This window comes from Streptomyces sp. WG7 (genome assembly GCF_049975785.1).
Taxonomy (GTDB): Bacteria; Actinomycetota; Actinomycetes; order Streptomycetales; family Streptomycetaceae; genus Streptomyces.
On record NZ_JBNGGE010000044.1, the window covers coordinates 1 to 57,671 of the forward strand.

A 57,671-nucleotide genomic window follows, 5' to 3' on the forward strand; every position below is an offset into this window, starting at 1 on the left:
GTCGGTGACCGCCGCGGCGTCTCCGTCAGCGCCCGCGCCCGGCGCCTGGCCGACCGCGGCTCCCGCCGGTGGCGGGCGGCGCCCTGGAGGGTGGCCCACGGCGGCACCGGCGGGCGGCGGTCAGCCACCCCGGACGCCCGCCGCCCCCGGTCCTTCCGCGGCCTCTGCACCGGCACAGGCCCCGGCACCGGCAGTCGAGCCGACCGCCGCGTCTGCACCCGCACCCACCCCCACCCCCTCTTCTCCGGCGCCGGGCGCCGGAGTCGACCCCCGCACGATCTGGCCCAACATCCTGGAGGCGGTCAAGAACCGCCGCCGGTTCACCTGGATCCTGCTCAGCCAGAACGCCCAGGTGACCGGCTTCGACGGCACATCCCTCCAGATCGGGTTCGTCAACGCCGGCGCTCGCGACAACTTCCTGAGCAGTGGCAGCGAGGACGTGCTGCGGCAGGCCCTGGCCGAGCAGTTCAACGTGCAGTGGAAGGTCGAGGCGGTCGTCGACCCCTCCGGCGGCTCGGCACCCCCGCCCCCCGCCGGGTCCTCCGGCGGCTACGGCGGTTCCGGTGCCGGTGGTGGCGGCTTCGGCGGTGGTGGCTTCGGCGGCGGTGGCGGTGCCGGTGGCGGCTTCGGGGGCGGCGCGCCCGTACAGCGCCCGTCGGCGCCGTCGCCCGCGGCCCCGCCTCCGGCTCCCGCGCCGTCCGCGCCCACCGCGCCGGAACCGGCGTCCGGCCCGTCGTCCGCCCCCGCGCCCCGGCCCCCGGCGCCCGAGCCGCGCCCGGTGTCCCCGGAGGACGACGTCCCCGAGGACGACGACCCCGACCTCGACGAGTCGGCCCTGTCCGGCAAGGAACTGCTGGTACGGGAGCTGGGCGCGTCGGTGGTCGAGGAGATCCCGCACGAGTAGGCGGGGGCGTGCGGAGCCGGGGGCCCGAGGCCTGTACTGGAGGAACGCACAAGCCTCCGCGCCCCGCCGCTTCGGAAGCCCGCACAAACCGCTCCGGCGCGTTCCCATTAGGCTGGCCCCGTGAAGGTCCTTGTCATCGGCGGCGGCGCCCGCGAACACGCCCTGTGCCGTTCCCTGTCCCTCGACCCCGACGTCACCGCGCTGCACTGCGCACCCGGCAACGCCGGTATCGCCGAGGTCGCCGAACTGCACCAGGTCGACGCCCTCGACGGCGCGGCCGTCACCGCGCTGGCCACGAGGCTCGGCGCCGAACTGGTCGTCGTCGGACCCGAGGCGCCGCTCGTCGCCGGGGTCGCCGACGCCGTGCGCGAGGCGGGCATCCCGGTCTTCGGCCCCTCCGGGCAGGCGGCGCGGCTGGAGGGCTCCAAGGCCTTCGCCAAGGACGTCATGGCCGGCGCCGGCGTCCCCACGGCCCGCTCGTACGTCTGCACCAACCCGACCGAGGTCGACGCCGCCCTCGACGCCTTCGGCGCCCCCTACGTCGTCAAGGACGACGGGCTGGCCGCCGGCAAGGGTGTCGTCGTCACCGAGGACATCGAGGCGGCCCGCGCGCACGCGAACGCGTGCGACCGCGTCGTCATCGAGGAGTTCCTGGACGGCCCCGAGGTCTCCCTCTTCGCCGTCACGGACGGCGAGAACGTACGCCCGCTCCAGCCCGCCCAGGACTTCAAGCGGGCGCTCGACGGCGACGAGGGCCCGAACACCGGTGGCATGGGCGCGTACTCGCCGCTGCCGTGGGCCGACCCCAAGCTGGTCGACGAGGTCGTGCACAGCGTCCTCCAGCCGACCGTCGACGAGATGCGCCGCCGCGGCACCCCGTTCTCCGGCCTGCTCTACGCCGGTCTCGCGATCACCTCGCGCGGCGTCCGCGTGATCGAGTTCAACGCCCGTTTCGGCGACCCCGAGACCCAGGTCGTACTGGCCCGCCTGAAGACGCCGCTCGCCGGTCTGCTGATGGCCGCCGCCACCGGCAACCTCGCCGACCTGGAGCCCCTGCGCTGGAGCGACGAGGCGGCCGTCACCGTGGTCGTCGCCTCCCACAACTACCCCGGCACCCCGCGCACCGGTGACCCGATCACCGGCCTCGACGAGGTGGCCGCCGAGGACGCCCCGCACGCCTACGTCCTGCACGCCGGCACCCGCGGCGAGGGCGACGCCGTCGTCAGCGCCGGAGGCCGCGTCCTGTCCGTCACGGCCACCGGCGCGGACCTCACCGAGGCCCGCGACCGCGCCTACCGGGCCGTCGCCCGCATCGGCCTCGACGGCTCCCAGTACCGTACGGACATCGCGGCGAAGGCAGCCGCAGGAGCCTGACCCGGCTCCGCGGGACACCCGCGCGCACCGAACCCGACAGGCCCCGGCTCCGTCTCAGGAACCGGGGCCTGATCCTTGCTCTCAGTCATCCACCTTTCCCCAAAGCCATTCCATCGAGTGACCGATGCGCCATACGGCTGACGGGCGTGAAGGCCCCAACTAGGGTGCCGCGCAAGCGTTCCGGCACTTGGCCCACCGGCATTGCGATGTCAGTGGCGGGTGCCACAGTGGGGGAATGAACGAGAGCCGGAGAGCAGCGCGAACGTCCAGGGCAGCAAGGAGGGGGTGAGGTCCGGCCGTGACCGGTATCGGTGGTGTGGAGATGGGCGCGCAGGCCGCGCGCTCCCGGGCAATGGCCGTGCTGCGCATCCGCAGCCGGGCGCTGGCCGTCGCCCTGTTGCCCGCCGCCGCGGCCGTGATCCTGCTCGTGGGCGGCTCCACCGGGCACCTCGCGGGCGGGGGCTGGGACGTCGTCCGCTGGACCGTGTCCGTGCTCGCGCTTCTCGTCCTGGCGGCCGGCGCCTCGGTCGCCCTGGTCGTCGCCCGTTCCCGGCCCGCCGTCACCCCGACGGTCACGATCGCCGAGGAGTCGGCGCCGGACCTCTACCGGATGGTGCGTGACCTGGCCGACCGGCTCGACGTCCCCGCCCCCTCCGCGATAGCGCTCACGCCGGACTGCGACAGCTGGCTGGAGGACCGCACCCACCGGGCGCACGGCCCGCCGCCCGCGGAGGAGCACGACGACGTGGCCGGTACGGGCGGCCCCGTCCACCGCCGGTCCACCGCCGCACCGGTCCTCGTCATCGGCTCACCCTTCCTGTGGTGGATGCGCGTCGGTGAGCTGCGCGCCGTCCTCGCCCCGGTCGTCGCGGGTACGGGGCCCTCGGCGCACCCCGACATAGCCGCCGCCCGCCGCTTCATACGCGGGCTGGACGCCGCGGTGGCGGTGGCCTCCACGGGCGGGCGCGGCCCCCTGTCCCGCGCGGTGCGCGCGGCCCTCGGTTGGGTGTCCCGGCTCCTGCTGCGCAGCTGCCGTGTCCACGCGGCCGAGATGGAGCGTGGGGTCGCGGCGGCGGCCGCCGAGCGTGCACAGGCTGTGGACTACGGCCTGCGGATCGTCGCGCAGGAGCAGGTCGGGCTCGCGTACGCGGGCTGGGACCGCCTGCTGACCCGGGTCGCGCTGCCCGCCTGGCGGATGGGCCGCTGGCCCGCCCGGCTGGACGTGGGCGTCGTCGCCGCGCTCACGGAGCTGTCCCGCCGCGACCGCCTGGCGGAGGGCTTCGCCTCCCGGCTGGGTGAGCGTCCCGCCTGCGACCTGCTGGAGGAGCCCGGGGCGATGGACGAGGCGGTCTCCCTCCTCGCCGCCCGCCTCTTCCACGGAGGGCCCGCCGAGACGGGCCCGGACTGGGCACCGGTGGGGTGGGACGAGTATCCCGAGGAGGTCGTCGACCGGGCCTGGCGCACGGACGCGGCCCGTCTCCACCGCGTCCTGGACGCCCTGGGCGTCCGTCGCGCTGCCGAAGGCGCAGCGCCGGGCACCGACGGCCCCACCCTGGCCCGCGTTCTGGACCACCTCACGACCTCGTCCACCCCGGCCGCCGACGGACCCTCGGACCCACGGGAGACGGTCGCCGCGATCGACACGGGGATCGGACCCGGACCGGAAACCGAGCCCGGGACCGGGCCTGGCGGCTGGGCCGGGCGCGGGTCCGGTGGCGAGACCGACGCGCGGACCGTTGAGGGGCGGCAGACCGCTGAGGGGCGTACGGGGTCCGGCCCGGCGGCCAGGGCCGGGTCCGGCGCGGAGCCCAGCGGGGCGCCCAGGGCTGGGACCGGCGCTGAGCCCGGGACGGGCACCGGCACCGAGGAGTCGCCCCGCGCCGAGGCCGGGACCCGCGCCGACGCCGGAAGTCACACCGACGCCCGGACCACCGGCTCCGGCTCCGGCTCCGGCACCGATACCGACACGAGGGACGACGCCGGGGCCGTGTACGCGTCGTACGGCGAGCGCGACGCTCACACCAACCGTCTCGGCGCCCACGATGACGCGGACGCCCCCCGGGCCCAAAGCGACGCAGACGCCCCCCACGCCCCCCGCGCCCCCCACGCCCACTCGGGCCACCACCCCGCCGACGTCCATGACGATGACGACCTCGCCGGCACCACCGCCCGCGGTGCCGCCCTGGCCGCCGGGCTCAGTGCCCAGCTGGCCCGCGAGGAGGCGGAGGCGCAGCCGACCGGAGCCCAGCCGTCCGCCTCCGGGGCAGCCGCGGGACCGACCGGCCCCGACACCGCTCTCTGGGCAGATGGCGCGCTCCCTCTCTTCCCCCTGCAGCCCCCGCGCACCGGCCGCGAGATCCTCACCGCCCACATCACGGCGATGGTGTGCTGCGCGGCGATGGACACCGTCGGCGCCGCCCCCGGCCTCGACTGGCTCGACGGCCCGTCCCTCCTGGTCAACGGCGCCCGCGCCGCGGATCTGGCCCCCCACGTCCGCAGCCTCGTCGAGACCGGCGACCCGGGGCCCCTGCGCGACTGGATGAACGAGCTCGGCATACGCCCGGAAAAGCCCGTGCGCCTGGTCTGACCCTCCCCGGCCCGGCCCGGCCCTCCCCAAGCCCGACCCCGCCCGACCCCGCCCGGCCCCGCCCGGCCCGGCCCCCGGGCCCCGACCCAGGTCCCCACCCGTCCCACCCGCCCCACCCGCCCGAACACCGCCGTACGAAGCCGCGTCGGACCGCTGAACCGGACCCCCTGATTCCACTTTCGGCCACTTCGCAACGAACCGTGACAGCACGCGCGCGAAATGTGATGTGCTGGGACCGATCGCGCACATGGCAAAGGCGTTCGTCATACGCACGACCGCGGGGGCACGAGGGAGGGGACTGTCCCATGGGGCCCGAGCAGATCCGCCGCTGGGAGTCGGGAGCGCTCGCGCACGCCGTGACGGATCCCTTCGGACAGGGGCCCGTCCCCTGGCTGCGCGGCGGCGAGACGTACTTCGGCGACACCGGCCAGGTCGTCGCCTGGTACGCGGACCAGGACGCCGTACCGGACCCGGACGGCAGGACCGGTACGAAGGACCGACGGCGGCGCACCGACGGCGGCGGCCCACGCGCCGCCGACGACGTCCGCCGCCAGATCAAGGGCTTCACCGCGACCGGAGCCGCCGCCCCCGGCGAGGCCATCGACTTCCACATCACCGTCGACCCTCCCCAGGAGTTCAGCGTCGACGTCTACCGGATCGGCCACTACGGCGGTGACGGCGCCGCCAAGATCACCACCAGTCCCCGCCTGTCCGGCATCGTCCAGCCAGCGCCGCTGACCGCCGACCGCACGGTCTCCTGCCACCACTGGTGGCTCTCCTGGCGGCTGCAGATCCCGTCGTACTGGAACATCGGCGCGTACGTGGCCGTCCTCACCACCGCCGACGGCTACCGCTCCCACGTGCCCTTCACGGTCCGCGACAGCCACCCGGCCGACCTGCTCCTCGTGCTGCCGGACATCACCTGGCAGGCGTACAACCTCTATCCGGAGGACGGCCGCACCGGCGCCAGCCTCTACCACGCCTGGGACGAGGACGGCCGGCTGCTGGGCGAGGCAGACGCCGCGACGACCGTCTCCTTCGATCGCCCGTACGCGGGCGCGGGGCTGCCGCTGCACGTCGGCCACGCCTACGACTTCATCCGCTTCGCCGAGCGCTACGGCTACGACCTCGCCTACGCCGACGCCCGCGACCTGCACTCCGGCCGCGTCGACCCGACCCGCTACCGGGGGCTGGTCTTCCCCGGCCACGACGAGTACTGGTCCGCCGCCATGCGCCGCACCACGGAACTCGCCCGCGAGCACGGCACGTCCCTGGTCTTCCTCTCCGCCAACACCATGTACTGGCAGGTGGAGCTGGCGCCGTCCCCGTCCGGCGTCCCCGACCGCCTGCTGACCTGCCGCAAGCGCCGGGGCCCGGGCCGGCCGGTGCTGTGGCGGGAGATCGACCGCGCCGAACAGCAACTCCTCGGCATCCAGTACGCCGGCCGCGTCCCCGAACCGCACCCGATGATCGTCCGCAACGCCGGTCACTGGCTCTGGGAGGCCACCGGCGCCCACGAGGGCGACGAGATCGAGGACCTGGTCGCAGGCGAGGCCGACCGCTACTTCCCGCGCGCCGCACTCCCCGAGCACGACGAACGGGTCCTGCTCTCGCACAGCCCGTACACCGACGTCGACGGCGCCCGGCGGCACCAGGAGACGTCGCTGTACCGGGCCCCGTCGGGCGCCTGGGTCTTCGCCTCCGGGACGTTCGCCTGGTCTCCGGCCCTGGACCGCCCCGGCCACGTCGACCCACGTGTCCAGCGCGCCACCGCCAACCTCCTGGACCGCATCTGCAAACGCGACTGACCCGCCACCCCCGGCTCGCCACCCCGGCCCGTCCGGCCGGACCCCATAGCCCCGGACTCCGGACCCCGTAGCCCCGGACTCCGGACCCCGGACCCGCCCCCCTGTCCCCGGCACTCCGGACGTACGGGAGAATCGAGTCATTGGACAGAACCACGGGGAGGAACCGTGTCCGGATTCGTTGAAAAGCCCGAGCCGATCCAGGTTCCGGGTCTGGTGCATCTGCACACCGGCAAGGTGCGCGAGCTGTACCGGAACGAGGCGGGCGACCTCGTGATGGTCGCCAGCGACCGCATCTCCGCCTACGACTGGGTACTGCCGACCGAGATCCCCGACAAGGGCCGCGTCCTCACCCAGCTCTCCCTGTGGTGGTTCGAGCAGCTCGCCGACCTGGCCCCGAACCACGTCCTGAGCACCGAGCTGCCCCCCGGCGCCCCCGCCGACTGGGAGGGCCGCGCCCTGGTCTGCAAGTCCCTGCGGATGGTCCCCGTGGAGTGCGTGGCCCGCGGTTACCTCACCGGTTCCGGGCTGGCCGAGTACGACGAGAGCCGTACCGTCTGCGGCCTCGCCCTCCCCGAAGGCCTCGTCGACGGCTCGGAGCTGCCCGCCCCGATCTTCACCCCGGCCACCAAGGCCGAGGTCGGCGAGCACGACGAGAACGTCTCCTACGAGGAGGTCGCCCGCCAGGTCGGCGCGGACACCGCGGCGGCGCTGCGCCAGGCGACCCTGGCCGTCTACTCCCGTGCCCGGGACATCGCCCGCGACCGGGGCGTCATCCTGGCGGACACGAAGTTCGAGTTCGGCTTCGAGGCCGGGCACCCCGAGAACCTGGTCCTCGCCGACGAGGTCCTCACCCCGGACTCCTCCCGCTTCTGGCCGGCCGACCAGTGGCAGCCGGGCCGCGCGCAGCCGTCGTACGACAAGCAGTTCGTCCGGGACTGGCTGACCTCGGCAGAGTCCGGCTGGGACCGTCGGAGCGAGCAGCCCCCGCCGCCGCTGCCGCAGCAGGTCGTGGACGCGACCCGCGCCAAGTACGTGGAGGCCTACGAGCGCCTGACCGGCCTGAGCTGGTCGTAGACACGCCGAGGCGAACACGGGAAAGCCCCCGGCCGGAACCGGGGGCTTTCTCGTACGGAGCGAACGACGAGGTTCGAACTCGCGACCTCAACCTTGGCAAGGTTGCGCTCTACCAACTGAGCTACGTTCGCACTGCGCCGTGGACTTCGTCCTGACTCGGTCATGGACTTCGCCGTGGCGCGACAGCCACTATACCCAACCCCGCTCCCGCGCGAGCCGCACCGCCGTGTGCCGGTTCTCCGCCCCGAGCTTGCTCGCGGCCGACGACAGGTAGTTCCGTACGGTCCCCTCCGCGAGCGCGGCGCGGTCGGCGATCTCCGCGATGGGTGCCCCGTCGGCGGCGTGCTCCAGCACCTCGGCCTCGCGCGCGGTCAGCGGCGAATCCCCGGCGGAGATCGCGTCGGCTGCCAACTCCGGGTCGACATAGCGGTTTCCGGCATGCACGGTGCGGATCAGCTCGGCGAGCCGCTGGGCGCTGACCGTCTTGGGGACGAACCCGCGCACACCCGCCGCGAGCGCCCGCTTCAGGTGCCCGGGCCGTCCGTGACTGGTCACGATCAGCACCCTGCAGGCGGGCAGCTCTGTCCGCAGGGATGTGGCGACCTTCACACCGTCCGCGCCGGGCATCTGGAGATCCAGTACGGCGACGTCCGGTGCGTGCGCCCGTGCCATCGCCAGCGCCTCCGGACCGGTGGCCGCCTCGGCGACCACGACGAGGTCGTCCTCCAGGGACAGCAGGGCCGCCAGCGCCCCGCGGATGAGGTGCTCGTCGTCGGCGAGCAGCACGCGTACGGGGGTCGTCACGACGCGACCTCCAGCACGGCCTCGGGCCCGGTCTCGGCCCTGGCCTCAGTCCCGGCCCCAGCCCCAGCCCCGGCCTCGGGCTCAGTCCCGGCCTCGGCCCTGGCCCCAGCCCTGGCCCCAGCTCTGGGCCCAGCACCAGCCCCGGCCTCAGTCCCGGCCCCAGCCCTGGGCCCAGCACCAGCTCCGGCCTCAGTCCGGGCCTCGGCCTCAGTCCCAGCCCCGCCGCCGGCCGACGGCAGCGGCACCTCGGCCGTGAGCCGGAACACGCCCTTGCCGGCGCTCCCGGCCTCCAGCGTGCCGTCCACGGCGGACAGCCGTTCCCGCAGCCCCGCGAGCCCGGAGCCGCCCGACACGGCGGGGCGGTCCGACGCGGCGGAGCCGCCCGCGCCGCCCGCGCCGACGGCGGGACTCGTCCCGGTCGCGTCCGCCACTCCGTCGTTCTCCACCGTCAGCACCACACGTCCCTCCGACATCCGTACCACCACGGCGACCTTCTCGGCGTCCCCGTGCCGCAGCACGTTCGTGGTCGCCTCCCGCACCACCCAGCCGAGCGCCGACTGCACCTCGGCGGGCAGCCCGGACGTCTCGCCGCGCACCTCGCAGTCGATCCCGGCCGCGGTGAGCACGCCCCGGGCGCCGGTGAGTTCGACCTCCAGGTCGGCCTCTCGGTAGCCGCGGACGACGTCCCGCACCTCCCGCTGCGACTCCTGGGCGATGCGCTGCACCTCGATCATCTGCTCCACCGCTTCGGGCCGGCCGCGCCGGGACAGCTGGACGGCCAGTTCGCTCTTGAGCGCGATCACGGCCAGGTTCCGCCCCATCACGTCGTGCAGGTCCCGGCCGAACCGCAGCCGTTCCTCGGCGACCGCGAGCTGGGCGCGGGTCTCCTTGGCCTCGTCGAGCGTGTAGACGGCGTTGAGCAGCCAGACGGAGAAGATCGAGGTGAAGGCGAGGAACCCGCCGGCCACCAGCACGAGGCCCGCCACGGCGGCCGAGGCGATGCCCGGCATACCCAACGGGAACGAGACGACACCGGCCCCCAGCGCGAAGCCGCCGACGACGGCGACCACGCGCCGCCGGTTGCGCACGCCGAGCGCGAGGGTGCCGGCGCCGAAGCACAGGACGCCTCCGAAGACGGATCCCGCCGCGGTGTCCACTCCGTCGCCGCCCGGTCCGCGCTCCGCGATCCCGACCGCGCCGATCGCGATCACCGCCGTGAGCGCGGCGAGCGCCCACAGCAGTCGCAGGGGCTGCGCACGCCGGCCGCGCGTCCAGTCCAGTGCCCGGGAGGAGAAGAGCATGCAGACCGCGGCGTGCAGGACGACCAGCAGGGACAGCCCGGTCGCGAGCCGGGGCCCGACCTGGTCGAAGGCCGACAGCCCGATCGTGAGGACCTCGATGACCCCGAAGAAGTGGAACGACCACCGGGTGTACGTCTCCACTTTCGCTGGTGTGCTCTTCCGCCCCCACCAGCGCCTTGGCCTGCGCATGCCCTCGCTCGCCCCGCTCTCCCTGATCCCGGCCTTGGTCCCGGCCTTGGTCCCGGCCCCGGTCCCGGTCCCGGTCTTCCCGTACGTCAGTGCCGTGGCTCCCAGCGGAACCACCGCCGTACAGCAAACACCGCGACCACGGTCCAGGCCACCGCCGTGGCCACGGCGCCCAGCGCCTCGTACGCCGACAGGTCACCGGTCCAGCCACCGCGCACCAGGGTGACGACGGGCGTCAGCGGGAGCAGCTCGCAGACGGAGGCCAGCTGGTCGGGGAACAGCTCCAGCGGGACGAACATGCCGGAGCCGAGCATCGAGACCATCGTGAACGGCAGCGGCGTGACCTGCGCGCTCTCGCCGGTCCGGGTGAAGCTCGCGGTGACGGCGGCGAGCGCGGCGCTCATCACGAGCCCGAGCAGCAGGCCGAGGACGGCCAGATGGGGCGCGGAGGGCGCGGACAGGTCCAGCAGGACGAAGCAGCCCACCGCCAGCAGCAGGCACTGCAGGAGCCCGCTGAGGACGGCCGGCATCGCCGACCCGCTCAGTATCTCGACGTCCCGCAGCTCGCCGGTGCGCAGCCGCTTGAGGACGAGTTCCTCGCGCCGGACGACGAAGACGCCGACGAGGGCCGTGTAGACGGCGAACAGCAGCGAGAAGCCGATCGCGGCGGGCAGCACGAGCGTGCCGGTGGTCAGTCCGGCCTCGGCGAGGTCCATCTCCTTGGACGCCGACCAGACGCTGACCGGCAGCACCAGCGGCACGAACAGCGAGGCGAAGAGTGTGCCCTTGGTCCGTCCGAGCAGGGTCAGTTCGGCGCGGGCGAGGGCGGCCATGCGCCCCAGCGGCGTGGTGCCCGGGGTGTTCGTGGCGCGCGCCGCGGACTGCCTGGTGGTCGTGGCGCTCATGCCGTGTACTCCTTCGTCTTCGTCCCCTTGGCCGTCCCCTTGGCCGTCCCCTTGGCCGTCCCCTTGGCCGTCCCCCCGGTCGCTCCCTCGGCCGTCCTCGCGGACGCCTCCTTCGCGATCTCCAGGAAGGCCTCCTCGAGAGACGCCGACCGCACGTCCAGGCGGCGCAGCTCCACGCCTGCCTGCCCGGCCCACACCAGCAGCCCGGTGGCCGCTCGCTGCAGTTCGTGGGTGCGCAGCCTGACCGTCCGGCCCTCGACCTCGTGGCCGCTGACGCCCAGCTCGTCCAGCGGCGGCAGATCGCCGACGAAGTAGCCGTCGGGCAGCTCGAAGGAGATCCGGGAGGGCCGCTCGGCGGTCACCTCGGCCGGGGTCCCGGTGGTGGCGATCCGGCCCTCGTGCATGATCGCGAGCCGGTCGGCGAGGTTCTCGGCCTCCTCCAGGTAATGCGTGGTCAGCAGCACCGTCGTGCCGCCGTCGCGCAGCGCGCTCACCAGCTCCCAGGTGTCCCGGCGGCCCTCGGCGTCCAGTCCGGTGCTGGGCTCGTCGAGGAAGAGCACCTCGGGGTCGCCGAGGAGAGCGAGCGCCAGGTCGAGGCGGCGCCGCTGGCCCCCGGACAGCTGCTTCACGCGGGTGCCGGCCTTGGACTCCAGCCCGACCACCCCCAGTACCTCCATCGGCGGGCGGGCCCCGCTCACGCATCCCGCCCACATCCGGGCGGTCTCGGCGACGGTCAGCTCGGACGGGAAGCCGCCCTCCTGGAGCATCACCCCGGTGCGGGGCCGTACGGCGTCCCGCTCGGTGTACGGGTCGTGCCCGAGGACGCGCACCCGTCCGCCGGCCGGGGCGGCGAGGCCCTCCAGCAGTTCGACCGTCGACGTCTTGCCGGCGCCGTTGGTGCCCAGCAGTGCGAACACCTCTCCGCGGCGCACGGAGAAGTCGATCCCGCGCACGGCCTCGAACCCGCCCCCGTACACACGCCGAAGGTCGGTGACCTCAATCACGTGTTCGTGTCCGTTTGATTGCATGCCTCAAGCATTCCGGCGCCCCGGGCCGGACGACAGTGCGGCCCGTCATCACCCGGCATGACAAATGTCAGACGGGCCGCCCGCACTCCCGCGGTGGATCCCGGTCATGGGCACACGAAGAGACCCCGGTCCTCGGAGGACCGGGGTCTGATTCCCGAGCGGACGACGAGGTTCGAACTCGCGACCTCAACCTTGGCAAGGTTGCGCTCTACCAGCTGAGCTACGTCCGCATTGCCCCCGACCGGCCTTCACCGATCGGTGCGAGCACCAGCTTACCTGATCGACTTGCGTGATCGGTACGGCGATGCAGAGCGGGTGACAGGAATTGCACACTGCGCCTTCCTCCTGGAAGGAGGATGTTCTACTACTGAACTACACCCGCATGTTCCGTGAGCTGGGCTTTTCGGCCCCGCCCCTCGGCGTGCTCCAGACTTTAGCTGATCACCCGGGGTGCTGCGCAAGTCGGTTGCCGCGAGGGGCGGTAGAGCGGCCGCCGAGGGAGCAGCCGAGGAGCAGCCGAGGAGCAGCCGAGGAGCGGTCGAGCGGCGGCCGGCCACCCCGGCCGCACGGAACGGCTGATCGCGTGCCGTGCGTCGGGGTGGGCCCGAGGCGGGCTCACTGCGCCTCGGCGAACGCCTCGTACACCTTCTTCGGGATCCGGCCCCGCGCGGGCACGTCCATCTTGTTCGCCTGCGCCCAGGCCCGGACCGCCGCCGGGTCGGGGGCGACCTCCGTCTGCCGGTACGCCTTGCCGGAACGCGACCGCTTGCGGCCGGCCGACACGTACGGCTCGAGCGCCTTGCGCAGTTCCCGGGCATTGGTTTCGTTCAGGTCGATCTCGTACATCCGGCCGTCGACACCGAAGGCGATCGTCTCCGCCGCTTCCGAGCCGTCGATGTCGTCAAAGAGAGTGACTACGACACGCTGCGCCACGAATATCGGTCCCTTCGTGCGGCATCTCCGCCATGACGTGCCAAGACGCCGCGATGATGCCGACTGTTCGCCTGTAATTGGGCAAAGTATCGGCTAATGACATTTCATTTGTACAGTGCCCGGCATTGCATTGGGAAGCCCGACTAAATCTCTCCGCGTGTCCTCCGCGCAATAGGCGTCCAGGATCGATCCGGGATCTTTCCCGAAGCTTTTCGTGGCCACCTCCCCCCGATACACGATCGTGACAGGGCTCACGTAGTTTCCTCCAAGGCTACGCGCGTAGAAAATTTGTACGGGTAGTCTGAAGGGACCTGCTCAGCACCACACACCGGGAGTGCCAGTGGCACGCGTCGTAGTCGACGTCATGCTCAAGCCGGAGATCCTCGACCCCCAGGGCCAGGCGGTGCAGCGCGCACTGCCGCGGCTGGGTTTCGAGGGGATCTCGGACGTACGTCAGGGAAAGCGATTCGAACTGGAAGTGGACGGGCCGGTCGACGACGCCGCCCTCGCCCGCATCCACGATCTTGCGGAATCCTTCCTCGCCAACACCGTGATCGAGGACTTCACCGTCAAGGTCGAGTCCGATGACGTAGTCGCGGGGGCCGTGAAGTGACCGCTCGTATTGGCGTCGTCACTTTCCCCGGCAGTCTCGACGACCGGGACACGCAGCGCGCGATCCGCGTCGCCGGCGCCGAACCCGTCGCCCTCTGGCACAAGGACAAGGACCTCAAGCAGGTCGACGCCGTGGTGCTCTGCGGTGGTTTCTCCTACGGCGACTACCTGCGCGCCGGTGCCATCGCGCGCTTCTCGCCGGTGATGGACACCGTCATCGACCAGGCCAAGGCCGGGCTGCCCGTCCTCGGCATCTGCAACGGCTTCCAGATCCTCACCGAAGCGCATCTGCTCCCCGGCGGCATGCTGGGCAACGACCACCTGCACTTCATCTGCCGCGACCAGAAGCTGCGGGTGGAGAACGCGGACACCTCCTGGACCAGCGACTACAGCGCGGGCCAGGAGATCCACATCCCGCTGAAGAACATGGACGGGCGCTACGTCGCCGACCGGCGCACGCTGGACGAGCTGGAGGCCGAGGGCCGCGTCGCCTTCCGCTACCTCGACGTCAACCCCAACGGCTCGCTCAACGACATCGCCGGCATCACCAACGCCGCCGGGAACGTCGTCGGCCTCATGCCGCACCCCGAGCACGCCGTCGAGCCGCTGATCGGCACCGGCCGCACCGACGGCCTCCCGTTCTTCACCTCGATCCTCAAGAAGCTGGTCAACGCATGAGCCGGACGCCTCTGGACACGGTCGAACACGCGGCCGCGACCCCCGACGTCGAGCTGCCCTGGGCCGAACTGGGCCTGAAGAAGGACGAGTACGAGAAGGTCGTGGAGATCCTCGGCCGCCGCCCCACCGGGGCGGAGCTGGCCATGTACTCCGTCATGTGGTCCGAGCACTGCTCGTACAAGAGCAGCAAGGTCCACCTGCGCCAGTTCGGCGAGAAGGCCCCCGAGTCCGACGCGATGCTCGTCGGCATCGGCGAGAACGCCGGTGTCGTCGACGTCGGCCAGGGCTACGCGGTCACCTTCAAGGTCGAGTCGCACAACCACCCCTCCTACGTCGAGCCCTACCAGGGCGCGGCCACGGGCGTCGGCGGCATCGTCCGCGACATCATCGCGATGGGCGCCCGCCCGGTCGCCGTCGTGGACCCCCTGCGCTTCGGCGCCGCCGACCACCCCGACACCAAGCGCGTCCTGCCGGGCGTCGTCGCCGGCATCGGCGGCTACGGCAACTGCCTGGGCCTGCCCAACATCGGCGGCGAGGTCGTCTTCGACGCCTGCTACCAGGGCAACCCGCTGGTCAACGCCGGTGCCATCGGCGTCATGCGGCACGAGGACATCCACCTCGCCAAGGCGTCCGGCACGGGCAACAAGGTCATCCTCTACGGGGCCCGCACCGGCGGCGACGGCATCGGCGGCGCGTCGATCCTGGCTTCCGAGACCTTCGACGACGCCAAGCCCTCCAAGCGCCCGGCCGTCCAGGTCGGCGACCCCTTCCAGGAGAAGCTCCTCATCGAGTGCACCCTGGAGGCCTTCAAGGAGAAGCTGGTCGTCGGCATCCAGGACCTGGGCGCCGCGGGCCTGTCCTGCGCCACGTCCGAACTGGCGTCGAACGGCTCCGGCGGCATGCGCGTCACCCTCGACGACGTCCCTCTGCGCGACTCGACCCTCTCGCCCGAGGAAATCCTCATGAGCGAGTCGCAGGAGCGCATGTGCGCGGTCGTCGAGCCCGGCAAGGTCGACCGCTTCCTGGAGATCTGCGAGAAGTGGGACGTCATCGCCACCGTCATCGGTGAGGTGACCGACGGCGACCGCCTGGAGATCTACTGGCACGGCGGCAAGATCGTCGACGTCGACCCGCGCACGGTCGCGCACGAGGGCCCGGTCTACGAGCGCCCCTACGCCCGCCCGTCCTGGCAGGACGAGCTCCAGGCCGACGACGCGAACAAGCTGCCCCGGCCGGAGACGTCCGACGAGCTGAAGGACCAGGTCCTGAAGCTGGTCGCCTCCCCCAACCAGGCGTCCAAGCAGTGGATCACCCAGCAGTACGACCACTTCGTGCAGGGCAACACCGTTCTCGCCCAGCCCGAGGACTCCGGCATGATCCGCATCGACGAGGAGTCCGGCCTCGGCGTCGCCATCGCCACCGACGGCAACGGCCGCTACGCCAAGCTCGACCCGTACACGGGCGCGCAGCTGGCCCTCGCGGAGGCCTACCGCAACGTCGCCACGACCGGCGCCAAGCCCCTCGCGGTCTCCGACTGCCTGAACTTCGGCTCGCCCGAGGACCCGGCGGTCATGTGGCAGTTCGCGGAGGCCGTGCGCGGCCTGGCCGACGGCTGTCAGCAGCTCGGCACCCCGGTGACCGGCGGCAACGTCTCCCTCTACAACCAGACGGGCGAGGCCGCCATCCACCCGACCCCGGTGGTCGCGGTCCTCGGCGTCATCGACGACGTGGCCCGCCGCACGCCGGTCGCCTTCCAGGAGGACGGCCAGCTGCTCTACCTCCTCGGCGACACGCGTGAGGAGTTCGGCGGCTCGGCCTGGTCCCAGGTGATCCACGACCACCTCGGCGGCCTGCCGCCCAAGGTCGACCTGGAACGGGAACGCCTCCTCGGCGAGATCCTGATCTCCGCCTCCCGCGACGGCATGATCGACTCCGCGCACGACCTGTCCGACGGCGGTCTGGTCCAGGCGGTCGTCGAGTCGGCGCTGCTCGGCGGGAAGGGCGCGCGTCTGGTCGTACCGGACGGCCTGGACGCCTTCACCTTCCTCTTCTCGGAGTCGGCGGGCCGCGCGGTCGTCGCCGTCCCGCGCTCGGAGGAGCTCCGCTTCAACGACATGTGCGGTGCCCGGGGCCTGCCGGCCACCCGCATCGGTGTCGTGGACGGTGACGCGGTGGAGGTCCAGGGCGAGTTCACGCTCCCCCTGGCCGAGCTGCGCGAGGCCCACGAGGGCACGATCCCGGCGCTGCTCGCGTAGCAGGTCCGCACGGCCGAGGTCCCGTCCGGCTCCGGGCGGGACCTCGTCGTCTCACCGCACGTAGGTCTTGAGGATCTCCGTGTCGAGCTCGATGCCGACCGGGTCGGGAAGGGGCACCGTCTCGCCGAACTTGGCGACTCGGATGCTGCGGTAGCCGCCGACCCGCCGGTCCGGGGAACTGCGCACCGTGACCGTGCCGGAGTCCCGGTCGATCAGGAGGTACAGGGGGATCCCCGCCTGCCCGTACGCGGCCGGCTTCTCGTGCCGGCTCCGCCGGTCCGTGTCCGAGTCGTACGAGGTGACCTCGACGACCATGAGCGCTCCGGCCGGGTCGGCCCACTCGCCGTGCCCCGCGAAGTGGGCCTCGGGCGCGAGCACGGCGTCCGGCCGCGCCCTGCTCTGCCGGTACGCGTCGACCCGTAGGCCTTGCGTGCCGTACAGATCCACGTCGGGCCGGGCCTGCATACAGCGCTTGGCCAGCCAGGACACGATGGTGTTGTGATCCCCGTCCGTCATCGGCTTGACCTCGATCCGTCCGTCTATGAACTCCAACGTGACGGTCTCGGGAGCGGCGGAAGCGATCGTTTCGAACTCGTCCACCGACATCTGAGACGTGTGCTCGGCGGCCATAACCGTCTGTTGCACTTCCTTCCAGGCGCGGACCAGTGTTTCCGGGGCTGCGCGCTCCCGGGCTGCCTTTTGCAGTTAGACACACGTACGAGTGGCTCTTGCGCGAGATTACGTAGCTACGTAATCTCGTACGAGTGGAGGAACTGGAACAACGCGTAGCCGACCTCGAACGGCGCCTCGCCGCCCTGGAAGCCACCGACCGGCCCGCACCTCGCCCCAAGGAGGGCGACCTCTGGGCCCTGGAAGGGCTGAAGGAGCAGCTCACCGAGCTGGGTGCGGAGGCCGGCGGCGTCCTGTTCACCGGCTCGGTACGCCTGCCGTCCGGTGAGCAGTACGCATGGCAGCACGGCGCGCTCACCGACGGCCTGATGGACGCCGACTGGGCCGAGTCCGCCGACGCGTTCGCCGCGCTCGGGCACCCCGTCCGGCTGCGGCTGCTGCGCGAGGTCCTCGGCGGCCGGCGCACCGCCGCCGAGCTGGCCGAGCTGGACGGGATGGGCACGACCGGTCAGATCTACCACCACCTGCGCCTGCTCACCGGCGCCGGCTGGCTGCACACCACCGGCCGGGGCCGCCACGAGGTGCCGCCGGGGCGGGTCGTACCGCTGCTGGTGGCGCTGTCGACCGCGCGGAACTGACCGGGATCGTCATGAGCAAGGGGGAACGATGTCTGTACGCAAAATCGCCATGACCACCTTCCGGGTGCTGCAACTCGCCTTCTTGGCCCTGGTGGCCGCCGACGTCCTCATCGGCCTGGGCCATCCCTTCTGGCTGAACTGCCTGCCGCTGGTCCTGGCGTACGTCCTGATCACCGTGGTCAACCGCTGGGGCGGCGGCGCCCCCGACGCTCCGGGCGTCGCCCGTGAACCCGTCGAGACCGGCCCGCCCGTCACCGGCCGCTGGTCCGCGCTGAACAGCCCCGCCGACCGCACCCCGAGCCACGGCGTCCACGCCTACGGCCAGACCTTCGCCATCGACCTCGTCGCCGAGCCGGAGCCCGGCGCCCGTCCCGGCTTCCGCGTCCTGTGGCCGATCGCCCGCCGCAATCAGTACTTCCCGGCGTTCGGCGCACCGCTGCTCGCGGTGGCCGACGGCACGGTCGTCCGAACCCACGGCACCCAGCGCGACCACCTGAGCCGCAACTCGCTGCCCGCGCTGCTGTACCTGATGCTCGTCGAGGGCTCGGTCCGCGAGCTGGGCGGGGTCCGTCGGATCGTCGGCAACCATCTGGTGCTGGACCTCGGCGGCGGCACGTACGCGATGTACGCCCACGTGCGACGCGGTTCGTTCGCCGTCCGCGAGGGCGACCGGGTGCGCGCCGGGCAGATGCTCGCCCGGTGCGGCAACTCCGGCAACTCCACCGAGCCGCACGTCCACTTCCAGCTGATGGACGGCCCCGACCCGGACACCGCCCGGGGCGTTCCCTTCACCTGGCACGGCATCGGCGTCCCTCGCAACGGCGAGATATTCGACGCGCCTTCGCCGACGACCGCACCCGCATAGGCTCATCCCATGCCCCCGGCCAGAAAACGCCTCCGCGCCTACGACCCCGCCCGCACCCGCACCGCCGTGCTCGCCCAGTTCGGCAGCGTACGGGCGGCCGTCCGCACCCTCACCCCCGAGCAGCTCGCGCTGCCGACGCGGCTCGGGGAGTGGACCGTGCGGGAGCTGGTCGCGCACGTCGGGGCGGTGCTGACGGCCGTGGACCGGCTGCTCGGGGAGCCCGAGCCCGCGCGGCAGGACGGGCGGCTGCTCGACTGGCCGTTCGCGATCGCCGCCGACGCGGACGCCATCGCCGCGACCGCCCGCGGACTGGCGGCGGAGCACCCGGACCCCGACGCCCACCTCGCCGACGTCGAGCGGCGCTTCACCGAACGCCTCGACGCCCACCCGGGCAGCAGGCTGCTGCCCACCGGCGCCGGTGCCCTGCCGCTCGCCGACTACGTCGTCACCCGCACCGTCGAGCTGGTCGTCCACACCGACGACCTGAACGACGCCGTGCCCGGCCTCGACATCCCGTACGACCGGCAGGCGCTGGCCGCCGCGACCCGGCTGCTGGCCGACGCGCTCGCCGTGAAGGCGCCGGGCGGCTCGACGGAGGTGCGGATTCCGCCGTACGCCGTCGTGCAGTGCGTCGAGGGCCCCCGGCACACCCGCGGTACCCCGCCCAACGTCGTCGAGACCGACCCGCTGACCTGGGTCCGCCTGGCGACCGGGCGGCTGGCCTGGAAGGACGCCGTGGACGACGCGCGGGTGACCGCGAGCGGGGAGCGGGCCGACCTCGGAGAACTGCTGCCGTTGCTCAGCTGAGCGGGCGGAGGGGAACCAGACCCTCCGCACCTCCGTCGGATCGGCATGTACAGGCAGAAGCAGCAGCGCAGCAAGACCCAGACCCTGTCCCTGACCGTGGCCGCCGTCGCCGTGCTCGTCCCCCTCGCGGCGGCCTGCGGCAGTGAGCAGGCCGACGGCGGCAGCGGCTCCGTCGGCGCGGGCGAGTCCGTCACCGGCGTCCGGTGGAGCATCGACTCCGTCACCGTGGACGGCACCACCCACCAGGCGCCCGCCTCCGCGCGGGTCCGGATCGACGACCGCGGGGAGGCGGCCGGCAGCACCGGCTGCAACACCTTCAGTGCCCGCGCCGACGTCGACGGCGAGCGCGTCCGGCTCAGCGACGCCGTGTTCACCGAGAAGGGCTGCGCGGACACGCCCGCCGGCTTCGAGAAGTCGCTCGGTCGCGCCCTCGACGCCGAACTCACCGCCAGGACCCGGGGCGAACGGCTCACCCTGACCACCGCCGGCGGCGACACGGTCGAGCTCAGCAGGCAGGAGGACGCGCCCCTGCACGGCACGAAGTGGACCGTCACGACGCCCGGCCGGGAGGGCGGCACCCACCTCACCTTCGACCGCGACGCGAAGACCGTCGCCGGCCGCCTGCCCTGCAACCACGTCAACGCCGAGGCCACTGTCCGCGACGGACATATCACCCTCGGCACCCCCTCCACCACCCGAATGATGTGCGAAGGTTCACTCATGGACGCCGAGAAGCGGATACTGCGCTTCTTCGGCGACCGGATCGAGTACCGCATCGATCATGAAATCCTCACGCTGACCAGCAAGGACGGCGACACCGTCCGGGCCGTCGCCGAGCAGTGAGCCACGCGTGAGCCCATGTCCCCAATTCGGACCAGTGGTCGACCTCGCCTACACTCGGAGGCGTGCCACGTGGTGACGGTCGACTCAATCACGATCTGCTTCCCGGCGAGAAGGGCCCCCAGGACGCTTGCGGCGTCTTCGGTGTCTGGGCTCCGGGCGAAGAGGTCGCAAAGCTCACGTACTTCGGGCTCTACGCCCTCCAGCATCGGGGCCAGGAATCCGCGGGAATCGCGGTCAGCAACGGCTCCCAGATCCTCGTCTTCAAGGACATGGGCCTGGTTTCCCAGGTCTTCGACGAAACCTCTCTCGGTTCGCTCCAGGGTCACATCGCGGTCGGTCACGCCCGCTACTCGACCACCGGTGCCTCCGTGTGGGAGAACGCCCAGCCGACGTTCCGTGCCACCGCCCAGGGCTCCATCGCGCTCGGGCACAACGGCAACCTCGTCAACACCGCCCAGCTCGCCGAGATGGTCGCCGACCTGCCCAAGCAGGACGGACGCTCCACGCGGGTCGCGGCGACCAACGACACCGACCTGCTGACCGCGCTCCTCGCGGCCCAGGTCGACGACGACGGCAAGCCGCTGACCATCGAGGAGGCGGCCGGCAAGGTGCTGCCCCAGGTGCGCGGCGCCTTCAGCCTCGTCTTCATGGACGAGCACACCCTCTACGCCGCCCGTGACCCGCAGGGCATCCGCCCCCTGGTCCTCGGCCGGCTGGAGCGCGGCTGGGTCGTCGCCTCCGAGTCCGCCGCCCTCGACATCTGCGGCGCCTCCTACGTCCGCGAGATCGAGCCGGGCGAGTTCGTCGCCATCGACGAGAACGGCCTGCGCACTTCCCGATTCGCGGAAGCGAAGCCCAAGGGCTGTGTCTTCGAGTACGTGTACCTGGCCCGCCCGGACACCGACATCGCCGGCCGCAACGTCTACCTCTCGCGCGTCGAGATGGGCCGCAAGCTGGCGAAGGAGGCCCCCGCCGAGGCGGACCTCGTCATAGCGACCCCGGAGTCCGGCACCCCCGCCGCCATCGGCTACGCCGAGGCCTCCGGTATCCCGTTCGGCGCCGGCCTGGTGAAGAACGCCTACGTCGGCCGCACCTTCATCCAGCCCTCGCAGACCATCCGCCAGCTCGGCATCCGCCTGAAGCTGAATCCCCTGAAGGAAGTCATCAAGGGCAAGCGGCTGGTCGTCGTGGACGACTCCATCGTCCGCGGCAACACCCAGCGGGCCCTGGTCCGCATGCTCCGCGAGGCCGGCGCCGCCGAGGTCCACATCCGGATCTCGTCCCCGCCCGTGAAGTGGCCCTGCTTCTTCGGCATCGACTTCGCGACCCGCGCCGAGCTCATCGCCAACGGCATGAGTGTCGAGGAGATCGGCACCTCCATGGGCGCCGACTCCCTGGCGTACATCTCCATCGACGGCATGATCGAGGCGACCACCATCGCCAAGCCGAACCTGTGCCGCGCCTGCTTCGACGGCGAGTACCCGATGGAGCTCCCCGACCCCGAGCTGCTCGGCAAGCAGCTTCTGGAGACCGAGCTGGCCGCCGGGCCCGCCGGTACGGCCGCCACCGACGCCATCCGTCGCCCGTAGCCGTCCGCCTCCCAGGCCCTCCCCGCCGTACGACACGAAGGTTCTCATCGTCATGCCTGACACAACTGGTGCCAGCAACGCCGCAGCCTCTTACAAAACTGCAGGTGTGGACATCGAGGCGGGCGACCGCGCCGTCGAGCTCATGAAGGAGTGGGTGAAGAAGACGCAGCGCCCCGAGGTCCTCGGCGGCCTCGGCGGTTTCGCCGGCCTCTTCGACGCCTCCGCCCTCAAGCGCTACGAGCGCCCCCTGCTCGCCTCCGCCACGGACGGCGTCGGCACCAAGGTCGACATCGCCCGGCAGCTCGGCGTCTACGACACCATCGGCCACGACCTGGTCGCCATGGTCATGGACGACATCGTGGTGTGCGGCGCCGAGCCGCTCTTCATGACCGACTACATCTGTGTCGGCAAGGTCCACCCCGAGCGTGTCGCCGCCATCGTCAAGGGCATCGCCGAGGGCTGCGTACTGGCCGGCTGCGCCCTGGTGGGCGGCGAGACCGCCGAGCACCCCGGCCTGCTCGGCGCGGACGACTTCGACGTCGCCGGCGCGGGTACGGGTGTCGTGGAGGCCGACCGGCTGCTGGGCGCCGATCGCATCCGCGCGGGTGACGCGGTCGTCGCCATGGCGGCCTCCGGACTTCACTCGAACGGGTACTCGCTCGTCCGCCACGTCCTGCTGAACGAGGGCGGCCTGTCCCTGGACGCGCACCTCGACGGCCTCGGCCGCACCCTCGGCGAGGAGCTGCTGGAGCCCACCAAGATCTACTCCCTGGACTGCCTGGCCCTCACGCGCACCACCGAGGTCCACGCCTTCAGCCACGTCACCGGCGGCGGACTCGCCGCCAACCTGGCCCGAGTGATCCCCGACGGCCTGCACGCCGTCGTCGACCGCTCCACCTGGACCCCGGGCGCGATCTTCGACCTCGTCGGCACGACGGGCCGGGTGGAGCGCCTGGAGCTGGAGAAGACCCTCAACATGGGCGTGGGCATGATCGCCATCGTCCCGGAGGAGTCGACGGACGTGGCCCTGGCGACCCTGGCCGACCGCGGCGTGGACGCCTGGGTGGCAGGCGAGATCACCGACCGCGGCGACCACGAGACGGGCGCGGCTCTCGTCGGCGACTACGCCGCCTGAGGCCACGGCCGTGCACATGGCACAGAACCCGACGGCCGTACGGGCAGCACAGAGCCCGGCGGCTGTACGGGCAGCGCACAACCCGACGACCGTACGGGTGGTAGCACAGAACCCGGTCGGTGACGTGAGTCACCGACCGGGTGAGTGTTCAGTGCAGGGTCAAGCGCCGCGTCGCTGTTGCGGGGACTGGCCGTCCTCGTCCTGGTCGTCGTCCTCATAGAGGTCGGCGTACCGTGCGTACACGTCATCGTCCTGCTCATCGTCCTCGAATTGCTCGCCGTTAGGCGGTTGCGGATTCGACGGCGATGCGCCCAGCTCCTCGGCCAGGCGGGAGAGATCAGTCCCACCGCTGTTGTACTTCAGCTGGCGGGCGACCTTCGTCTGCTTGGCCTTGGCCCGGCCGCGCCCCATGGCTCGACCCCCTCAACGACGGGGCTCGACGGCCCCAGAGTCTTGACACGCGTTCATGGTCCGGAACGGGCTCTCCGTGGAGAGACCGGTCCGTAGGGCTTCCACGGTACCTGAGCCCACGCCCATACGGTACGTCGCCCGTAGGACGTGGCCACGCCCAGGACCTTCGAGGCGCCCCGTCCTCGCTGGTCAACGGCGATTTTAACCACCTTTCGACGCTCGACCCGCCGGGATAAGTGAGAGTTCTCTCCAACCGGCCCCCGGCGGGTACCGCTCAAACGTTCGAAGAACCTTCCCCGAACCCGCGCGTGATCACCGCCGAACACGGCCGGATCACTGCCGGGTCACCGTCGGACCGCGGCTGGATCGCAGCCGGCTCGCCGTCGGATCACCGCCGGGGGTCGACGCGCGCGGTGAGCGTGCGCTCAGCGCCGGGTACGCGCCTCCGCCATCCGCTGCTCGGCGATCCGGTCGGCCGCGGCGGCCGGCGGAATACCGTCCTCCTTCGCACGTGCGAATATGGCCAGCGTGGTGTCGTAGATCTTCGCGGCCTTCGCCTTGCACCGGTCGAAGTCGAAACCGTGCAGCTCGTCGGCGACCTGGATGACACCGCCGGCGTTCACCACGTAGTCCGGCGCGTAGAGGATCCCGCGGTCGGCGAGGTCCTTCTCCACACCCGGGTGGGCGAGCTGGTTGTTGGCCGCGCCGCACACCACCTTGGCGGTCAGCACCGGCACGGTGTCGTCGTTCAGCGCGCCGCCGAGCGCGCAGGGCGCGTAGATGTCCAGGTTCTCGACCCGGATCAGCGCGTCGGTGTCGGCGACGGCGATCACCGACGGGTGCCGCTCGGTGATGGACCGCACGACGTCCTTGCGCACGTCCGTGATGACGACGTGCGCGCCCTCGGCGAGCAGGTGCTCGACCAGGTGGTGGCCGACCTTGCCGACGCCCGCGATGCCGACGGTGCGGTCGCGCAGCGTCGGGTCGCCCCACAGGTGCTGGGCGGCGGCCCGCATGCCCTGGTAGACGCCGAAGGAGGTGAGCACGGAGGAGTCGCCCGCCCCGCCGTTCTCGGGGGAGCGGCCGGTCGTCCAGCGGCACTCGCGCGCCACGACGTCCATGTCGGCGACGTAGGTGCCGACGTCGCAGGCGGTGACGTACCGGCCGCCGAGCGAGGCGACGAACCGGCCGTAGGCGAGGAGCAGCTCCTCGCTCTTGATCTGCTCCGGATCACCGATGATCACGGCCTTGCCGCCGCCGTGCTCGAGGCCGGCCATGGCGTTCTTGTACGACATCCCGCGCGCGAGGTTCAGCGCGTCGGCGACGGCCTCCGCCTCGCTCGCGTACGGGTAGAAGCGCGTACCGCCGAGCGCGGGGCCCAGGTCGGTGGAGTGGATGGCGATGACGGCCTTGAGGCCGCTGGCACGGTCCTGGCAGAGCACGACTTGCTCATGTCCCCCCTGGTCCGAGTGGAACAGGGTGTGCAGTACATCAGCAGGTGCGCCGGTTACGTCGGTCACGGTGGTGACTCCTGTGTAGGTGCGGCGGGTGGTGACGGTCCCCGTGGGTCCCCCCGCTTTTGGCGGAATGGGGCGGCGGGGACTTTGGCATGAGATTAGAGCCTGGGGGCGCCCGTCCGCCGCACAGTGCTCAGGATCACCTCCGCACGGAGTACGGAGGTGCGACGATTCGCAGGGTTCCCGCGCGCCCGTGATCCGCTCCCGCGGGTTTTCGCGGCGGCGTGCGGGGGAGGGAGCAGGCGTGCCCAAGGTGTCCTCGGTGATCGTCCCGTACGCGGCGTACCTGCGTGTGTACGAGCCGCTGGCGGCCTTCCCGGAGGAGGAGCGGGGCCACTGGACCCGCTACGCCCACCGCACCGACCTGCCCTCCTACCAGGACGAACTCCGCCGCTCCCTGACCGATCTGCTGCCCACCCCGCCCGTGGCGGTGCCGGTGCACGAGAGCGCCGACGCCTTCGTGGCCGAGGTCGACGGCGTGGTCTGCGTCTGCCCCTGGCGGACCCGGCTGCGCGGCTGGCAGGCCCTGGGGGAACTGGCCGAGGACTTCCCGGAACCGGTGCTGGACGCCCTGCTCCCGCCGGTCGTACGCCGCCAGACCGCCCAGGACTACGAGCGCTGGCTGGAGCGCAACCCCGACGCCCGCCCCTGGATCCGCACCGCGACCTGGCAGGTCCCGATCAACTGGTTCGTGCTGGTCTCCGACGCGGAGCGGGAGTACGACAAGGGCGGGGACGGCGAAGGGGCGGCCGCGCCGGTGCTGCGCTACCGGACCCCGATGGCGCAGGCCCGCCGGAGGGTGGCCCGGGGCCTGCGGGCCCTGAAGGAGGCCATGGACGAGGGGCCGCTCATCGACGGCCTGGTGGACGTCGGGCGCTGGCTGGAGGAGTTCCACCCGCGCTCGCTGGTGGAACTCGACTACGGCGGACTCGTGCACGCCCTGCCGGCCGGCGAGTTGGAGGACGACCACTCCGCGGCCGACGTGGCCGAGGGCATCGACGCGCTGCGCCGCGGCGACGGGGTGACGGCGGGGGCCGCGTACGGGCGGCTCGTGGAGCGCTGGCGGGCGGTGCGGGACCGGCGGTCGGCGAACTGACGTTTGACGTACCGCCCGATGTGGGGTTTCGTCTTCCGATCCGACACCTGCCCGGTGTGGGCTGATGTTTTGTCAACAAGGGACGTAGGTCCCGATCCGGGCGTAAGCGTCAAGCGTGACGGACTGCACGTACAGCACTCTTGCGCCGCTTCCCCCTCCTCGTGCCAAAATAGGACAAGGGGCCCGGGGAGGGCTCCTTCCGTCCTGCTGTGGTGCACTGTGGGTGGAATCTCAGCATTGCACGCTTTGGGGGGTCTGGTGACTCCTGCACGCCACTGTGACTGATCGTCACAGTGGCGTGACTGTCCGCTATGGCATGGTCCATCGGCTTCCGTCGCTGATGAACACCTGGGAGGGCAATTCCATCGGTTTGGCCGACGCGGCTGGACAGATGGTGTAGTTGTAGTGCCGAGGACAAGCCGTTCGTCCTATAACCGACTCGACTCGCGTCCGCCATTTCGGGCAACGCGGGTCAAGGTGCAGAATTTAGAGGAAAGAACCGAGAAGGTTCGGTTCTCCCGAGGAGGCCGCTCATGACCGCTCGCACCCCTGATGCCGAGCCGCTGCTGACCCCGGCTGAGGTCGCCACCATGTTCCGCGTCGACCCGAAGACGGTCACGCGCTGGGCGAAGGCCGGCAAGCTCACGTCGATCCGCACGCTCGGCGGGCATCGCCGCTACCGCGAAGCCGAGGTCCGCGCTCTGCTCGCGGGCATTCCGCAGCAGCGCAGCGAGGCCTGAACAACTGAATAACCGGGCAAAACGGCAGATCCCCCAATCTGCCCAGCTGCTCGGAACCACAGCTTCAAGCGGCGCCGTTCCTGCCCCAACAGGGGTGCGTCGTGGATCGCGCTGGACTCCGCCGGGTCCAGCGCGATCTTTTTGTGTCCGGTCCCGTGTCCGGCCCGTGTCCGATCCTGTGTCCGGCCGGTGGGCTGCGGGCGGGTCCTGTGAGCGGCCTTGTCGGAGTCTGGGGAGGGGTGTCGGATCCGCTGTGTGCGCACTGCGGAGGGCAGTGCAATTGCACATATTAAATTGACCAGTTGTAGGGGAGTCGTAAGTGCCACCGTTTCAAAATCTCATACAGTGACACCCGTCACATGGTGCGACGCTTGTTGGCGTCGGCACATGTGCGCTAGAGGAGGCGCGGGCTCCAGTAGGTCGGCGCGGCAAGGGTGTTGGGGCCGGCGGCCTTCACGTGGTGGACGTGCTCCCCTCTCCGGCGGCCTCCTGACGGCCCGTAGGGGACTGTGTGGCGGGCGAGTCCAGCGCCAGTCGCAGCAGCCGGTGGCAGATCGGGCAGTGGCGCGTCAGATGGCCGTACGACGACGCGGCCGACAGGTGCGCGCGGAGCAGGGCCCGCGTCTCGTGCCTGACCGATGCCGCCATACGCCACCTCCAGGGGCCACACGGAGAACGTGCCCTGTCTTTGGAGTACCGAGTGAATGTGACGCCGTCAAGGCCGCCAGAGGGCCGCTGAGCGCTTTTCGGGGGGAGGAGGTGCGCCCGGGGTGGGAGAGGCGCGTGAGCGGAGGTCCGTGCGGGTGGATGGGCGGACTTCCTCGCCGCGGTCCTGACGGGGCGGGCCGTACCCGGTGGCGGGTGCCTCGGGGGAGGGCGAGGGACAAGAAGAAGGCCCGCATCGATGAGATGCGGGCCTTCTTCGCTGCGGTCCTGACGGGATTTGAACCCGCGGCCTCCACCTTGACAGGGTGGCGAGCACTCCAAACTGCTCCACAGGACCAGGTTTTGCCGCGCTTTTCTGCGTTGCGCTGCGAGACGAGACTCTACAGGAGGGCGAGCCCCCGGGTCGAACTCACCCTCCGTACGGGTCCCGTTACGGCGCGAGCGCGTCGATCGCCTTCACGATCCGCTTGTCGGAGACGGGGTACGCCGTGCCCAGCGCGTGCGCGAAGTAGCTGACCCGGAGCTCCTCGATCATCCAGCGGACGTCCAGGACCTGCTGCGGGACCGGCCGGCCCTGGGGCATCTGCTCCAGCAGCCACGCGTATTCGTCCCGCATCTCGTGGACCTTCTCCATCCGGGACGTGTCCCGCTGGACGCCGGTCGGCATCTGCTGCAGCCGACGGTCGGCGGCGACCAGGTAGCGCATCAGGTCCGGCAGCCGTCCGATCCCCGCCTCCGTGACGAATCCGGGCTTCACCAGCGCGTCCAACTGCCCCCGCACGTCCTGCAGGTTCGCCAGCAGCGCGGGGCTCCGCACGGCCTTCAGGCGGCGTTCGCAGGCCTGCCAGGCGGCCAGGACCTGCTGCACCTGGCCCACGGTGCGGACGGTCGTGTCGACGATCTCCGCGCGGACCTTGTCGTAGAGCTTCCGGTACGACTCCTCGTCCCACGCCGGCCCGCCGAAGTCCGCGATCAGCCGGTCCGCCGCCGCCGTCGCGCAGTCGTCGAACAGGGCCTGGATCGTCCCGTGCGGATTCGCCGACAGGCCCAGCTTCTGCTGGTTGGTCAGCTTCTCGGACGCGAACTTCGCCGGATTGACCGGGATGTTGCGCAGGATCAGCCGGCGCGTGCCCTTCCACATCGCCTGCGCCTGCTCGGCCTCGGTGTCGAAGAGGCGTACGGAAACCGTGTCGCCGTCGTCGACCAGCGCCGGATACGCCTTCACCGGCTGACCGGCCCGGCGCGTCTCGAAGACCCGGGACAGCGTGCCGATCGTCCAGTCCGTCAGCCCGGCACGCTCCAGGGACTCGCCGCCGCTGCGCTCGGCGGTGGCCGCCGCGGCCTGGGAGAGGGCCTTGCGCGCCTTCGGCTTCAGCCGGAGCTTCAGGACCTCCAGGTCCTTGTCCTCGGCCAGCTTGCGGCGCCGCTCGTCGACGATCCGGAAAGTGATCTTCAGATGGTCGGGCACCTTGGCCCAGTCGAAGTCCTCGGCGTCGAACGGCACCCCCACCATGCGCTTCAGCTCCCGCGCCATGGTCACCGTCAACGGCTCCTGAAGGGGCACGGCCCGCTCCAGGAACGCCTGCGCGTAGTTCGGGGCCGGTACGTAGTGGCGGCGGATCGGCTTGGGAAGGGAACGGATCAGCTCCGTGACGACCTGCTCCCGCAGTCCCGGGATCTGCCAGTCGAAGCCCTCGCCGGTGACCTGGTTGAGCACGTGGAGCGGAACGTGGACGGTCACGCCGTCGGCGTCCGCGCCCGGCTCGAACTGGTAGGTCACGCGGAACTTCAGCGGCCCCTGACGCCAGGAGTCCGGGTAGTCGTCCTTGGTGACCGCCCCCGCCTTCTCGTTGATGAGCATCTCGCGCTCGAAGTCGAGGAAGTCGGGCTGCTCGTGCCGCTTGTGCTTCCACCACGAGTCGAAGTGCGCACCCGAGACGACGTGTTCGGGTACCCGCTGGTCGTAGAAGTCGAACAGCGTCTCGTCGTCGACCAGGATGTCCCGGCGCCGGGCGCGGTGCTCCAGCTCCTCGACCTCGGTCAGCAGCCGGCGGTTGTCGGCGAAGAACTTGTGGTGCGTACGCCAGTCGCCCTCGACCAGGGCGTTGCGGATGAAAAGCTCGCGGCTGGCCTCGGGATCGATCCGTCCGTAGTTCACCTTGCGCTGGGCCACGATCGGTACGCCGTACAGCGTGACCTTCTCGTAGGCCATCACGGCCGCCTGGTCCTTCTCCCAGTGCGGCTCGCTGTACGTGCGCTTGAGGAGGTGTCCGGCGAGCGGCTCCACCCACTCCGGCTCGATCTTCGCGTTGACGCGGGCCCAGAGGCGGGAGGTCTCCACCAGCTCGGCGGACATCACGAAGCGCGGGGGCTTCTTGAAGAGCGCCGAACCGGGGAAGATCGCGAACTTGGCGCTGCGGGCGCCCAGGTACTCGTTCTTCGCGCCCTCCTTCACGTCCTTCATGCCGACGTGGGAGAGCAGTCCCGCCAGCAGCGACACGTGCACACGGTCGTCCGGCGCGGCGTGGTCCTCGTCGTTGAGATGGAGGCCCATCTGCTTGGCGACCGTGCGCAGCTGCGTGTAGATGTCCTGCCACTCGCGGATCCGCAGGAAGTTGAGGTACTCCTGCTTGCACATCCGGCGGAAGGACGACGAGCCCCGTTCCTTCTGCTGCTCCCGGACGTACCGCCAGAGGTTGAGGAAGGCCAGGAAGTCGCTGGTCTCGTCCTTGAAGCGGGCGTGCTGCTGGTCGGCCTGCGCCTGCTTCTCGGCCGGGCGCTCCCGCGGGTCCTGGATGGACAGCGCCGCCGCGATGACCATGACCTCGCGGACGCAGCCGTTCTTGTCGGCCTCCAGCACCATCCGGGCCAGCCGCGGGTCCACGGGCAGCTGGGCCAGCTTCCGCCCGGTGTCCGTGAGCCGTTTCCGTGCGTCCTTCTGCGCGGGGTCGAGCGCGCCCAGCTCCTGGAGGAGCTGCACACCGTCACGGATGTTGCGGTGGTCCGGCGGGTCGATGAAGGGGAACTTCTCGATGTCGCCGAGGCCGGCCGCGGTCATCTGCAGGATGACGGAGGCGAGGTTGGTGCGGAGGATCTCCGCGTCCGTGAACTCAGGGCGGGCGTCGAAGTCGTCCTCGGAGTACAGCCGGATGCAGATGCCGTCGCTGGTCCGCCCGCAACGGCCCTTGCGCTGGTTGGCGCTGGCCTGCGAGATCGGTTCGATCGGCAGCCGCTGCACCTTGGTGCGGTGGCTGTACCGGGAGATCCGGGCGAAGCCGGGGTCGATGACGTACTTGATGCCCGGGACGGTGAGGGAGGTCTCGGCGACGTTGGTCGCCAGCACGATCCTCCGTCCGGTGTGCTGCTGGAAGACGCGGTGCTGCTCGGCGTGCGAAAGCCGCGCGTACAGCGGCAGTACCTCGGTGAATCTGTACTTCTTCTTCTCCAGCGCGTCCGCGGTGTCCCGGATCTCCCGCTCACCGGAGAGGAAGACGAGGATGTCGCCCTTGCCCTCTCCCATCAGCTCCTCGACGGCGTCGGTGATCGCGGTGATCTGGTCCCGGTCGGCGTCGTCACCGTCCTCTTCGAGGAGCGGCCGGTAGCGCACCTCCACGGGATACGTCCGCCCGCTGACCTCGATGATCGGGGCGTCGCCGAAGTGCCGGGAGAAACGCTCGGGGTCGATGGTCGCCGAGGTGATGACGACCTTGAGGTCCGGCCGCTTCGGCAGCAGCTGCGCCAGGTACCCGAGGAGGAAGTCGATGTTGAGGGACCGCTCGTGGGCCTCGTCGATGATGATCGTGTCGTAGGCGCGCAGCTCGCGGTCGGTCTGGATCTCGGCGAGCAGAATGCCGTCCGTCATCAGCTTGATGAAGGTGGCGTCCGGGTTCACCTGGTCGGTGAACCGCACCTTCCAGCCGACGGCCTCACCGAGCGGGGTGTCCAGCTCGTCCGCCACCCGCTCGGCGACGGTACGCGCGGCGATCCTTCGCGGCTGGGTGTGCCCGATCATGCCGCGCACACCGCGGCCCAGCTCGACACAGATCTTCGGGATCTGGGTGGTCTTCCCGGACCCCGTCTCACCGGCGACGATGACGACCTGGTGATCACGGATGGCCTCCGCGATCACGTCCTTCTTCTGGCTGACGGGCAGCTGCTCGGGATAGCTGACGGCGGGCACACGGGCCCGGCGCTCACCGATGCGCTGCTCGGCCTTGGCCACCTCCGCCTCGATCTCGGCGAGAACGGCGGCGCGGGCCTCCGGCTTACGGATCTTCCGCGCACCCTCGAGCCTCCGACCGAGCCGGTGCGAGTCGCGCAGGGACAGCTCGGTCAGCCGGGGTGCGAGGGCGCCGAGGGCGGGGGCGGGGTGCGTAGACATACGGATTCCAGGATCTCATCCCCGCCAATTTCGTGGCGAACGATTTCCGTCCGGTCGAGCCGGCCGTCCCTCGCGCAACACAAAACCCCCGTCGATGATCTCGACGGGGGTCGCATGTGGCTGGGGCCGGGGTCGAACCGGCGACCTATCGCTTTTCAGGCGATCGCTCGTACCAACTGAGCTACCCAGCCGCGAGGTTTCACGTGAAACCTCAGCGGTCCTGACGGGATTTGAACCCGCGGCCTCCACCTTGACAGGGTGGCGAGCACTCCAAACTGCTCCACAGGACCAAGCTCGTGTACGACAGTGTCGCACACCGTACTGCGTGCCCCCAACGGGATTCGAACCCGTGCTACCGCCTTGAAAGGGCGGCGTCCTAGGCCGCTAGACGATGAGGGCTATCGGCCCGCCTGGGCGCTTCTCAGCGCGTCGGGGACGTGAGAAGCATATGGGATGGCGAGAGGTATCGCCAAAACGGTTTACGGCGGGCTGGGGGACGGGCTGGTCGAAGCGGCGCCGGTGGGGCCCCTGCCGGTGGGTCCCGGGCCGGCGGGGGAGCGGCCCGTGCCGGTGGGGGACGGGCCGGTGCCCGTCGGGGAGGGGGTCGCGCCGGGCTGGTTCTCCTTGGGCAGGTGGCGGCTGACCTCCGCCGTCGACAGGCCCAGGCCGCCGAGCTTGATCTCGTCCCAGGCCTGGAGGCGCCGGCTGTCCCGGTCGAAGTAGAGGATCGACGCCTGGATCGGGTCGGGGTACTCGCCCTCGACCGCGCGCAGGCCGCTGCCGCCGGTGGAGCCCTCGATGCGCAGGCGGGTGCCGTACTTCATGATCTCCATGTCCTCGCGGTGGACGTGACCGGCGAGCACCAGCGGCACCTCGCCGTCCACCTCGCGGGCCGCCGACGGCTCGTGGGCGACGGCGACGTCCACGGGGGTACCGGCCGCCCGCTGGTCGCGCAGGGCGGAGGCCAGCCGGGCGCCGGCGAGTTCCTGGGAGGCCTCGGCGCCCTCCGGCCTCGAGCGGTCGGGGGTGAACTGCGGATCGCCGATGCCGGCGAAGCGCAGGCCGGCGACGGTCCGGGCCCGGCCGTCGTCCAGGACGTGCACGTTCTTCAGGCCCTTCAGGTACTCCTGGGTGACGCGGGAGTCGTGGTTGCCGCGGACCCAGACGTACGGGGCGCCGAGGTCCTCGATGGGGTCGAGGAAGCCGTTCTCCGCCGCGGTGCCGTGGTCCATCGTGTCGCCGGAGTCGACGATCACGTTGACCTTGTACTGCTCCACCAGCGAGGCGATGATCTTCCAGCTCGCCGGGTTCAGGTGGATGTCGGACACGTGCAGGACGCGGAGCGTGGTCGGGTCGGGCTGGTAGGCGGGGAGCGTGGAGGTGGCGTCGTAGAGCTTGGTCACGTTCGTGACCAGGCGGGCCAGCTCCTTCTGGTAGACGTCGAACTCCGTGACGATGCTGCGCGCGTCGCCGACGAGGGAGGGCGCGGAGGAGAGCAGTCCGGAGAACCTCGGTTCGAGCACGGAGTCGGGGTTCCAGGTCGCGTACGCGGTGCCGCCGGAGGCGACCAGGAGGGTGAGGGCGAGGCCGCCGGCCGCGAGGGCGGGCCGGGGGCGCCGGTAGACGGCGAGGCCGAGGGCGGTGGCGCCGGTGACGACGGCGACGCAGGAGCGGACGGCGAGGTCGAGGGTGCCGCGTCCGACGTCCTGCGCGACCTCGTCCTGGAGGCCGGAGAGGCGTTCGGGGTGATCGACGAGGGCCTGGGCGCGGCCGGGGTCGAGCTGGTCGACGTTGACGTCGAGGCGGACCGGGGCGACGTGGCTGTCGAACTGGAGGGCGCCCAGCGGCGAGACGTTGATCTTCGTGCCGCCCGCGACGGACGGGCGCAGGGTCATCGTCGTGTTCATGGGGCCGACCGGGACGCGGACGTCGCCCACGACCAGCAGGCCCAGCCAGGTGCCGAGGAGGACGACGGCGACGAGACCGGCGGCGCGGGTCCAGGGGCGCGGCCGGGGGGTGAGGCCGGCCGCCGTGGACGCCCGGCGGGCGGGGCGGCGGCGGGTGAGGGAGCGTGAGGCGTTGCGAAGGGGGCGGATGGGGTTCATCACCTCGGCCAGGGCGTGCAGGGCTGCGGCGGGGACGCGGGCCATTGGTCCCGTATGCCCAAGGCCCGGGGCGGGTATGCGGGCGGCGGCCTCCGGCTGCCGGACGGTGGTGGTGACGCGGCGTGAAGCGCGAGGGGGCGCCTGCGGAACGGCTGTGTCGTACTCCACGGTCGTACCCGACAATGGGCCTGTGCTGGAGATGACGCGCGAGGAGTTCGAGGAACTGGTCGCCGAGGCCCTGGACCGGATCCCGCCGGAGCTGACGCGGCTGATGGACAACGTCGCGGTGTTCGTCGAGGACGAACCGCCGGCCGACGATCCCGAGCTGCTCGGGCTGTACGAGGGGACGCCGCTGACGGAGCGCGGGGAGTGGTACGCGGGTGTGCTGCCGGACCGGATCACCATCTACCGGGGGCCGACGCTGCGGTTCTGCGAGTCGCGCGAGGACGTCGTCGCGGAGACCGAGGTGACGGTGGTCCACGAGATCGCGCACCACTTCGGGATCGACGACGAGCGGCTGCACGCCCTGGGGTACGGGTGAGCCTCTCGGGTGGGCCTTCCGGGTGGGCCTTCCGGGGACGTGTGAGGGGACGGGTGAGCCCCTTGGGTGCGCTTACCCGGTGCGGGTGAGCCCCTTGGGCGCTTCTCGGGTGCGGGGGATGCCTCCGGGAGCGGGTGACACGCTCGGGCGCGGGTGACTCCTCCGGGTACGGGTGACTCCTCCGGGTACGGATGACGCGCTCGGGTCAAGGTCCGCGGCGCGCGGCGCGTGTCCTCTTGTGGGTGAAGGGAGTTGGACACGGTGACTCCTTGACCCCCGGAGGTGGCCGCCCGTGCGCCCCTTGTACGTACCCGTCCGTCTGGCCGTCACGGCCGTGGCCGTCGCCGCCGCCGCCGGCTGCATGAGCGTCGGCGACGACGTGTCCGATGGGGGCGTCAGGCCGTCGCACTCCGCCGGTGAACGGGACGGCGAGGTGTCCGGGGGCGGCCCCGAGGTGTCGGGCGGCACCGCCGGGCACGGCGCGGCGGCGGCCGACGAGGGGCGCGGGCGGGGGAAGGGGGAGAAGGGCAAGGGCGACGGCAAGGGCAAGGGCAAGGGCAAGGGCCGGAACAAGGGCGAGGGCGGCAAGGGCAAGGACGCCTCGCCCTCGGCCCCGGCGCCCGTACACCCGGCCGGGCCCCCGCCGGGGAAGGGCGGGGACGACGAACCGGCCCCCACCGCTCCGCCGCCCGCGGAGCCCACCCGGACGGTCGAGCCGCAGCCGACACCGACCGCCGAGCCGCCCGCTTCCCCGACGCCGGAGCCGACGGTGGCGGAGCCCTCCTCGTCGGCGCACGAGCCTCCGGGGACCCAGCTGGCGCAGCGGGAGCCGGCCCCCGAGGCGGGGGCACCGGTGTAGGGCCGCCGGGGCGGTCCGGGGGCCCGGGCACCCGGCGGACGCGCGGGTCGGCAGCCCCGCTGAGCTGGGCGTGTGCTATCCGGTTTGCCTTCGGAGGTACGGGGTGCGTATGGTAGTAGATCGTCTGATCCCATTTGCCCGGCGCCACCGCAGAGCGCGCCGTGTGGCGCGTACTCTCTCCCTTGCCGTGGTGGACCGCATTGAGGCGGTCGTATTGCGAATCGCGATTCACGGAGTTGACGGGCGCGTGCCGACTGAGAGACTCCGGAAGGTTTCGCATTCGCATGTCCATCATCAGTACTGATCACGTCGTCGTGCCCGAGAACGCCGACACCCCCGACATCGCCGAGGCGGTCGAGGAGACCGGGACGGAGGCCGTAGAGGCCGCCGCTCCCGAGGTCACCTTCGCCTCGCTCGGCCTGCCCGAGGGCATCGTGCGCAAGCTCGCGCAGAACGGCGTGACCGCTCCCTTCCCGATCCAGGCCGCGACCATCCCGGACGCCCTGGCCGGCAAGGACATCCTCGGCCGGGGCCGCACCGGCTCCGGCAAGACCCTCTCCTTCGGTCTGCCGACCCTGGCCACGCTGGCCGGCGGCCGCACCGAGAAGCACAAGCCCCGCGCCGTCATCCTGACGCCGACCCGTGAGCTGGCCATGCAGGTCGCGGACGCGCTCCAGCCGTACGGGGACGTCCTCGGGCTGAAGATGAAGGTCGTGTGCGGCGGCACCTCCATGGGCAACCAGATCTACGCCCTGGAGCGCGGCGTCGACGTCCTCGTCGCCACCCCGGGCCGTCTGCGCGACATCATCAAGCGTGGCGCCTGCTCCCTGGAGAACGTGGAGATCGCCGTTCTCGACGAGGCGGACCAGATGTCCGACCTGGGCTTCATGCCCGAGGTCACCGAACTCCTCGACCAGGTGCCGGCGGGCGGTCAGCGGATGCTGTTCTCCGCGACCATGGAGAACGAGATCAAGACCCTCGTCGACCGGTACCTCAAGGACCCGGTCAGCCACGAGGTCGACGCCGCCCAGGGCGCCGTGACGACCATGTCGCACCACATCCTGGTCGTGAAGCCCAAGGACAAGGCGCCGGTCACCGCGGCCATCGCCTCCCGCAAGGGCCGCACCATCATCTTCGTCCGCACCCAGCTCGGCGCCGACCGCGTCGCCGAGCAGCTGCGCGACGCCGGAGCGAAGGCCGACGCGCTGCACGGCGGCATGACCCAGGGCGCTCGTACGCGCACGCTGGCCGACTTCAAGGACGGGTACGTCAACGTCCTGGTCGCCACCGACGTCGCCGCCCGCGGTATCCACGTCGACGGCATCGACCTGGTCCTGAACGTGGACCCGGCCGGTGACCACAAGGACTACCTGCACCGCGCCGGCCGTACGGCGCGCGCCGGCCGTACCGGCACCGTCGTCTCCCTCTCCCTGCCGCACCAGCGGCGCCAGATCTTCCGTCTGATGGAGGACGCGGGCGTCGACGCCGCGCGCCACATCATCCAGGGTGGCGCGGCCTTCGACCCGGAGGTCGCCGAGATCACCGGCGCCCGGTCGATGACCGAGGTCCAGGCCGAGTCCGCGGGCAACGCGGCGCAGCAGGCCGAGCGCGAGGTCGCCCAGCTCAACAAGGAGCTGGAGCGGGCCCAGCGGCGCGCGACCGAGCTGCGCGAGGAGGCGGACCGGCTGGTCGCCAGGGTCGCGCGGGAGCGCGGCGAGGACCCGGAGGTGGTGCTGGCCGAGGTGGCCGCCGCCGCGTCCGAGGCCGACGCCGAGGTCTCGCTGCCCGAGCAGCCGGGCGCGCGGGACGTGGAGAAGACCGAGCGGAGCGGCGGCTACGGCCGCGACCGTTCCTACGACCGTGGTGACCGCGGCGACCGTGGTGGCCGTTCCTTCGAGCGCCGTGACGACCGCCGGGACGACCGGGGTGGCGACCGTGGCGGCTTCCGCCGGGACGACCGTGGCGGTGACCGTGGTGGCTTCCGTCGCGATGACCGCGGTGGCGACCGTGGTGGCCGTTCCTTCGACCGCCGGGACGACCGGGGTGGCGACCGTGGCGGCTTCCGCCGGGACGACCGTGGCGGTGACCGTGGCGGGCGTTCGTTCGAGCGTCGTGACGACCGCGGTGGCGACCGTGGTGGCCGTTCCTTCGAGCGCCGTGATGACCGCGGTGGCGACCGTGGTGGCCGTTCCTTCGACCGTCGTGATGACCGTGGCGGCGACCGTGGTGGCCGTTCGTTCGAGCGCCGTGACGACCGTGGCGGCGACCGTGGTGGCCGTTCGTTCGAGCGCCGTGACGACCGCGGTGGCGACCGAGGTGGACACCGGGGCAGCGACCGTCCGTTCAACCGTGACCGCCAGGGCGACCGCCCCGGCAGCGACCGTCCGTTCAACCGCGACCGCCAGGGCGACCGCCCCGGCTTCCGCTCCGGCGGCCACGACCGCCCGTACGGCCGTCGGGACGACCACCGCGGTTCCTCCTTCGGCCGCCGTGACGACAAGCCGCGCTGGAAGCGCAACGGCTGACGCCTGAAAGACAGGACGACTGAACGTCTGAACGTCTGAACGCGCCGTGGCCTCCACCCCACCGGGTGGAGGCCACGGCGCTTTGTCACCCGGACCCCCGGCCCCCGGACCACTTTCCGGCCACGGAGTGACGCATGTCACGTCCCCCGTAGGGGAATTGCTGGGGGCATGACAGATGACGCCAAGGCAAGTGGGCTGTCGGACGAGGAACGGCTGGCCCAGCTCGGCTACACCCAGGTTCTGGCCCGCCGCATGTCGGCGTTCTCCAACTACGCGGTCTCCTTCACCATCATCTCGGTCCTCTCCGGCTGCCTGACCCTCTACCTGTTCGGCATGAACACGGGCGGCCCCGCCGTCATCACCTGGGGCTGGGTCGCCGTAGGCCTGATGACCCTCTTCGTCGGCCTGGCGATGGCGGAGATCTGCTCGGCGTACCCGACGTCGGCCGGCCTGTACTTCTGGGCGCACCGCCTCGCGCCGCCCCGTACGGCGGCCGCCTGGGCGTGGTTCACGGGCTGGTTCAACGTGCTGGGCCAGGTCGCGGTGACCGCCGGCATCGACTTCGGCGCCGCGTCCTTCCTGGGCGCCTACCTGAACCTCCAGTTCGGCTTCGAGGTGACGCCGGGCCGCACGATCCTCCTCTTCGCGGCCATCCTCGTCCTCCACGGCCTGCTCAACACCTTCGGCGTCCGCATCGTCGGCCTCCTGAACAGCATCAGCGTCTGGTGGCACGTCCTCGGCGTGGCGGTCATCGTCGGCGCGCTGACCTTCGCGCCCGACCAGCACCAGTCGGCGTCCTTCGTCTTCGGCGAGTTCGTCAACAACACCGGCTGGGGCAGCGGCGTCTACGTCGTCCTGATCGGCCTGCTGATGGCCCAGTACACGTTCACCGGCTACGACGCCTCCGCCCACATGACCGAGGAGACGCACGACGCGTCCACGGCCGGCCCCAAGGGCATCGTCCGCTCCATCTGGACCTCCTGGATCGCCGGCTTCGTCCTCCTCCTCGGCTTCACCTTCGCCATCCAGTCCTACGAAGGCGCCCTCACGTCCCCGACCGGCGCGCCGCCCGCGCAGATCCTGCTCGACGCGCTCGGCGCGACCACGGGCAAACTGCTCCTCCTCGTCGTCATCGGGGCGCAGTTGTTCTGCGGAATGGCGTCGGTCACGGCCAACAGCCGCATGATCTACGCCTTCTCGCGCGACGGCGCGCTGCCCTACTCCCACATCTGGCACACGGTGAACCCGCGCACCCGCACGCCGGTCGCGGCGGTCTGGCTGGCGGCACTGGCCGCGCTGGTCCTCGGACTGCCGTACCTGATCAACGAAACGGCGTACGCGGCCGTCACCTCCATCGCGGTCATCGGCCTCTACATCGCGTACGTCATCCCGACCCTGCTGCGCGTCCGCAAGGGCGCCGCCTTCGAACGCGGGCCGTGGCACCTGGGGCGCTGGTCGCAGGCGGTGGGCGTGGTGGCAGTGACGTGGGTCGGCGTCATCACGGTCCTGTTCATGCTGCCCCAGGTATCCCCGGTCACCTGGGGGACCTTCAACTACGCCCCCATCGCCGTCCTGGTCGTCCTCGGCTTCGCCGCGACCTGGTGGCTGGTCTCGGCCCGCCACTGGTTCCTCGACCCCGACCACGAACGCACCCGGGCCCGCGCGACGGCCCGCGCGAGCGCCCCCGAGCCGGTGGACCCGTAGCCACGCCGCCCTCGGCGCCTGCCCGACACGGCCGGGACCCCGATACCCGATCGGCGTCCCGCCCGCGTCGGGCTATGCTCGGTATGGCAACATCACGCAACACGCCCCGGGCCCTTAGCTCAATTGGCAGAGCAGTGGACTTTTAATCCATTGGTTGTGGGTTCGAGTCCCACAGGGCCTACCGAGGCCAGGGCCGTTCCGTGGCTCTGACCAGCGGTTTCGTGGCCCCGACCAGTCCTCCTGGCCGGGGCCACGTCATGTGTGGGGTCCGTCTGCGTGAGCGGGTGTGCCAACAGACTGCGTGGCTTGTTCAGCCATCGCGTCCCTTCTCAGGGTTCGCCGCCGCAGGCGTGGTCCCCTTTGTGGCATCGAAGGCGTTGGTGAGACCGTCGAGGCGGTCGGCAAGTTCCCGGAGCCGATCCGCGTGTGCCGTGAGGGACTCCGAGAGGCGGCGCAAATCGTCGGAACTGTGCGGATGCCAGTCGCCATCCATCTCGACGTTCATGAAGGGGACGTGACCGGGTGGGCGCTCGGTGAAAGGGCGCTGTTCGAAGCACGCACGCAGAACCACCGGCGTGCCACGGCTCGTTGAAACTGTGAATTCGTAGTCAGGGCTCGCGTGCGTGATGTCGACGCGGTAGCCGCCGGGCTGATGCTCTGTTTCGCTTCCGGTACACCAGTCGGGCTCCCAGACGGTGACGGGCCCGTGGTCGCACGTGGGGACGGTCACTGTCCGGGACGAGTTGTCATGATTCGGCATGAGCGCGTTCCTTGGTTCGGTGGTCATCGGCCCAGGCCGGCATTTGGGTGAAGGGCTCCGGCTCAGACTTCGTTCAGGAGTTCAGCCGCGGCGCTTTGATCCATAAGGGTCGGCCAGGCTGCAGGCCGCACGCCGACGCGGCGGGTTCCTGGCGCTCACCGTCAAGGCTTCCGAACTCCCGGGTGTCGCGGAGCGGCTGGCGGAGCGCTCCGACATCGTGCCGGTCTCACTGGACGACCTGTTCCTCACGGCGTTGCGGGAGCTGGCCGCGGAGAACGGTGTCGAGTGGCAGGCACTGCTGCGCGCGGACGCCGCGTTCGCCACCTCGGGCACGCTCGGCGCGGGCCTGGCCTCCTACGCGCGGGCCGCGACCGAGCGGGTCGCCGAGCGGGCGGTCGCCCTCGCGGAACAGACGGGTCCGCGCACGGTGCTCTTCGCCCACGAGGCCGCGCTCACCGCCCGTTACTGGGCGGCCGGCGGCAGGGAGCTGCTGGTGGCACTCCAGGGGGCCGCCCGCCGCCCGGCGGACGCCCCGCACGGACTGTGGCTGCTGGTACCCATGGAGGATCCGGAGGCGTCACCGGCGCTGGACGGCCGGACGGTGGACATCGTGGACCAGGTGAGCGAGTGGGTGCGGGTGAAGGGGCTGTTCCTGAAGGTCCTGAAGACGGGTGCCGCGTCGATGGAGAAGCCGACGCCGTCCGGCGGGCGCTGATGCCGTCAATCCTCCTTGGCCGTCGCACTGGGACCGCTGCGGAAGCAATCGGAAACGACAGTGACTTCGATCATGGACGAGCTCCCGGGCGCTTCGATCCACAACCGGATGTCGGTGGACATATGTCCGTCGGGTGAGTCGGCGACGATCTGGGGAAGCTGGGCCTGACTGCTGTCGGGACCGTCCTTGACGATCTCCCACCCCTTCGAGGGCAGTGCCTTTCGCAGACTTCCCATAGCCTCCCTGAGTTTTTCGTCCCGGACGTCGTAAATGCTCCACGGGTGGCGCATCCGATGTACGTTCTCTTCGGGGGCGTAGTCCGAGCATGGAGTGGGAAGGGCGCCTGAATTAGTCACCTTGCCGTTCGCCCCTATGATGTCGAGGATCTCGCTAGATGCGTGCTCGACGTTTTCCTTGACGGCTTGCTCGTTGCGGATATCGGCCTTCTTCTCATCGCTCACCTGTGAGCACCCTCCCGCGAGGATAGCTGTCGAAGTCATCAGGGCAATCGCCGCGTACGCCTTATTCAAGAGTCGCCCATTCCAGTTCAACCCTATGGCGCGCACCGTGCCGTTCGGCCGCCGCGGCCCTGAGCTAGACCGCGGTCTCGGGTACCGCACCGGCCGTCACCGCAATGCGTACAACGCCGTTGGTGGACGGGGACACTTGGACGATGCTCCCGTCCCTGGGATTACGGGCGGCAATCGATAGGCCCGCAGCCCCTGATGAGACGCGCATGGTCCATCCTGCGGTCTCGAAGAAGTCCCGGGCACGTGCCATCGCCAGGGCGGTCTCCTCTGTCGTGAGCGGTCGCGTCGACCAGGAGTGATGCGAGTACGTGTCCCTGCCGTCTTGGTAAGTGCCGATACCCTCGCCGTCCCGGGCTGAGGCGTGGGGTACTCGAAGCGCGTCGTAGAGGCGGCTGGAGTGCTCCAGCACACGGCGCTCTGCCTGTTCGTCGGTGATGGTCCGGAAGGAGGCAGAGTCGGCAGAGGCGGTGCTGTCGTCGGCGAAGCACGGTGAGGTCACACTGATGGACGCCAATCCTTCCCCCTCCGCCCGGTCCACGACCCCAGTGAGGGCGGTCATCCAGAAGTCGTCGGGCACCGTGCGCATGCTGACGGACGGGAAAGGGTCGGACCAGTCGGCATCCGAACCCTGGAACTTGTATCCGCGCTCCACCCAGGCGTCTCGAGCCTGGCGCACCAGCTTCTTCGCTGCGTCATCCGGCACATCGGTCAGCTGGTACGTGATGCGGACTTGCACGCGCTCGCCGGGGGTGTGGTCGTCGGCCAGACAGGGACCGACTGGCCGCAATCCGGTCCGCTTGAGCGTCGGCTGGGGCGACATGATATCCACGGCTTGGTGGATGACTTCTTCCGCGCGCTGGGTTGCCTGCTGCTCGTCCAATGCGACCTGTTTCGATGGTGTCCTGCTGCTCGTGTTTCCGGTCTGTCCCGATCCGCATGCTGTCGTCCCGATCGCCATGATCAGTGCAGCGATGACAAACTTCGTCTGGGACTGTCTCACGGAGCTCCTCCAGTCACGATTCTCGCCATGTGATTCAGTGAGTTTCCCTCCCAATACTGAGAGTGAGCGGGCATTAAACCGTCCGAGCCCGGCAGCATCCCCTCAGCCACTGGAAATACTCGTCCGCCGAACTCATCGGATATCGGGTCGTTCCCGTACATGATCGAGTGGTCATCGAAGAGTCGCATGTACGCGTTCGGATTCAGCGGCGCCAGAGTGCCGGCTGGTGGCGGGGCCAGGTTCACCAGGTCGTTCTGGGCGGTGGCCGCGAAAACGCGGTCAGCTCCGATGTTGAGTTCTTTGGCGTGGTCGACACCCACCCCGGGGCTGCCCACCAGGATCGCATTGTCCACAGGCAGGTCGGGGTGGTCCCGCATGGTCTCCCCGGCTACCAGGGTGCCGTAACTGTGGCCAAGAACAGTTGAGTTCACGCTGCCGTTGTGAACGGTGTCGATGCCGGTCAGGAAGTTACTCAACGGTTCGCGGGCGTTGTCGGCGTACTTGGAGTCGGTCGCATCACTGAGGAGGCCCTGCGGCGCGTCGTAACCGAGCCACATGATGGATGCTGTGCTGTGGGCGAGATCGGTCGAGCTCGCTCGGTCCTGGAGCACTTCTGCGCGGTTGATGTCGCCGTCGATGCTGCTCAGCTTGGAGCCAGTCCCGGGAACGTACGTCACGACGTTGTCCGCGGTGTCGGGGTTGCCGACGGAGACGATGACGCGGCCGTTGTTCTTGTCGTCGAAGCCCAGCAGATAGGGGCGGGTGCTCTCGTCCACGTAGGTGTCGAAACGGCTCTGGATCGCATCCATGCCGTCGAGGGGGTCCTGCAGTTCCTTGCGCTTCTTCTCCCACTCACGCCATTCCTCGGTGGGAACCTTTGCCGTCCATCGCTCACCGGTCTGGGCGTTGATGATCTCGCGCTCGACGTAGGCCGGTTTGGGTTCCTTCGCCATCCAGGAATCCAGGTCGGTCTGCGCGACACCACGAGCCTCGGCAAGTACGGTCCGATTCGCCTCGTCGCGCACAGTGGCAGGAAGCCCATCCATCCAGCCGATTGAGTCGGGATGCACAGAGATGTAGGCAGCTTGCTGCTCTTCGGTAAGGCCGTGCCACCACTTGGCATTCTCCTCGGGCGTCCCCTGCTTGGGTGGCTCCCTGAACGAGTCCAGGTAGTCGCCTGCTCCCTTGAGGACACCAGCGGTGTCTTCCTTCACGTCGATCCAGTCCGCGCCGGAGACGGTGAGGTCGTCGTCCGCCTTCAGCGCCCGCAGTTTCGGTGCCCATTTCTCGTCGGCTTCCGTCGCCTCCTTGAGGGCGGTGGCGATGAGGTCGGCACAGTCCTGAGCGAGGCGGTGATTGGGGTTCGGGTCCAAGTTGGCCGCCTGTCGGCCGACGGCGGAGGCTGTGCCGTCCGTCAGGCCGCTCACCGTGCCGCCCGCCGGGGTTTTGCCGTCCCCGCCTTTGTCGCCTCCCGGCGGGTAGGAGACCGAGCCGTCGGCGTTCACGGTGAGTCCGGCCGCCTTGGCGCCGTCGAGGGCCGCGTCGAGCTTCCGTTTGGCCGCTTCCGTCTCGTACGAGAACGCGTCGAGCGCGGTGCTCACGAGGCCGCACTGCACCTGGATGTAGTGGAAGTTCTGGCTCAGTTCCCCCAGCTGCTTGCCTGCCGCGGTGGCTGCCTCGCCCTCTAGCTGGGTCCTCATCGCCACCTGGATCCGGTTGTCGATGGCGTCCTTGGCCGCGCTGGCCATGTCAGAGGTGCTGCGGTAACCGCCGGCCGCTTCGGAGTACTCGGTGGGCTTGAGAGCCTTGAGCGTCGCGAGATCCATGATGTGCCGTTACCGCCGCTGGCCCTGACCGCCGACAGCCGGCGTATCCGCGTAGGACAGCTCCAGTTCAACGATTTCGGCTTCGATCGACTCGTCCGTCGCCACGTGGTCGGTGCCCGCCTTCACCAGGAGGCCGGAGAGCTTTCCGCAGTGTCCGCTGACGCGTTCCACGTAGGTCGTCCAGGACTCGTGGACATCTTTCTGGGCCGCAGCGGTCAGGCAGCCGGTGTCGCTGCCGAGACCCGTCTGGCCGTCCTTGAGCTTCGCCGTCGCCTTGCTGATGTTTTCACGCAGCGAGCCGATGTCCGTACCGGCCTGTGTCCAGGCCGACCTGTTGGAGATGAGGTCGGCCTTGCCGCCAGAACGCTCTGCCGGTAACTGGTTCAGCTGCATGTGCGTACCCTGCCGCTCCGCTGCCGCGGCCTTGAGCTGCTCCCATTCGTCCCACGCCATGCGTGGCCCCTCCCCTGTCCTACGCCGCCACGCAGGTCGGAACGTATGACCGCACTGCGGTGATCGATACGGACGGTAGCTGCCTGTCACAGTCGCATCATCCGTATCGGCCACCATTCCGTCTGAGCACTCGTACTCAGACGGAATCCGGCCACCGGCCAGGCCTGCGGCGCTTCTCGTTCCTTTGAGGGAAAGGGGACGCCGGGCGGGCAATCAGCCCGCTCCGGTGACCGGCGCGCAGCGGATCTACGGTACGGGGACAAGGAAGTCCCTGTCCCTGAGCTGTGAGTACGGTCCTGCCCCGATCCCACGCGCATGAGGAGTCGACCCGACACGGCAGCGAACGAACCGCAGCACGAGCCGAGTTCAGTGACAGCCGATTCGGGAAGTCAGGGGCTGTCCATGGATAAGATCCGAATGTGCCGGAGACGTTACAAGAGGATCAGTTCGCCAAGGCGGCGAAGCGTCACTTCGAGGACGCCGACTACGTCCACCGCGACAGCCGCCTGCCGACAGCCGACCACCTCTACGGCTTCGCGGCGGAGTGAGCGGTCAAGAGCCTGCTGCTGCGCTTCACGGATGTGGAGATGGGCCCGTCCAGCAAGCCGGAGATCCCACACCCCAGCCCGCCGGAGAACGATCCCGACCGCACCCGGAGCGCCTGATGCCCTTCCCCTACGTCCTCCTCTCCGCCGCCGTCTCCCTCGACGGCTACCTGGACGACACCGGCCCCGACCGGCTCCTGCTCTCCTCCCCGGCCGACTTCGACCGGGTCGACGAGGTGCGGGCGTCCGTCGACGCGGTCCTCGTCGGGGCCGGCACGATCCGGGCGGACAATCCGCGGCTGCTGGTCAACTCGGCCGAGCGGCGGGCCGCCCGGGTCGCGGCGGGGAGGGCGGAGTACCCGCTCAAGGTGACGGTCAGCGCCACCGGGGACCTGGACCCGGCGGCGTCGTTCTGGCACACCGGCGGGGAGAAGGTGCTCCTGACCACGGACGACGGCGCCCGGCGGGCCCGCGCGGCGGGGCTCGCCGCCGACGTCGTGCCGCTCGGGCCCGAGCTCGGCTGGCGGGCGGCGCTGGAGTACCTGCACGACCGGCGGGGTGTGCGGCGGCTCATGGTCGAGGGCGGCGGGAAGGTCCACAGCCAGTTGCTCCAGCAGGAACTCGCCGACGAACTGCAGCTCGCCCTCGCCCCGCTGATCGTCGGGAACCCGGACGCCCCCCGCCTGTTCGGGCCCGGCGCCTACCAGGGCGGGCGGCTCAGGCTGGTGGAGACGCGGCGCATCGAGGACGTGGTGCTGACGCGGTACCTGCCCACCGCGCCCGGCACCGGCGACCGCGTGACCGCCTCCGACCGGCACTGGCTGGCGCTCGCCTGCGAGCTGGCCGAGCTGTGCCCGCCGTCGGGGACGGCGTTCAGCGTCGGGGTGGTCGTGGTCGCCGCCGACGGGACGGAGCTGGCGCGCGGGCACTCGCGGGAGGGCGGCGATCCCGTCGTGCACGCCGAGGAGGCCGCGCTCGCGAAGGCCGACCCCGCCGACCCGCGGCTCGCGACCGCCACCGTGTACAGCAGCCTGGAACCGTGCGCCCGCCGCGCCTCCCGGCCCGCGCCCTGCGCCCGGCTCATCCTCGACGCCGGGGTGCCCCGCGTGGTCACGGCCTGGCGGGAACCCGACACCTTCGTACCGGGGGCCGACGGCAGCGGAGTGCTCGCGGCCGGGGGCGCCGCCGTCGTCGTACTGCCGGAGTACGAGCAGCGGGCGAAGGCGCCGAACCGCCATCTGGAGGGGTAGCGGAGCGCCGCTGGAAGGGGTGCGGAGGTACGGATGTGCATTCCGCCCCCGGGATGACGTACAGTAGAGACACAACGGCGCGGGGTGGAGCAGCTCGGTAGCTCGCTGGGCTCATAACCCAGAGGTCGCAGGTTCAAATCCTGTCCCCGCTACTGAAGACCGAAGGCCGGAATCCTCAGGGATTCCGGCCTTCGGTGCGTTCTGCCCCCCCGGCGCATCGCCCAGTCACCAGTCACCAGTCACCAGTCACCCGGTCGGCCCGCACGGCTCGCCCCCCACCCCCGCTCCGGGAAACCTGGACGGAGGGACGGCAAGCGGCGCAGACGTGCGGGGTGGCGGGAGACCAGTGGTGCGGCCAGGTGACGTGGACGACGAAGGGACGTACGCCAGAGCCGGCGGCCGACTCCCCGGCGACCCCGTGCCCGACCCCGGCGTCGGTGACGGCCCGGAGCCACCCCGGCCGGACCCGGGCCGGCCGCGGGCGTGGCGGACCTCGTACGGGCGGGCCTTCGTACGCCTGCTGCCCGTACTGCTGATCGTCGTCGCCATCCTGTACGACCTCTTCACCCCGAGGTACTTCACCGCAGGCCCCCTCTACACGGCCGCGCCCCTGGTCGCCGCCCCGATCTACTCGCGGCGCGGCACGGCGCTCACCGGTGCCGCCGTCGTCGCCGCCGTCGTCGGGCTGCAACTGAGCAAGGGCGTCATCCACTACGTCGACTCCCTCACCGAACTGATCACCATCGCGACGGTCGCCGTGCTCGCCGTCCTCGTGAACGGCTTCGTCCGCCGCACCGGCGAGCGCCTCGTCTCCGTGCGCGAGATCGCCGAGGCCGCCCAGCGCGCCGTGCTGCCCGAGCCCGCCGAGCGGATCGGCGGCTTCGAGATCGCCGCCTGCTACGAGGCCGCGCAGGCCGACGCCTTCATCGGCGGCGACCTCTACGCCGTACAGGACAGCGCGCGCGGCATCCGGCTCATCGTCGGGGACGTGCGCGGCAAGGGCATGGGCGCCGTGGGCGCCGTCGCCGTCGTGATCGGCGCCTTCCGGGAGGCCGCCGAACAGGAGGCGACGCTGGAGGCGGTGGCGCAGCGGCTGGAGCGGGCGCTGGCCCGCGAGGGCTCCCGCCGGGACGGACTGGACGCCTTCGAGGGCTTCACCACCGCCGTGCTCGCCGAACTCCCGCACGGCGACGGGGTCGTCCGCATCGTCAACCGCGGCCACCCGCCGCCCCTGCTGCTGTACGCCGACGGCACCCTGCGCCCACTGCCCGCCCGGGAATCGGCGCTGCCGCTCGGCATGGGAGAGCTCGGCGTGTGGCCCGACCGTGCGGAGGAGGCCGACTTCCCCGGTGGGGCCACACTGCTGCTGTACACCGACGGAGTCTCGGAAGCCCGGGACGCCCAGGGCGAGTTCTACGACCCGCAGGCGCGGCTGGCCGGCCGCGTCTTCCGGCATCCGTCGGAACTGCTCGGCACCCTCGCCGACGACGTGCGCCGGCACTCCGGGGGCGGCATGGCCGACGACATGGCACTGCTCGCCGTACGACGGCCCTGACCGATGTCACGGCACGTGACGGACCGACCGCCCTCCGCATAACAACTGACACACCATCAGAAAGTTGTGACGCGAGGGGGAATACTGAGACGGGGTCAACTCGCCCCGCTTTGACCGCCCATGAGGCGTACGTCCCGGCCGGATTCGTTAATGATCTAGAGGAACGGCTTGGAATCCGAGCCTCGCGTCTATTAACGTTCGATAACGCAGCGCGGTCGTCCCAGCCGTCACAGAAGGCGGCTCCGTGCGCACGCGCCGAATCCCGCAAGGGAACCGGGGAACCACCACATTGGGGTGAATCGGGCGTAAGGCGCCGTGGAGACACGGCGGATATACGCGCGTAGGAGACCTTCCTGCTCCGAACCCGTCAGCTAACCCGGTAGGCGAGAAGGAAGGAAAGGAGCACGCCCACGTGGCGTCCAACCGGCCTGCCCCCGAGGCCCCGTTCGTGCCGAACCAGCACGACGCGGACACCTTCGGCTACGACGGCTACCGCACCGAAGAGGGCCCCTGGGAGGAATGGAATCCCACCGCGGAATCCATCCGACCGGTACGCGGCCGGCACCGCGTCGCCAAGCAGCGCGGCGGACTCGCCCGCAGCTCCACCGTCCTCGGCGTCGGTGTCATAGCGGCCGTCGGCGCGGGTGGCATGGCCAGCGCGCAGACCGGCAAGCCGCCGGTGTCGATCTCCATGCCGGACCTGCCGAACGTCGGCTCGCTCATCTCCGACGACGAGGAGCCGGAGCCCGAGGGTTCCGCCACCCCGCTCAGCGGCATCGGCGTGGCGGCCGCCACCGCCACCGGCACCGAGGACACCGCCGGCGCCGGTGAGACGCTGCGGGCCCGGATCATGGCGCAGGCCGAGCAGCAGCAGGCCCAGGTGGAGAGCAAGGCCGCCGCCGAAGCCGTCGCCGCAGCCGAGAAGAAGGCCGCGGAAGCCGCCGCCGAGGCGGAGAAGGAGGCCCAGGCCAAGGCCGCCGCCGCCAAGAAGAAGGCGCAGGAGGCGGCCGAGAAGAAGGCCGAGGCCGAACGGCTCGCGAAGCTGGCCAAGCAGTACACCCTGCCGACCTCGTCCTACACGATCTCCTCGAGCTTCGGTCAGGCCGGCGCCTACTGGTCCTCCGGCTACCACACCGGCCTGGACTTCGCCGCCCCCACGGGCACGCTGCTCAAGGCGGTCCACAGCGGCACCATCACGTCGGCCGGATACGACGGGTCGTACGGCTACAAGACCGTGCTGACCCTCGATGACGGAACCGAGATCTGGTACGCCCACCAGTCCTCCATCAGCGTCAGCGTCGGCCAGAAGGTCGCCACCGGCGACATCATCGGCCGCGTCGGCGCCACCGGCAACGTCACCGGCGCCCACCTCCACATGGAGGTCCACACGGCCGACGGCGGCGGTATCGACCCGATGGCGTGGCTGCAGAACAAGGGCCTCAACCCCTGAGTACCCACGCTGACCCATCCGCTCCCCGCTGATCCCCGGCGGTCCTGACGGCAACCCCCCGACGTCAGGGCTGCCGGTTTGCGGGTTCTTTGCGCCACGGCCGGAATCACATCGTCCGGTGTGTTCGTTGACGCAGGACATGACTTCTCTGCGCAAGCTCGGCTCCTCCGACCTGGAGGTCTTCCCCCTCGCCCTCGGCGGCAACGTCTTCGGCTGGACCGCCGACCGGGACCGCTCCTTCGCCGTCCTCGACGCCTACACCGCGGCCGGCGGCAACTTCCTCGACACCGCCGACTCCTACTCGGCGTGGGTCGACGGCAACACCGGCGGAGAGTCCGAGACCCTCATCGGCGAGTGGCTCGCCTCCCGCGGCAACCGCGGCGACGTCGTCCTCGCCACCAAGGTCAGCCAGCACCCCGAGTACCCGGGACTGACCGCCGCGAACATCAAGGCCGCCGCCGACGCCTCGCTGCGCCGCCTGCGCACCGACCACATCGACCTCTACTACACCCACTTCGACAAGCCCGAGGTGCCGGTGGAGGAGATCATCGGCGCGCTCGACGAGCTGGTGAGGGCGGGCAAGGTCCGGCACATCGCCGCCTCCAACATCTCCGCGGAGCGGCTCGCGGAGTCCCTGGCCTTCTCCGACCGCGAGGGCCTCGCCCGCTACGTGGCCCTCCAGCCCCACTACAACCTGGTCTCGCGCGACACGTACGAGGGCGAGCCGCGCGACCTCGCCGAGCGGGCCGGGCTGGCCGCCGTGCCGTACTACGCCCTCGCGTCCGGCTTCCTCACGGGCAAGTACCGGCCCGGTGCGGACGTCGACAGTCCTCGGGCGGGCGGCGCCGCGAAGCACCTGGAGACCGAGCGCGGCCGGCGGGTCCTCGCCGCCCTCGACGAGATCGCCGAGGCCCACGACGCTCCCGTCGCCACGGTCGCCCTGGCCTGGCTGGCCGCACAGCCGACGGTGGCCGCGCCGATCGCGTCCGCGCGCACGGTGGAGCAGCTGCCGGCGCTGCTGGGGGTGGCGGAGCTGAGCCTGACGGAGGACGAGGCCGGGAAGCTCACGGAGGCGTCGGCCTGAGGGCCGGTCGCGCCGGCGGACCGGGCGCTGTGGGCCGTAAGCACCGGGAGCTGTGGGCCGTAAGTCTGCGGGCGGGGCGTCCGATGGCCGGGCGTCCGCGGGCCGGGCGCCGTGCGACGGGCGGCTGCGGGCTTACGGCCGGTAGGGGTCGGGCGGGGCGTACGGGTGGTGCGGGCTGGAAGGGGCGTAGGGGTTGCTCGGGGAGTATGCGGCCGGTGCGGGGTACGGTGCCGGGGCCGCCGCGGGACGGCCGGGGCCGTACGGCCCGTACGCGTACGGCCAGGCCGGTACCGCCACCGGCACGGGTGGCGCGGTGGCCCGCGCCGCGTAGTCCAGCGCCGGTCGGGCCACGTCGCGCCGGTGCCACAGGGCGTCGAGCAGTTCCCGCTCCCGCAGGGTGAAGTCGGCGCCCGCCGTGCCCCGGCGCCCCCGCTGCCGGAGGAACGCCAGCGAGGTCGCGTACGCCTCGTACCGTGCCACCGCCCGCGCCGCCTCCTTCCCGCCGTGCCGGTGTGCGTGCTGCCGGGCGATGCGGCGGGCGCGCATCGAGCCGAGCGCGTACGGTTCGGCCGGTGCCAGCCACCCGGCCATGACGTACACGGGCAGTTCGGTCCGTACGGTGCCCAGTTCGCGCTGCCGGGTCCAGATCACCAGCCAGGTCAGCAGACCGAACGAGGGCACCATGACAGCCGCGTACACGGAGAGGAAGCCGTACTCGCCGAACGAGGCCGAGCCGTTCCACAGCGCGTGCATGCCCATCGCGAGCAGCAGGCCGCACAGGGGGAGCAGGGCCCGGCGCAGGCGGTGACGGCCCGCCCGGAGCGCGGCGATGCCGAAGCCGATACCGGTGAGCACGGTGAAGAGCGGGTGGGCGAACGGCGACATCACGATGCGGACGAAGAAGGTCGCCGCGGTGACGGACGTCAAGCCGCTGTCGCCGGTGAGCTGGTCGGTGCCGAAGGCGGTGCCCAGGTAGAGGATGTTCTCGGTGAAGGCGAAGCCGGTGGCGGTGACACCGGCGACGACCACGCCGTCGACGATGCCGGTGAAGTGGCGCCTGCGGAAGAGGAAGACCAGGAGGACGGCGGCGGCCTTGGCGGACTCCTCGACGACCGGGGCTATGACCGTGGCGCCCAGGGTGTCCGCGCCGGCCGGGTCGGCGGTGGCCGTCGCTATCCACCTCGTCGCGAAGCTGTTCGCGACGATCGCTATCAGCGCCGCCGCGCAGGCACCCCAGGCGAAGCAGAACAGCAGGTTCCGCCAGGGTCCGGGATCGACCCGGTCCAGCCAGCGGAACGCGGCCACGAGCAGCGGCACCGGCAGTACCGCGAGGCCCAGCCCCACCAGGAACCCCCGCGTACCGGTCTGTTCGCGCACCAGGGCCAGGATCACCAGGCCGGCCAGCGCGAGCAGTGCCACCAGTGCGCCGTGCCGGACCCAGGCGCGCTGCCACCAGTGCGGTTGCATGTGCGGACGCGTCGGGTACGGGGGACTGGTGGCCACGGCATGGACCCTAACCGGTGGAGGGCTGCTCCTTGTGCGGTACGCGGTGGAAGAGCAAGTCGTTCACCACATGACCCTTGTCCAGTCCCTGGCCCTCGAAACGGGTCAGCGGGCGGTGGGCGGGGCGCGGCGCGAATCCGCCGCCCGGCACGGTGTTCTCGAAGTCGGGATGCGCGGTGAGGACCTCGAGCATCTGCTCCGCGTACGGCTCCCAGTCGGTGGCGCAGTGCACGAAGGCGCCCGGCGCGAGCCGGGTCGCGGCCAGGGTCAGGAACTCCGGCTGGATCAGGCGGCGCTTGTGGTGCCGCTTCTTGGGCCAGGGGTCGGGGAAGTAGACGCGCAGCCCGGCGAGGGAGTCGGGGGCGAGCATCTCGCGCAGGAGGATGATCGCGTCGCCGTTGGCCACCCGGACGTTGGACAGTCCGTCCCGTTCCGCGAGACCGAGCAGGTTGCCCTGGCCGGGGGTGTGGACGTCCACGGCGAGGATGTTGGTGTCCTGGTCGGCGGCGGCCATCTGGGCGGTGGCCTCGCCCATGCCGAAGCCGATCTCCAGGACGACGGGGCGGGAGTTCCCGAACAGCTCGCCGAGGTCGATGACCCGCTGCCCGTCGATGTCCAGCCCCCACACGGGCCACAGCCGCTGCAGCGCGTCCGCCTGCCCGGCGGTCACCCGGCTCCGGCGGGGCTGGAAACTCCGAATCCGCCGCTCGAAGTGCGAACCGGCGGGATCGGCCTTCGGCCCGTCGGGAAACCGGGGCTCACCCTTGGTACGGGTGTGCCGGACGGAGACGCCGGTATGCGGTGCGGCGGGCTGGGGGGCGGCTTCGGGGGCACGGTGGAAGTCAGACACAGTGCCTCAATTTTACGGCCACCGGTGCGCGTCACCGCGGGCAGTCGTGGCGCCTCCAGGACCTGAACGGCCCGGGAGGTGCTTCAGGGGCGGCACGGAGGTGACCCAGGGGCGGCACGGTGGCGGCACGGGAGGTACCCCAGAGGCGACACGAGGGTGGTGGAGACTGCCCCCCGCTCGAGCGGCCCGCCCCGCGCCGGGCGACGCGGCAGACCCCGGATCACCGCACCGCCGCCAGCATCGCCAGCGCCCTCCGCCCCACCTCCCGCCCGATCGGCAGCGACGCCGTCGCCGCGGGCGAGGGCGCGTTCAGGACGTGCACGGCGTGGGCGCCCTCGCGGATCAGGAAGTCGTCGACCAGCGTCCCGTCCGCCAGCACCGCCTGCGCCCGCACCCCCGCGGGCGCCGCCACCAGGTCCCCCTCCGTCACCGCGGGCAGCAGCCTGCGCACGGCGCTGGTGAACGCCTCCTTGGACAGCGACCGCCGCAGCTCGCCCGCCCCGTACCTCCAGTGCCGCCGGGCTATCCGCCACGACCCCGGCCAGGTCAGCGTCCCGCCCAGCTCGCGGGGGCGCACCACGCCCCAGCCGTACCCCTCCCGGGCCAGCGCGGGCACCGCGTTCGGCCCGACGTGGACGCTCCCGTCGATGCCGCGGGTCAGGTGCACGCCGAGGAACGGGAACGCCGGGTCCGGCACCGGATACACCAGTCCCCGCACCAGCTCCGGGCGCGCCAGCTCGTAGTACTCACCCCGGAAGGGGACGATCCGCATGCCGGGGTCGTCCCCCGTCATGCGGGCGATCCCGTCGCAGTGCAGCCCGGCGCAGTTGACCAGGACCCGGGCGCGGAGCACCTCCCCGGAGCGGGTGCGGGCGGCGACTCCGAGGCCCGGACGGCGGTCGATGTGCCGCACCTCGGCGCCGTAGCGGATCTCCGCGCCGGATGCCCGGGCCAGCTGCCGGGCCACGGCGGTGTAGTCGCAGATGCCGGTCGTGCCGACGTGGATGGCGGCGAGGCCGCGCACCTCGGGCTCGTACTCCGGGATCTGGGCGGCGCCCAGCTCGCGTACCGGTATGCCGTTCTCCCGGCCGCGCTGGACGAGGGCGTGCAGCCGGGGCAGCTCGGCGCGGTCGGTGGCGACGATCAGCTTGCCGGTGACGGCGTGGGCGATGCCGTACTCGGAGCAGAACTTGACCATCTCGGCCGCGCCCCGGACCGCGTAGCGGGCCTTCAGCGAGCCCGGGCGGTAGTAGACGCCGCTGTGGATGACGCCGCTGTTGCGGCCCGTCTGGTGCCGGGCCGGTCCCGGCTCCTTCTCCAGCAGCGTCACCCGGGTGCCGGGCGCCGCGCGGGTGATCGCGTACGCCGTCGACAGGCCGACGATTCCGCCGCCGATCACCAGCACGTCGCAGTCGTACGCGATTCCGCGCGCGATGCCGTGCGGGACCCCGCTCCGCACTCGTTCCATCTCCGGCCCACCTCCCGGCTTCGATAGTGCACTGCGCCACTGACAATGCCTTCAAACCCGGGAGGCGGGGGCGGATCAGGCCGTGGTCATCAGCAGGGGCCGGGCGCGCTCGCGCAGCTCGACCACGCGTGGTTCGTCGCCGTACGGCTCCAGGCGGTGGAGGAGGTCCTTGACGTACTCGGTGGTGCGGGCGGAGGAGATGCGGCCGGCCACCTCGACCGCCCGCACGCCCTGCTCGCAGGCCGCGTCCAGATTGCCCGACTCCAGCTCGGCCACCGCCGAGACGACGAGCCGGAGGCCGTGCGAGCGTACGAACTCCTCCGTCGGCTTCGACAGGGCCTGCTCGGTGAAGCGGCGGACCTGGCGCGGTGCCTTCAGGTCGCGGTAGCACTCGGCCGCGTCGGCGGCGAACCGGTCGTAGGAGTAGAAACCCAGCCACGTCGGGTCGCTGTCGCCGGGGCGGGCGCGCTCCAGCCAGCTCTCGGCGGCCTTCAGGGCCGCGCCGGCCGCCGCCGCGTCGTTCGCGCGCGCGTGGGCGCGGGCCTCGACCAGGCGGAAGAAGCTCATGGTGCGGGCCGTGGCCAGGCCGCGGTTGCGTTCCAGCGCGGCCTGCGCGAGGTCCACGCCCTCGTCGCCGAAGCCGCGGTAGGTCGCCTGGAGGGACATGGAGGCGAGCACGTAGCCGCCCAGCGGCACGTCGGCCGCCGCGCGGGACAGGCGCAGGGCCTGGATGTAGTACCGCTGGGCCGCCTCCTGCTGGCCCGTGTCGAAGGCCATCCATCCGGCCAGGCGGGTCAGTTCGGCCGAGGCGCCGAACAGGGCGCGGCCGACCTCGTCGGAGTAGGAGCCGAGGAGCAGCGGGGCCGCCTCGACGCGCAAGCACTCGGGGACCATCGACGAACGCCAGTCGCCGCCGCCGTACTTGGAGTCCCAGCGCCGGGCGTCCTCGGCGGCCTCCCGCAGCTTGCGCACATCGCTGTGGCCGACTTTGAGCGGTGCGCCGGAGCCCTCGGCCGGGCTCGCGTCACGCGCCACCGAGCTGTCGGCCGGGGTTATCAGCCAACGCGAGGCGGGCGTTGCGTATGCGCTCACTGCGAACGAGCCGGCCAGCGACTGCCAGATGCCGCCGGCGCCGGACCGGCGGCCGGCGAGGTCGAGACGGTACAGCTCGGTGGCCGATCTGACGGCCTGGCCGACGTCCCGGGGGAAGGCGAGGCCCACTTCGGGGGCGGGATCCGCGTCCGCCAGGCCGATCTCGTGGAGCGGCACCGGGCGGCCGAGCTTCTGGCCGATGGCGGCGGCGATGAGGTGCGGCGCCGCACCCTGCGGCACCATTCCCTTCGACACCCAGCGTGCCACCGACGTCTTGTCGTAGCGAAGAGTCAACCCGCGTTGGGCGCCGAGGTCGTTGACGCGCCGGGCGAGTCCTGCGTTGCTGATTCCCGCGAGGGCGAGAACGGCGCCGAGCTTCTCGTTCGGCCCGCGTTGCTCCCTGGACATGCGCCACCCCTCGACACAGACGGCTGCCGCGCTGGCATAACCACGCGGCATTCGTAAACCCAGCGTAGTTCGCCGGATCCCATGCGTTAAGAGGCATTGTTCCGGATGGCGGGATTGTGGTCCGTACTGAAGTGCGGTGCGTGCACGGTCTGTTGCCGCGTGCTCCCGGTGTGTGGCCGTGCGCCCGGCCGTGCGCTCTTCTCCGGCCACGCCGGGAGCGGTTCCATGGGCGGTGCGTGGGTCGGCCCGCTGTACTGGATCCAGTGGGCTGGGGGACACCGCCGCCTACATCCCCGCGGGCGGCGGACGGGTCCGGGGGGCGTGCCTCGCCTCCCGGACCGCGCGCCGCCGGTCGGGGTGCACAGCCTGTACGGAGCGTGTTCGAACGCGTTCACGTGGCGCCGATTTGGCTGAAAATCAACCCGGGTGATTCCGGGGTGGCACCGCCCTCACCACGGGAGTTGAGGGCGCGTTGGGTAGCCAAAGAGCGCGTTGCGGGGGCGCATTCACGTCGTCTTCGCGCCCTCCGGGGGGAACCGGAGAGGGAGTCGGCGTCCTCGCGTGAGTCTCCGCGGGGGCGCGTTTCTGGGGGCACTCGCGGCTCCGCCGATGCTCTGCGGCGCGCCCTTCATGGCAGCATGGGGAACCAGTTCGTACGGTGCACTGGTTGTCCACAGTCTGTGGAGGCGTCGATGCGGTGGTTGGTGGGGTGGAGCAGCACCGCCGTGGGAGCCGCGGGCATAGCCGGCGCGGGCGGCTCCGCGGGAGCCACCGGCTACGACGGCGAGACCGTGCAGCCCGTGGGCTCCCAGCTGTTGTGGGGCGACCCCGACCCCCTGTGGGCGGTCGGCGACTGGCGCCCCGACGAGGTGCGCGTCGTCACGGCCGACCCGCAGACCAGGATCGCCGTCCTCGGCATCTGCGGCGCGACCGACGAGCAGCTGCGCGTCGGACTGTTCGCCGCGCGCGGCGGAGCCCTCCGGCACCTGACGGCGTGGCCCGGCAGCTACACGGCCGTCGTCCAGGTGGGCCGGCGGATCACCGTCTGCGGTGACCTCGCGGGCGTACGCCCGGTGTTCCACGCCCCCTGGGCGGGCGGCACGGCGTACGCGACGGCCGCGCTGCCCCTGGCCGACCTCATCGAGGCCAACCTCGACTTCGGGCACCTCGCCGCGCTGCTCGCCGCGCCCGACGTGCCGGCCGCGCTGGACGACTCCACCCCGTACGACGGCGTGAAGCGCATTCCGCCGGGGCATGCGCTGATCCTGCGCGCCGGGGCGCGCGAGATCGCCGGGTACGAGCCGGTGGCCTCACTCGCGGTCGCGGCGCCCTCGGCCGACCCCGACCGTGCGGTGGACGGCGTGCGGGACGCCCTGGTGGAAGCGGTGCGTACGCGCCTCGCCGCGCCCCGGCACGTCCCCGGGGACGGCATCGACCCCGGCCCGGTCCCCGGCATGGGGCCCGCCGAACGGCGTGCCGCGCGCGGGATGCCGGTCCCGGGCATCGGCGCCGATCTGTCCGGGGGACCGGCCTCGGCAACGCTGGCCCTGCTGGCCGCCGGGCTGCCGGGGATGCCGGGGACCGTGCTCGGGCACGGCACCGGGGCGGGGGAGCGGCTGCTGGCCGTCACCTTCAACGACCTCGCCGTCGGCGGGCAGGAGGCCGAGCTGGAGCGGGCCGG

Annotated in this window: 46 protein-coding genes, 9 tRNA genes, 1 pseudogene and 1 riboswitch (1 of these 57 running past the window's edge); of the genes and pseudogenes, 29 read left to right on the plus strand and 27 right to left on the minus strand. The window is 71.3% G+C overall.

Annotated elements, in window-relative coordinates; all coding sequences use genetic code 11:
* The 5 genes and pseudogenes from ACP4J0_RS30780 to ACP4J0_RS30800 all read left to right on the plus strand — a co-directional run.
* A pseudogene (locus tag ACP4J0_RS30780) lies at window positions 1–904 on the plus strand (DNA polymerase III subunit gamma and tau); the annotation flags it as partial.
* Window positions 905–1,024: 120 nt separating this feature from the next.
* Window positions 1,025–2,278 (plus strand): phosphoribosylamine--glycine ligase, encoded by a 1,254-nt coding sequence (gene purD, locus ACP4J0_RS30785; RefSeq protein WP_426602005.1) that lies wholly within the window; start codon window positions 1,025–1,027, stop codon window positions 2,276–2,278.
* A 298-nt stretch (window positions 2,279–2,576) separates the two neighbouring features.
* Window positions 2,577–4,865, plus strand: a complete 2,289-nt coding sequence (locus ACP4J0_RS30790) for a hypothetical protein (protein ID WP_426602006.1) — start codon at window positions 2,577–2,579, stop codon at window positions 4,863–4,865.
* A 305-nt stretch (window positions 4,866–5,170) separates the two neighbouring features.
* On the plus strand, window positions 5,171–6,673 hold the full coding sequence (locus ACP4J0_RS30795) for a N,N-dimethylformamidase beta subunit family domain-containing protein (protein ID WP_426602007.1): 1,503 nt from the start codon (window positions 5,171–5,173) through the stop codon (window positions 6,671–6,673).
* 165 nt (window positions 6,674–6,838) lie between these two features.
* On the plus strand, window positions 6,839–7,747 hold the full coding sequence (locus ACP4J0_RS30800; RefSeq protein ID WP_426602008.1) for a phosphoribosylaminoimidazolesuccinocarboxamide synthase: 909 nt from the start codon (window positions 6,839–6,841) through the stop codon (window positions 7,745–7,747).
* Between the two features lie 58 nt (window positions 7,748–7,805).
* On the opposite strand, the gene ACP4J0_RS30805 is transcribed toward ACP4J0_RS30800, so the two are convergent.
* From ACP4J0_RS30805 to ACP4J0_RS30840, 8 genes are all read right to left on the minus strand, one after another.
* Window positions 7,806–7,878, minus strand: a tRNA-Gly gene (locus ACP4J0_RS30805).
* 58 nt (window positions 7,879–7,936) lie between these two features.
* Window positions 7,937–8,551, minus strand: a complete 615-nt coding sequence (locus ACP4J0_RS30810) for a response regulator (RefSeq protein WP_426602009.1) — start codon at window positions 8,549–8,551, stop codon at window positions 7,937–7,939.
* On the minus strand, window positions 8,548–10,041 hold the full coding sequence (locus tag ACP4J0_RS30815) for a sensor histidine kinase (protein ID WP_426602047.1): 1,494 nt from the start codon (window positions 10,039–10,041) through the stop codon (window positions 8,548–8,550). Before ACP4J0_RS30815 ends, ACP4J0_RS30810 begins: the two co-directional genes overlap by 4 nt.
* Before the next feature lie 86 nt (window positions 10,042–10,127).
* Window positions 10,128–10,943 carry an ABC transporter permease gene (locus ACP4J0_RS30820; protein WP_426602010.1) on the minus strand — a complete coding sequence of 272 codons (816 nt, stop codon included), beginning with the start codon at window positions 10,941–10,943 and terminating at the stop codon, window positions 10,128–10,130.
* Complete coding sequence (locus tag ACP4J0_RS30825) at window positions 10,940–11,971, minus strand: ABC transporter ATP-binding protein (RefSeq protein WP_426602011.1); 1,032 nt, start codon at window positions 11,969–11,971, stop codon at window positions 10,940–10,942. The genes ACP4J0_RS30820 and ACP4J0_RS30825 overlap by 4 nt, the downstream gene beginning before the upstream one ends.
* 157 nt (window positions 11,972–12,128) lie before the next feature.
* A tRNA-Gly gene (locus ACP4J0_RS30830) sits at window positions 12,129–12,201 on the minus strand.
* An 80-nt stretch (window positions 12,202–12,281) separates the two neighbouring features.
* Window positions 12,282–12,353: transfer RNA gene (locus tag ACP4J0_RS30835), tRNA-Gly, on the minus strand.
* A 233-nt stretch (window positions 12,354–12,586) separates the two neighbouring features.
* The gene (locus ACP4J0_RS30840; RefSeq protein ID WP_398134142.1) at window positions 12,587–12,904 is read right to left on the minus strand and encodes an Lsr2 family protein; all 318 of its coding nucleotides are present in this window, start codon (window positions 12,902–12,904) and stop codon (window positions 12,587–12,589) included.
* Window positions 12,905–13,244: 340 nt separating this feature from the next.
* Here ACP4J0_RS30840 and purS point away from each other — a divergent pair, with 340 nt between their 5' ends.
* The 3 genes from purS to purL are packed head-to-tail and all read left to right on the plus strand — an operon-like array spanning window position 13,245 to window position 16,449.
* Window positions 13,245–13,517 (plus strand): phosphoribosylformylglycinamidine synthase subunit PurS, encoded by a 273-nt coding sequence (purS, locus tag ACP4J0_RS30845; protein ID WP_053133538.1) that lies wholly within the window; start codon window positions 13,245–13,247, stop codon window positions 13,515–13,517.
* Window positions 13,514–14,194: a phosphoribosylformylglycinamidine synthase subunit PurQ gene (purQ, locus tag ACP4J0_RS30850; RefSeq protein ID WP_426602012.1), complete on the plus strand. Its 681-nt coding sequence runs from the start codon at window positions 13,514–13,516 to the stop codon at window positions 14,192–14,194. Before purS ends, purQ begins: the two co-directional genes overlap by 4 nt.
* Window positions 14,191–16,449 carry a phosphoribosylformylglycinamidine synthase subunit PurL gene (purL, locus tag ACP4J0_RS30855; RefSeq protein WP_426602013.1) on the plus strand — a complete coding sequence of 753 codons (2,259 nt, stop codon included), beginning with the start codon at window positions 14,191–14,193 and terminating at the stop codon, window positions 16,447–16,449. Before purQ ends, purL begins: the two co-directional genes overlap by 4 nt.
* 51 nt (window positions 16,450–16,500) lie before the next feature.
* Here purL and ACP4J0_RS30860 read toward each other — a convergent pair whose 3' ends face one another.
* Window positions 16,501–17,079, minus strand: a complete 579-nt coding sequence (locus tag ACP4J0_RS30860) for a Uma2 family endonuclease (RefSeq protein WP_426602048.1) — start codon at window positions 17,077–17,079, stop codon at window positions 16,501–16,503.
* A 134-nt stretch (window positions 17,080–17,213) separates the two neighbouring features.
* Between ACP4J0_RS30860 and ACP4J0_RS30865 the strand changes: the two genes are divergently transcribed.
* The 6 genes from ACP4J0_RS30865 (at window position 17,214) to purM (ending at window position 22,956) form a co-directional block, all read left to right on the plus strand.
* Complete coding sequence (locus tag ACP4J0_RS30865; protein WP_426602014.1) at window positions 17,214–17,717, plus strand: ArsR/SmtB family transcription factor; 504 nt, start codon at window positions 17,214–17,216, stop codon at window positions 17,715–17,717.
* 28 nt (window positions 17,718–17,745) lie between these two features.
* The gene (locus ACP4J0_RS30870) at window positions 17,746–18,582 is read left to right on the plus strand and encodes a M23 family metallopeptidase (RefSeq protein WP_426602015.1); all 837 of its coding nucleotides are present in this window, start codon (window positions 17,746–17,748) and stop codon (window positions 18,580–18,582) included.
* Between the two features lie 9 nt (window positions 18,583–18,591).
* The gene (locus tag ACP4J0_RS30875; protein ID WP_426602016.1) at window positions 18,592–19,389 is read left to right on the plus strand and encodes a sterol carrier family protein; all 798 of its coding nucleotides are present in this window, start codon (window positions 18,592–18,594) and stop codon (window positions 19,387–19,389) included.
* A gap of 45 nt (window positions 19,390–19,434) precedes the next feature.
* The gene (locus ACP4J0_RS30880) at window positions 19,435–20,232 is read left to right on the plus strand and encodes an META domain-containing protein (RefSeq protein ID WP_426602017.1); all 798 of its coding nucleotides are present in this window, start codon (window positions 19,435–19,437) and stop codon (window positions 20,230–20,232) included.
* Window positions 20,233–20,294: 62 nt separating this feature from the next.
* A complete protein-coding gene (purF, locus tag ACP4J0_RS30885; RefSeq protein ID WP_426523020.1) occupies window positions 20,295–21,821 on the plus strand; it encodes an amidophosphoribosyltransferase in 1,527 nt (508 codons plus the stop codon).
* Window positions 21,822–21,873: 52 nt separating this feature from the next.
* On the plus strand, window positions 21,874–22,956 hold the full coding sequence (purM, locus tag ACP4J0_RS30890) for a phosphoribosylformylglycinamidine cyclo-ligase (protein ID WP_426602018.1): 1,083 nt from the start codon (window positions 21,874–21,876) through the stop codon (window positions 22,954–22,956).
* A gap of 159 nt (window positions 22,957–23,115) precedes the next feature.
* Here purM and ACP4J0_RS30895 read toward each other — a convergent pair whose 3' ends face one another.
* Together ACP4J0_RS30895 and ACP4J0_RS30900 are read right to left on the minus strand one after the other, a co-directional pair.
* Complete coding sequence (locus tag ACP4J0_RS30895) at window positions 23,116–23,367, minus strand: DUF3073 domain-containing protein (protein ID WP_398134132.1); 252 nt, start codon at window positions 23,365–23,367, stop codon at window positions 23,116–23,118.
* 425 nt (window positions 23,368–23,792) lie between these two features.
* Window positions 23,793–24,887 (minus strand): Leu/Phe/Val dehydrogenase, encoded by a 1,095-nt coding sequence (locus ACP4J0_RS30900; protein WP_426602019.1) that lies wholly within the window; start codon window positions 24,885–24,887, stop codon window positions 23,793–23,795.
* 241 nt (window positions 24,888–25,128) lie between these two features.
* Here ACP4J0_RS30900 and ACP4J0_RS30905 point away from each other — a divergent pair, with 241 nt between their 5' ends.
* Window positions 25,129–25,980, plus strand: coding sequence for a hypothetical protein (locus ACP4J0_RS30905; protein WP_426602020.1), 852 nt, complete (start codon window positions 25,129–25,131; stop codon window positions 25,978–25,980).
* A gap of 533 nt (window positions 25,981–26,513) precedes the next feature.
* Window positions 26,514–26,720, plus strand: a complete 207-nt coding sequence (bldC, locus tag ACP4J0_RS30910) for a developmental transcriptional regulator BldC (protein WP_003949541.1) — start codon at window positions 26,514–26,516, stop codon at window positions 26,718–26,720.
* A gap of 453 nt (window positions 26,721–27,173) precedes the next feature.
* Here bldC and ACP4J0_RS30915 read toward each other — a convergent pair whose 3' ends face one another.
* The 7 genes from ACP4J0_RS30915 to ACP4J0_RS30945 form a co-directional block, all read right to left on the minus strand.
* A complete protein-coding gene (locus ACP4J0_RS30915) occupies window positions 27,174–27,368 on the minus strand; it encodes a DUF6274 family protein (protein WP_426602021.1) in 195 nt (64 codons plus the stop codon).
* Between the two features lie 280 nt (window positions 27,369–27,648).
* A tRNA-Asp gene (locus tag ACP4J0_RS30920) sits at window positions 27,649–27,723 on the minus strand.
* Window positions 27,724–27,816: 93 nt separating this feature from the next.
* Window positions 27,817–31,767, minus strand: coding sequence for an ATP-dependent RNA helicase HrpA (gene hrpA, locus ACP4J0_RS30925; protein WP_426602022.1), 3,951 nt, complete (start codon window positions 31,765–31,767; stop codon window positions 27,817–27,819).
* Window positions 31,768–31,884: 117 nt separating this feature from the next.
* Window positions 31,885–31,958 (minus strand) — tRNA-Phe (locus ACP4J0_RS30930).
* Window positions 31,959–31,982: 24 nt separating this feature from the next.
* Window positions 31,983–32,057 (minus strand) — tRNA-Asp (locus ACP4J0_RS30935).
* Window positions 32,058–32,093: 36 nt separating this feature from the next.
* A tRNA-Glu gene (locus tag ACP4J0_RS30940) sits at window positions 32,094–32,166 on the minus strand.
* A gap of 80 nt (window positions 32,167–32,246) precedes the next feature.
* Window positions 32,247–33,917, minus strand: coding sequence for a metallophosphoesterase family protein (locus tag ACP4J0_RS30945; protein ID WP_426602023.1), 1,671 nt, complete (start codon window positions 33,915–33,917; stop codon window positions 32,247–32,249).
* Window positions 33,918–34,062: 145 nt separating this feature from the next.
* Between ACP4J0_RS30945 and ACP4J0_RS30950 the strand changes: the two genes are divergently transcribed.
* From ACP4J0_RS30950 to ACP4J0_RS30970, 5 genes are all read left to right on the plus strand, one after another.
* Window positions 34,063–34,413, plus strand: coding sequence for a metallopeptidase family protein (locus ACP4J0_RS30950; RefSeq protein WP_426523027.1), 351 nt, complete (start codon window positions 34,063–34,065; stop codon window positions 34,411–34,413).
* A 292-nt stretch (window positions 34,414–34,705) separates the two neighbouring features.
* Window positions 34,706–35,272 (plus strand): hypothetical protein, encoded by a 567-nt coding sequence (locus ACP4J0_RS30955; RefSeq protein ID WP_426602024.1) that lies wholly within the window; start codon window positions 34,706–34,708, stop codon window positions 35,270–35,272.
* 284 nt (window positions 35,273–35,556) lie between these two features.
* A complete protein-coding gene (locus ACP4J0_RS30960; protein WP_426602025.1) occupies window positions 35,557–37,797 on the plus strand; it encodes a DEAD/DEAH box helicase in 2,241 nt (746 codons plus the stop codon).
* Window positions 37,798–37,965: 168 nt separating this feature from the next.
* Window positions 37,966–39,501, plus strand: a complete 1,536-nt coding sequence (locus ACP4J0_RS30965; protein WP_426602026.1) for an amino acid permease — start codon at window positions 37,966–37,968, stop codon at window positions 39,499–39,501.
* Between the two features lie 108 nt (window positions 39,502–39,609).
* A tRNA-Lys gene (locus tag ACP4J0_RS30970) sits at window positions 39,610–39,682 on the plus strand.
* 129 nt (window positions 39,683–39,811) lie between these two features.
* On the opposite strand, the gene ACP4J0_RS30975 is transcribed toward ACP4J0_RS30970, so the two are convergent.
* The gene (locus ACP4J0_RS30975) at window positions 39,812–40,261 is read right to left on the minus strand and encodes a DUF6907 domain-containing protein (RefSeq protein ID WP_426602027.1); all 450 of its coding nucleotides are present in this window, start codon (window positions 40,259–40,261) and stop codon (window positions 39,812–39,814) included.
* Between the two features lie 217 nt (window positions 40,262–40,478).
* On the opposite strand from ACP4J0_RS30975, the gene ACP4J0_RS30980 reads away from it, so the two are divergent.
* Entirely contained in the window at window positions 40,479–40,976 is a 498-nt protein-coding gene (locus ACP4J0_RS30980) for a hypothetical protein (RefSeq protein WP_426602028.1), read from the plus strand.
* 5 nt (window positions 40,977–40,981) lie between these two features.
* On the opposite strand, the gene ACP4J0_RS30985 is transcribed toward ACP4J0_RS30980, so the two are convergent.
* The 4 genes from ACP4J0_RS30985 to ACP4J0_RS31000 form a co-directional block, all read right to left on the minus strand.
* Entirely contained in the window at window positions 40,982–41,437 is a 456-nt protein-coding gene (locus ACP4J0_RS30985; RefSeq protein WP_426602029.1) for a hypothetical protein, read from the minus strand.
* A gap of 133 nt (window positions 41,438–41,570) precedes the next feature.
* Window positions 41,571–42,506 carry a hypothetical protein gene (locus ACP4J0_RS30990; protein ID WP_426602030.1) on the minus strand — a complete coding sequence of 312 codons (936 nt, stop codon included), beginning with the start codon at window positions 42,504–42,506 and terminating at the stop codon, window positions 41,571–41,573.
* Window positions 42,503–44,332 carry an alpha/beta hydrolase gene (locus ACP4J0_RS30995; RefSeq protein WP_426602031.1) on the minus strand — a complete coding sequence of 610 codons (1,830 nt, stop codon included), beginning with the start codon at window positions 44,330–44,332 and terminating at the stop codon, window positions 42,503–42,505. The genes ACP4J0_RS30990 and ACP4J0_RS30995 overlap by 4 nt, the downstream gene beginning before the upstream one ends.
* A gap of 9 nt (window positions 44,333–44,341) precedes the next feature.
* Window positions 44,342–44,785 (minus strand): hypothetical protein, encoded by a 444-nt coding sequence (locus ACP4J0_RS31000; RefSeq protein ID WP_426602032.1) that lies wholly within the window; start codon window positions 44,783–44,785, stop codon window positions 44,342–44,344.
* A 419-nt stretch (window positions 44,786–45,204) separates the two neighbouring features.
* On the opposite strand from ACP4J0_RS31000, the gene ACP4J0_RS31005 reads away from it, so the two are divergent.
* The 6 genes from ACP4J0_RS31005 to ACP4J0_RS31030 all read left to right on the plus strand — a co-directional run bounded on the left by ACP4J0_RS31005 (window position 45,205) and on the right by ACP4J0_RS31030 (window position 50,669).
* Complete coding sequence (locus ACP4J0_RS31005) at window positions 45,205–45,333, plus strand: hypothetical protein (protein WP_426602033.1); 129 nt, start codon at window positions 45,205–45,207, stop codon at window positions 45,331–45,333.
* A gap of 116 nt (window positions 45,334–45,449) precedes the next feature.
* Window positions 45,450–46,580 (plus strand): dihydrofolate reductase family protein, encoded by a 1,131-nt coding sequence (locus ACP4J0_RS31010; RefSeq protein ID WP_426602034.1) that lies wholly within the window; start codon window positions 45,450–45,452, stop codon window positions 46,578–46,580.
* A gap of 78 nt (window positions 46,581–46,658) precedes the next feature.
* Window positions 46,659–46,732, plus strand: a tRNA-Met gene (locus ACP4J0_RS31015).
* 212 nt (window positions 46,733–46,944) lie between these two features.
* On the plus strand, window positions 46,945–48,135 hold the full coding sequence (locus tag ACP4J0_RS31020; RefSeq protein ID WP_426602035.1) for a PP2C family protein-serine/threonine phosphatase: 1,191 nt from the start codon (window positions 46,945–46,947) through the stop codon (window positions 48,133–48,135).
* Between the two features lie 243 nt (window positions 48,136–48,378).
* Window positions 48,379–48,536: riboswitch (cyclic di-AMP (ydaO/yuaA leader) on the plus strand.
* Between the two features lie 11 nt (window positions 48,537–48,547).
* The gene (locus ACP4J0_RS31025) at window positions 48,548–49,585 is read left to right on the plus strand and encodes a M23 family metallopeptidase (RefSeq protein WP_426602036.1); all 1,038 of its coding nucleotides are present in this window, start codon (window positions 48,548–48,550) and stop codon (window positions 49,583–49,585) included.
* Window positions 49,586–49,724: 139 nt separating this feature from the next.
* Window positions 49,725–50,669, plus strand: a complete 945-nt coding sequence (locus ACP4J0_RS31030) for an aldo/keto reductase (RefSeq protein WP_426602037.1) — start codon at window positions 49,725–49,727, stop codon at window positions 50,667–50,669.
* Window positions 50,670–50,801: 132 nt separating this feature from the next.
* Here the strand turns inward: ACP4J0_RS31030 and ACP4J0_RS31035 are convergent, their stop codons facing one another.
* The 4 genes from ACP4J0_RS31035 to ACP4J0_RS31050 all read right to left on the minus strand — a co-directional run bounded on the left by ACP4J0_RS31035 (window position 50,802) and on the right by ACP4J0_RS31050 (window position 55,990).
* On the minus strand, window positions 50,802–52,172 hold the full coding sequence (locus ACP4J0_RS31035) for a PrsW family intramembrane metalloprotease (RefSeq protein ID WP_426602038.1): 1,371 nt from the start codon (window positions 52,170–52,172) through the stop codon (window positions 50,802–50,804).
* 10 nt (window positions 52,173–52,182) lie between these two features.
* Window positions 52,183–53,022: a tRNA (guanosine(46)-N7)-methyltransferase TrmB gene (gene trmB / locus ACP4J0_RS31040; protein ID WP_426602039.1), complete on the minus strand. Its 840-nt coding sequence runs from the start codon at window positions 53,020–53,022 to the stop codon at window positions 52,183–52,185.
* A gap of 220 nt (window positions 53,023–53,242) precedes the next feature.
* Window positions 53,243–54,490, minus strand: a complete 1,248-nt coding sequence (gene lhgO / locus ACP4J0_RS31045) for an L-2-hydroxyglutarate oxidase (protein ID WP_426602040.1) — start codon at window positions 54,488–54,490, stop codon at window positions 53,243–53,245.
* A 75-nt stretch (window positions 54,491–54,565) separates the two neighbouring features.
* Window positions 54,566–55,990: an MFS transporter gene (locus tag ACP4J0_RS31050; protein WP_426602041.1), complete on the minus strand. Its 1,425-nt coding sequence runs from the start codon at window positions 55,988–55,990 to the stop codon at window positions 54,566–54,568.
* A 692-nt stretch (window positions 55,991–56,682) separates the two neighbouring features.
* Here ACP4J0_RS31050 and ACP4J0_RS31055 point away from each other — a divergent pair.
* A protein-coding gene (locus ACP4J0_RS31055; RefSeq protein WP_426602042.1) for an asparagine synthase-related protein crosses the window boundary here: on the plus strand, window positions 56,683–57,671 show its 5' portion. The gene runs 1,135 nt beyond the window's last position; only the first 989 of its 2,124 coding nucleotides appear in the window; it begins with the start codon at window positions 56,683–56,685; the stop codon falls past the right edge of the window.

Bases quoted from the DNA above. Each gene is read 5' to 3' on its own strand.
- lhgO (WP_426602040.1), bottom strand. From the start codon at position 54,490: ATGGAACGAGTGCGGAGCGGGGTCCCGCACGGCATCGCGCGCGGAATC.
- ACP4J0_RS31030 (WP_426602037.1), top strand. From the start codon at position 49,725: ATGACTTCTCTGCGCAAGCTCGGCTCCTCCGACCTGGAGGTCTTCCCC.
- ACP4J0_RS31050 (WP_426602041.1), bottom strand. From the start codon at position 55,990: ATGTCCAGGGAGCAACGCGGGCCGAACGAGAAGCTCGGCGCCGTTCTC.
- ACP4J0_RS30870 (WP_426602015.1), top strand. From the start codon at position 17,746: ATGTCTGTACGCAAAATCGCCATGACCACCTTCCGGGTGCTGCAACTC.
- hrpA (WP_426602022.1), bottom strand. From the start codon at position 31,767: ATGTCTACGCACCCCGCCCCCGCCCTCGGCGCCCTCGCACCCCGGCTG.
- purM (WP_426602018.1), top strand. From the start codon at position 21,874: ATGCCTGACACAACTGGTGCCAGCAACGCCGCAGCCTCTTACAAAACT.
- ACP4J0_RS30960 (WP_426602025.1), top strand. From the start codon at position 35,557: ATGTCCATCATCAGTACTGATCACGTCGTCGTGCCCGAGAACGCCGAC.
- ACP4J0_RS30820 (WP_426602010.1), bottom strand. From the start codon at position 10,943: ATGAGCGCCACGACCACCAGGCAGTCCGCGGCGCGCGCCACGAACACC.
- ACP4J0_RS30945 (WP_426602023.1), bottom strand. From the start codon at position 33,917: ATGGCCCGCGTCCCCGCCGCAGCCCTGCACGCCCTGGCCGAGGTGATG.
- ACP4J0_RS31010 (WP_426602034.1), top strand. From the start codon at position 45,450: ATGCCCTTCCCCTACGTCCTCCTCTCCGCCGCCGTCTCCCTCGACGGC.
- ACP4J0_RS30795 (WP_426602007.1), top strand. From the start codon at position 5,171: ATGGGGCCCGAGCAGATCCGCCGCTGGGAGTCGGGAGCGCTCGCGCAC.
- ACP4J0_RS31000 (WP_426602032.1), bottom strand. From the start codon at position 44,785: ATGGCGTGGGACGAATGGGAGCAGCTCAAGGCCGCGGCAGCGGAGCGG.
- ACP4J0_RS30965 (WP_426602026.1), top strand. From the start codon at position 37,966: ATGACAGATGACGCCAAGGCAAGTGGGCTGTCGGACGAGGAACGGCTG.
- ACP4J0_RS30880 (WP_426602017.1), top strand. From the start codon at position 19,435: ATGTACAGGCAGAAGCAGCAGCGCAGCAAGACCCAGACCCTGTCCCTG.
- ACP4J0_RS30860 (WP_426602048.1), bottom strand. From the start codon at position 17,079: ATGGCCGCCGAGCACACGTCTCAGATGTCGGTGGACGAGTTCGAAACG.
- ACP4J0_RS30995 (WP_426602031.1), bottom strand. From the start codon at position 44,332: ATGGATCTCGCGACGCTCAAGGCTCTCAAGCCCACCGAGTACTCCGAA.
- ACP4J0_RS30875 (WP_426602016.1), top strand. From the start codon at position 18,592: ATGCCCCCGGCCAGAAAACGCCTCCGCGCCTACGACCCCGCCCGCACC.
- bldC (WP_003949541.1), top strand. From the start codon at position 26,514: ATGACCGCTCGCACCCCTGATGCCGAGCCGCTGCTGACCCCGGCTGAG.
- ACP4J0_RS30895 (WP_398134132.1), bottom strand. From the start codon at position 23,367: ATGGGGCGCGGCCGGGCCAAGGCCAAGCAGACGAAGGTCGCCCGCCAG.
- ACP4J0_RS30915 (WP_426602021.1), bottom strand. From the start codon at position 27,368: ATGGCGGCATCGGTCAGGCACGAGACGCGGGCCCTGCTCCGCGCGCAC.
- purL (WP_426602013.1), top strand. From the start codon at position 14,191: ATGAGCCGGACGCCTCTGGACACGGTCGAACACGCGGCCGCGACCCCC.
- ACP4J0_RS30975 (WP_426602027.1), bottom strand. From the start codon at position 40,261: ATGCCGAATCATGACAACTCGTCCCGGACAGTGACCGTCCCCACGTGC.
- ACP4J0_RS30825 (WP_426602011.1), bottom strand. From the start codon at position 11,971: ATGCAATCAAACGGACACGAACACGTGATTGAGGTCACCGACCTTCGG.
- ACP4J0_RS30815 (WP_426602047.1), bottom strand. From the start codon at position 10,041: ATGCGCAGGCCAAGGCGCTGGTGGGGGCGGAAGAGCACACCAGCGAAA.